The sequence below is a fragment of the Streptomyces coacervatus genome (genome assembly GCF_029223485.1).
Classification (GTDB): Bacteria; Actinomycetota; Actinomycetes; order Streptomycetales; family Streptomycetaceae; genus Streptomyces; species Streptomyces coacervatus.
On sequence record NZ_JARHTP010000022.1, the window covers coordinates 113,389 to 171,059 of the forward strand.

A 57,671-nucleotide genomic window follows, 5' to 3' on the forward strand; every position below is an offset into this window, starting at 1 on the left:
GCAATCCGGTAGTCCGCGCACAGCGCCAACTCGCAGCCGCCGCCGAGCGCATAGCCGGTGATCGCCGCGACCACCGGCTTGGGGATGCGGGCCACCGCCGTGAACGAGTCCTGCAGGGCGCGGGCGCGCAGGACCATCGCCGTGTGGTCCATGTTCTGCATTTCCTTGATGTCCGCACCCGCCGCGAACACCTTCTCCCCGCCGTACACGATCACGGCCCGTACGTCGTCGCGACGGGTCGCTTCCTCGGCGAGTTCCTTCAGCCGGTCCTGGGTGGCGACGTCCAGCGCGTTCATCGGCGGACGGTCGAGGCGGATGGTGCCGACGCCTTCGGCGACTTCGAGATTCACGGTCATGCAGGCAGGTTAACGGGCATTAACGACGACGGCCCCGGTGCCGTACCTCACACACCGGGGCCGTAGATCAGAAGTCGCTCACGACTTCCACTTCTCCCACGAAATGTTCCAGCCGTTGAGGCCGTTGGCCGGATCGACCGTCGCGTCATGGGCGTTCTTCACGACCACCACGTCGCCGATGATCGAGTGGCTGTAGAACCAGGCCGCCGGTGTGCCGCTGTCGTAGCCGCCGCGCACGTCGCGCAGGCCGATGCAGCCGTGGCTGGCGTTGTAGTTGCCGAAGGCGTCGCCGCCCCAGTAGTTGCCGTGGGCGAACGTGCCCGAGTCGGTCAGGCGGATGGCGTGGGGCACGTCCTTGATGTCGTACTCCTTGCCGTAGCCCACCGTCTCGCTGTTCATCCGCGTCTCGGTGAACTTCTCGCTCATGACCATCTGGCCGTTCCAGGTGTCGTATCCCGGCTTGCCGGTGGTGACCGGGATGGTCTTGATGACCTTGCCGTCCTGGGTGACCTTCATCGTGTGCTTCTTGGCGTCCACATAGGAGACCTGGTCGCGGCCGATGGTGAACTTCACCGTCTTGGCCTGCGAGCCGTAGACGCCGGAGCGGCCCTCGACACCGTCGAGGTTCAGCTTGACCGTGACCTTGGTGCCGGACTTCCAGTACTGCTCGGGGCGGAAGTCGAGGCGGTCGTTGCCGAACCAGTGGCCCTCGACGTCGACGGCCGGCTCGGTCTTGATGCTGATGGCCTTCTCGACGTCCTCGGGGTGCGTGATGCCCCGGGTGAAGCGGATGGAGAACGGCATGCCCACGCCGACGGTGGAGCCGTCCTCGGGGACGTAGGTGCCGATGAAGGTGTTCTTCGGGGTCAGTGTGGTGAAGCTGGAGTCCTCGGCCGCCACCAGGCCCGCGGAGTCCTTGGCGACCGCGTGCACCGTGTACTTGGTGGAGGCCGCCAGGTGGGTGGACGGCGTCCAGCCGGTGCCGCCGCCCGTGACGGTCCCGGATATCTCCGCGCCCTTGGGGTCCTTGACCTCGACGGTGGTCAGCTTGCCCTTGCCGACGCTGACCTTGAGGGCTCCGCTGGTGTCGACGGACTTTGCGCCGTCCTTGGGGGCGATGGTGACGACGGCCTGCGACTGCTTGCTCTGCGCCGAGCCCGCGTCCTTGCCCTTGCCGTCACCGGAAGATCCGGAACCCGAACCGCCCCCTCCGCACGCGGTGACGGCCAGCACCAGCACCCCGGATATCAGTGCCAACAGTCCCTTGCCCCCACGCCCGCGCGCGTCAACCGACGCCCCCGATATCGGCCGCACGTTCAAATCGTTCTCCCCTCATCGGGCCTGGTCGGGCCCGCACCCCGCGCGTACCGCGCGCGCATTGGCGCAATTTAACCCCAAAGGTTTTGGGGATCGTGTCAGGTGAAGGTCACCGTTCAGTCGCAACATCGGCCAGGCGCCTGCCTCATCCCCGTCTCCCCTCTGGTTACTTGACCGCGCCGCCCGCCTTCCACTCCTTCCAACCCATATTCCACCCTCCGAGGCCGTTGTCAGGAGCGACCTTTTTGTCATTGCTGTGGACGACCTGGATGACGTCCCCGACGAGACTGCGGTCGAAGAACCAGCCGGCCGGGGTGTCGGAGCTGCCGCCCTTGACGTCCATGAGCCCCACGCACCCGTGGCTGACGTTGACGTGCCCGGGGGCGTTCGGCGCCCAGTAGTTGCCGTGCAGGAAGGTGCCGGAGTCGGTGAGGCGCAGGGCGTGCGGAACGTCCGGGATGTCGTACTCGCCCTTGCCGTTCTCCTTCTTGAAGCCGACCGTCGCGCCGTTCATCCGGGTCAGCTCCAGCATCTCCATCACCACCATCTTCCCGTTGTAGGTGGTGTGCTTGGGCGCCCCGGCCGTGATCGGCACGGTGGCGAGGAGCGCCCCGTCCCGCCGTACCTGCATGGTGTGCGCGGCCGCGTCGACCAGGGAGATCTGGCTGCGGCCGACGGTGAAGGAGAACGTCTTGTACTGCAGCCCGTAGACGCCGGGCGCGCCCTCGACGTCGCGCAGCCGCAGGGAGACGGTGACCTGGGTGCCGGGCTTCCAGTACCGCTCGGGGCGGAAGTCGAGGCGGTCCTTGCCGAACCAGTGCGGGCGGATCTCGACCGGCGGCCTCGCGGTGACCTGGACGGCGCGCTCGACGGTGGCGCGGTGTTCGATCTCGCGGTTGAACTCCAGGGAAACGATCATTCCGGTGCCGACCGTGGAACGGTTCTCCGGGGTGACGTACGCGATGAAGCGCTCGTCGGGAACGTCCGTGGTGAACGTCGCGTGCCGTGCGGACCTGCGGCCGTGGCCGTCCAGGGCCACCGCGTCGACCGTGTACTTGGCGGCGAGTGCGAGTCTGCGCTCGTCGGGTTCCCAGCTCAGGCCGTCCTCGGAGATACGGCCGGGCACCTCGGAGTCCTGCGCGTCCTGCGACTTGACGACCTTGACCGACTCCAGTCGTCCGCCCGGCACCCGCACCTGGAGTGTGCGGCCGGGCCGGACGCCCTTGCTGCCGTCGTCAGGGGAGATCCGGATGACGTCCTCGGGTGCCGGGGGTTTGCCGAGTACCTCGCCGATGTCACTCCGCTCCGCCGGGTTCGAAGAGCAGCCTGCGGCTCCGGCCAGCAGCCCTGCCCATGTCAGTACGGCGGCCAGCGCGGCCCCTGCGCGCCATGCGCGCTGTGCGCGCCCTTGTGCATGCCTCTGCCTCACGGCGTACCCAACGACGGGGGCGCTCCGCGGGTTGTGCCGTTAGGTCGTCTTTCGTCTGCGGCGCCATTGTGGCTGGTCGCGCCCCGCGGCGGAGCCGCTGATGTCACGGTCCCGCGCCCCTATAGGGGCGCTGCTGCACCGGATGAGACTTCGCCCCCCGTGCTCTGGGCAGAACAGTGGGGAGGACGACGCAATGAGGAGCCCGGCCGGGACGCCGAGCGCTCCTTTCCAGGTCGTTCCTGGAGCCGTGGGAGGCGGACTGGTGTCCAGCGCAGCCGAGCAGGAGGCGGTGGCCGAGGGGCGCGCCGACGAGGGTGAACGCCCGGCCGCCGTGGTCAACGGCGCGCCCCGCAAGGTGCCGGGCGTGCCCGTGCGGCCGGGTGCGCCGATGCCGCTCGGGGCCAGGTTCCGGGTCGGCCCGGACGGTGTGGCGGGCACCAACTTCGCGCTGTGGGCGGGCGGGGCGGAGGCCGTGGAGCTGTGTCTGTTCGACGAGGGCGGCAAGGAGACCCGAGCGCGGCTGACCGAGCTGACGCACGAGATCTGGCACGGCTTCGTGCCGGGTGTGATGCCCGGGCAGCGGTACGGCTACCGGGTGCACGGGCGCTGGGACCCGTGGACCGGCGGCCGCTGGAACCCGGCGAAGCTGCTTCTCGACCCGTACGCGCGCGCGGTGGACGGCGACTTCGGCCTGCCGCCCGAGGTGTACGGGCATGTGCGGGACTGGCCGCAGCAGCAGGTGGCGGACACCGTGCGCGACGACCGGGACTCGGCGCCGTACGTCCCCAAGGGTGTCGTGGTCCACGATGACGACGACTGGGCCGACGACCGCCGGCCGAAGACGCCGTGGGCGGACTCGGTCATCTATGAGCTGCATGTCAGGGGGTTCACCGCGCTGCACCCGGGGATCCCGGAGGAACTCCGCGGTACGTACGCCGGATTGGCGCATCCCGCCGCCGTCGAGCACCTGGTCAAGCTGGGTGTGACGGCCGTGGAACTGCTGCCGGTGCACCAGTTCGCGCACGAGGACCATCTGTTGAGGAGGGGCCTGAAGAACTACTGGGGCTACAACTCCATCGGCTACTTCGCCCCGCACGCCGCGTACGCCGCATCCGGTACGACGGGTCAGCAGGTCGGCGAGTTCAAGCGCATGGTGCGCGCGCTGCACGCGGCCGGCATCGAGGTCATCCTCGACGTGGTCTACAACCACACGGCGGAGGCGGGCGAGCTGGGCCCGACGCTCTCCCTGAAGGGCATCGACAACCGCGGCTACTACCGCTTGCAGTCGGACGCGCGTCGATACGCCGACTACACGGGCTGCGGCAACACCCTGCACGTGGTCCAGCCGCACGTACTCCGCCTGATCACCGACTCCCTGCGCTACTGGGTGACGGAGATGGGCGTCGACGGCTTCCGGTTCGACCTGGCCGCTGCCCTCGCCCGCTCCATGCACGACGTCGACATGCTGTCGCCGTTCCTCGCGGTCATCGCGCAGGACCCGGTGCTGCGGCGGGTGAAGCTGATCGCCGAACCGTGGGACGTGGGCTCCGGGGGCTACCAGGTGGGGTCCTTCCCACCCCTGTGGACGGAGTGGAACGACCGGTACCGCAACGCCGTCCGGGACTTCTGGCGGGGCGCGCTGCCGGACGTACGGGATCTGGGCTACCGGCTGTCGGGGTCGAGCGACCTGTACGCCTGGGGCGGGCGCCGCCCCTACGCCTCCGTCAACTTCATCACCGCGCACGACGGTTTCACCCTGCGCGACCTGGTGTCGTACGAACGCAAGCACAACGAGGCGAACGGCGAGGGCAACCGGGACGGTTCGGACGACAACCGGTCATGGAACTGCGGGGCGGAGGGCGAGACGCCCGACGAGCGCGTACGGGGCCTGCGGCGACGGCAGTTGCGGAATCTGCTGACGACCCTGCTGCTGTCGACGGGCGTGCCGATGCTGGTGGCCGGCGACGAACTGGGGCGCACCCAGCGCGGCAACAACAACGCCTACTGCCAGGACAACGAGATCAGCTGGCTCGACTGGGGGCTGCTGGAAGAGCCGGGCTGGAAGGCCCTGTCCGACCTCACGGCCCGGCTCATCGAACTGCGGCACCAGCACCCCGTGCTGCGCCGCCGGGCCTTCTTCTCGGGGCGGGCGCACTCCGCCGACGGGCTGCGCGACCTGGCCTGGTTCACCGCGCGCGGCACGGAGATGACGGAACGGGACTGGTACGCGCCCGCCGCCACGCTCGGCATGTATCTGTCCGGGCGGGACATACCGGGCCGGGACGAGCACGGCGACCCGATCCTCGACGACAGCTTCCTCGCCGTCCTGCACGCCGGGGACCGCCCGGTGAGCTTCGTCCTGCCGGGGCCGCCGTGGGCCGAGCGGTACGAGGTGGTCGTGGACACGTCGCGGGAGGCGCAGGGCGAGGAGCCGGGGGTGGTGCACCGGGCGGGGACGGCGATCACGGTGCCGGCCCGGGCGGTGCTGCTGCTGCGGGTGTTGGGGTGAGGGAGGTTCGCCCCCGCCGCCCCTGGGGGCTGCCGCCCCCAGACCCCCGCTTCGGCCTGAACGGCCTCGTCCCGAGCTAGCCGAGGATCCCCCGCTGATACGCCGTCGCGACCGCCGCCGCGCGGTCGTTGACGCCCAGCTTGGCGTACAGGTGGGTGAGATGGGTCTTCACGGTCGCCTCGCTGATGAACAGTTCGCGGGCGATCTCGCGGTTGGACGTGCCCCTGGCGACCAGGGCGAGGACCTCGCGTTCGCGGGTGGACAGGGGCTCGTTGCCGGGGGCTCGGACGGCTGACACCAGGCGGGACGCCACTGCCGGGGAGAGGACCGTACGTCCCTCGGCGGCGGCGCGGACAGCCGTGAACAGTTCGTCGCGCGGGGCGTCCTTCAGCAGATAGCCCGTCGCGCCCGCCTCGATCGCGGGCAGGGTGTCCGAGTCGGTGTCGTACGTCGTCAGGACCAGGACCTTGGCGCGGGCACCGCGCCGGGTGAGTTCGCGGATGGCGTCCACCCCTCCGCCGCCGGGCATCCGCAGATCCATCAGGATCACGTCCGGGTCGAGGGCCTCGGCCCCGGCGACGGCCTCGACGCCGTCGGCCGCCTCGCCGAGGACCCGGAAGCCCGGCGCGGACTCGAACATGCCGCGCAGACCGTCCCGTACGACGGGATGGTCGTCGACGATCAACAGGGAGATCAACGGCTCGTCACTCATGGCGGACCAACGGTACGCGAGCCGACAACGCGGTGCCGTGGCCCGGTTCCGACTCCACGGTCAGGGAACCCGCGATGCGTTCGGCGCGGGCGCGCATGCCGTCGAGGCCGAAGCCGCCCGCGCGGGTGCGGGCGGGGAGGGCCAGGGGGTCGAAGCCGGTGCCGTCGTCGCGGATGTCGAGGATGACCTCGTCGCCCAGGAAGGAGAGGGTGACGCCGACGCGGGCGGCGCGGGCGTGGCGGGCCGCGTTGGAGAGGGCCTCCTGGACGATACGGAGCAGCGTGGCCGCGACCTCCTCGTGGAGCTGTTCCGTGATTCCGGTGACCGTGAACTCGGCGCGTACGCCCGTCCGTTCGCCCCATTCGGCGACCGTCTTCTTCAGGGCCTCCGGCAGCCCGTCGTTCTCCAGCGCCACCGGCGCCAGGTTGTGCACGGAACGGCGGGCCTCGCCGAGGCTGTGCCGGGCCAGCTCCATGGCGCGGCCCATGTGCTCGCGGGCCTGGTCCCGGTCGGGCGTGTTCGCGACCACCTGGAGCTGGGCGATGATGCCGGTCAGCCCTTGGGCGATGGTGTCGTGGATCTCAGCGGCCAGGCGCCGGCGCTCGTCGGCGACCCCGGCCTCCCTTGCCTGGACGAGGAGTTGGGCGTGCAGGGCGGCGTTCTCGTCGAGGGCCTGCTGCAACGCCGCGTTGGTGCGTTCGAGCTCGGTGATGGTCTCGGTGCGCTCGCGGGCCCGCTGCTGCTCCTGGTCGGTGAGATGGGCGACCACCATCTGCAGGCCGGAGTTGGCGACCAGCAGTCCGGCGAAGACGACCCACTGGGCCAGGCTCTCGAACGGCATCCCCCCGGCCTGCGCACCGGCCACGGTGACCGCGCTCGCCAGCAGTCCGAGCCGCTGCCACAACCTGCCCGGGATCGTCTCGTCGGCGTCCATGTAGCCGGCGGCGGCGTAGAAGGCGAAGACCCCGCTGATCCAGGTGAGGGCGAAGGCCAGGGCCCAGCGGACGACGTAGTACGCCGTCCCGGTCCGGGACGGCGTCCGGCGGCGGTCGCCGCGGCGGAGGCGGGTGGAGTGCCACCAGAGCTGGAGCCCGACCGCGGCGGCGATCAGGAACCAGGCGGTGTACCACGTGGCCGCACTGGTCCCCGCACCGGCCGAGGCGACCCCGAGGACGACGCTGATGCCGAGCAGCCCGTAGGGCCCCCAGGTGTGCAACTGGTCCCAGCGCCGGTCGATCCGGCTGTCCGCGACGGTCATCTCCCCAGTCTGCACGGCCGGCCGCCTACTCCCAGCGGAACCAGCGGCTCGCGGCCCCGGTCAGCAGCAGGATCCACATCGCCAGCACGCCCAGGTGCCCCCAGCCCGGCCAGTGCCCGGCCGCGGCCTGGTTCAGGGCCTGCGCGGCCGCTCCGAAGGGCGTGTATCCGACGATCCGGGCCATCAGGTGCGGCATGGCCTGCGTCGGCAGCCACACTCCCGCGCAGAACATCGACGGGAAGAAGACGGCCGAGCCGATCGCGCCCGCGATCTTCGTCGTACGGGACAGCGCCGACACCACCGATCCGAGAGCGAGGGCGACCAGGACGGCCAGCAGCAGGGCGAGGACGTATCCGAAGGGCTGTTTGGGCAGTCGTACGTCGAAGCCGAGGCGCCCCACCGCGAGGGAGAGCAGCGCCGATGCGAGGGCGGCTCCGCCGTACACCAGCATCTGCGCGGACAGCAGGGTGGACGGGCGGACCGGTGTGGTGGCCATCCGGCGCAGGATGCCGCGCTCGCGGTAGCCGGTGAGGGTCTGCGGCATCGACTGCAGTCCGCCGACGATCATGCCGAGCAGGACGGCGACCGGGACGTAGACGTCGATGGTGCGCAGACCGCCGAGGTCGCCGTGGTGGTCCCGGAAGGACGGGATGGAGCCGAGGATGACGAGGAGGAGGGTCGGGAAGAGCAGGATCCAGAAGAGGGCGCCGGGTTCGCGGCGGAACAGGCGGATCTCGGTCTTCAGTACGGCGGTGCTCATGCGGTTGCCTCCTTCGTCAGGTCGAGGAACGCGTCGTCGAGCGTGGCGTCCACGACGCGGAGCTGGTGGGCGGTGATGCGGTGGCGGGCGAGGAGGGTGATGACGGCGTTGACCGTCTCGTCGGTGCCGGAGAGGGTGATACGGCCGTCCTTGTGCTCGATCGAGGCGAGCGCGGGAAGCGCGTTGAGGTCACGGTCGTCCAGTGGTGCGGACGGGGTGAAGCTGATGACGGTGGCTCCCGCCGAGCGCCGGATGAGGCCCGCCGGGGTGTCCAGGGCGGCCACCCGTCCCTTGTCGATCACGGCGATCCGGTCGCACAGGCGCTGCGCCTCCTCCATGAAGTGGGTGACGAGAAGGACCGTCACCCCGCCTGCCCGGACGTCCTCGATCAGCTGCCAGGTGTCCCGACGGGCCCGCGGGTCCAGACCGGTCGTCAGCTCGTCCAGGACGACGACCCGCGGGTTGCCGATCAGGGCGAGCGCGATGAACAGGCGCTGCTTCTGGCCGCCGGAGAGCTTGGCGAACCGGGTGGTCAACTTGGCGGTCAGGCCGAGGCGTTCGGCGAGCGGCGCCCAGTCGAGCGGGCTCGGGTAGAAGGAGGCGTACAGCTCCAGGGCTTCTCGGACGGTGAGCTTGGCCTGCAGTTCGCTCTCCTGGAGCTGGGCACCCAGGACGCGCGCCACGCGTGCGTGGTCGGCGACGGGGTCGAGGCCGGTGACGCGGACGTGGCCGGCGTCGGGGACCCTGAGCCCCTCGACGCACTCGACGGTGGTGGTCTTGCCGGCGCCGTTCGGGCCGAGGATCCCGAAGATCTCGCCCTCCTCGACGGCGAAGGAGACACCGTCGACGACGGGCCGGCCGTCGTAGGACTTGCGCAGTTCGGTGACTTCGATGACGGGCATGGGTTCAGAGTCGCGGGGAGGCGGTGGGCGCCACATCGGCCGTCACGCTCGAAGAGACATCGACCGATCGGTTGATGCGCGGCTACGACCCCTGCTGCCGCGGCGTCCGACCCCTCGAACGCGCAGGTCGTAGGACCAGCGGCCGATTCGGGTCCGGCCAAAACTCGGTGGGCGTTGTCAGTGCCGGTCCGTAGGCTCACAGACGATGCCCACGACACGTGCAACCACCAAGGAACCCCCGAAGACCGGCGACCGATCCGCCGTACGCACGCTGCTGCGCCTGTGGCCGTACGTACGGCCCGTGCGGGTGCGGCTGTTCACCGCCGCGTTCGTCGCCGTGCTCGCCTCGTGCACGGGGCTCGTGATCCCGCTTGTCCTGAAGTGGATGGTCGACGGGCCGGTCGCGGACCGGGATCCGGCGGGCGTGTGGCTCGGGGCGCTGTACCTGCTGCTCCTCGGGCTCGCGGAGGCGCTGCTGTTCGGGCTGCGGCGGTGGCTGGTGGCGCGGCCGCTCTCCGGCATCGAGGCGGGGATGCGGGCGGATCTGTACCGGCATCTGCAGCGGCTGCCGGTCGCCTTCCACGACCGGTGGGCGTCGGGGCAGCTGCTGTCGCGGGGCACGACGGATCTGATGCTGCTGCGTATGTTCCTCGCCTTTCCACTGACGTTCCTGCTGGTCAACGGGGTGACGATTCTCGTCGGCGTGGTGATCATGCTGCTGCAGGACTGGACGCTCGGGCTGGTGATCCTGGGGCCGGCCGTCCCCGTGATGGTCACCTGCCTGATCTTCGAGAGGCGGTACGCCCATGTGGCGCGGCTCGCGCAGGACCAGGTCGGCGATCTGACGACGGTCGTCGAGGAGAGCGTGCTCGGGATCCGGATCATCAAGGGGTTCGGGCGGCACCGCAGCCAGGCGCGGGCGTTCCGGGAGCTGTCGCGGACGCTGCGGGGGACGGAGCTGCGGAAGGCTCGGCTGCTCGCCACGATCTGGGGGGTCATTGTGACGCTGCCGGAGGTGGCTATTGGGGCGGCGTTGGTGCTGGGGGCGGTGCAGGTTGCCGATGGTTCGCTGTCCGCGGGGACGTTGGTGGCCTTCTTGTCGACGGCGCTTGCTCTGCGGTGGCCGGTGGATTCCATCGGGTTCTTGCTTGCGATGAGCCAGGAGGCGGCGACCGCCACGGAGCGGTACTTCGAGGTAATGGACGAGGCCCCTGAGGAGCCGACCGCTGTACCAAGCACCGACTCAACTGGCGGGAAGGACAACGGACTTCGGTTTCACGACGTGCGTTTCCGCTACCCCGACGCCCCCTACGACTCCCCTCCCGTCCTCGACCGCATAGACCTCCACATCCGCCCCGGCGAGTCCATGGCTCTGGTGGGCGCCACTGGCAGCGGCAAGACGACCCTCACTGCTCTCGTGCCCCGTCTCCACGAGGTCACGTCCGGCCGGATAACCCTGGACGGTGAGGACATCACCGCGATGTCCCGGGAAGCGCTGCGCGCCCTCGTCGCCGTCGCCTTCGAGGAGCCCACGCTCTTCTCCGCGAGCGTCGGGGACAACGTGCTCATGGGAGCCGCCGACAGTGCGGGTGCCGCCGAGCTGAATCGGGCGCTCTCCGTTGCGCAGGCCGACTTCGCGCATGCGTTGCCTCAGGGGACGGACACCCAGGTCGGCGAGCAGGGCCTCAGTCTCTCCGGTGGGCAGCGGCAGCGGCTGGCGCTGGCGCGGGCCGTCGTGGGAAGACCCAGGTTCCTCGTTCTGGACGACCCCTTGTCCGCCCTCGACGTGCACACCGAGGCCGCTGTCGAGGCCGCCCTGCGGGACGTCCTCGCGGACACCACGGCGCTGATCGTGGCCCACCGCCCGTCCACTGTGCTGCTCGCCGACCGCGTCGCGCTGCTCTCCCGCGGCCGGATCACCGCCGTCGGCACACACCACGAACTGCTGCGCTCGAACGCCGAGTACGCCCACCTCATGTCCGGTACCGGGGAAGCGGAGGAAGACGACCGATGACGGCCCCCACCACCTCCCTGCCCACGGCGGACGACGAGCCGGACCTCCCCCGCCTCAAGGACTCCGCCGACCCCTTCGACCACGACGTCCTGCCCACTCCCCCGGGCGCCACCGCCGGCCTGCTGCGCTCCCTGCTCGTCCCCATGAAGGCCCGTGTCGCCGTCACCACGCTTCTGCTGCTGCTCCAGCAGGCGGCGGTCCAGGCGGGCCCGCTGCTGGTGGCGTATGCGATCGACCGGGCCGTACCGGCGTTCCGGGACCACGACCGCGGCCCGCTGATCGCGGTGGCCGTGGCCTATCTGCTGTGCGCGCTGGTCTCCGGCGGGCTGCAGTACGCGTTCATCAGCGCCTCCGCCCGCGTCAGCCAGGACGTGCTGCTCGATCTGCGCGGCCGCATCTTCAGGCATGCGCAGGCGCTGAGCATCGACTTCCACGAGCGCTACACCTCGGGCCGGCTGATCTCGCGGTCGACGGCGGACGTGGAGTCGTTGCGGGAGCTGCTCAACGAGGGGCTGCAGGAACTCATCACGGTCGTCCTGTCCTTCGTCTACATCTCCGCGATGCTGCTCTGGCTCGACCTGGGGCTCGGCGCCCTCGCGGTGGCGTCCTTCGTGCCGCTGTACCTGCTCGTACGGGTCTACCAGCGGCGCGCGGTACGGGTGTACCGGGTGCGGTCCACGGCCACCGCGGCCGTCATCGTCAAGTTCGTCGAGACCATGAACGGCATCCGCCCGGTGCGCGCCTTCCGCCGCGAGGCCGCCAACGACGCCGACTTCCGGGTGCTCAACAAGCGCCACGAGCGGGTCAACGGCGACGCGATGCTGGAGATGGCCCGGTATGTCGTCGGCTCCCGGCTGGTCGCCAACACGGCCGTCGCGCTGATCGTGCTGTGGGGCGCATACCGGGTGGCGGGCGGCTCGCTGGAGCTGGGCGTGCTGGCGGCCGCCGTCCTGTACCTGCGCCGCCTCTACGACCCCATCGACCGGCTCGGCATGTTCCTGAACTCGTACCAGTCGGCGGCGGCCTCACTGGAGAAGATCGCCGGGCTGCTGGCCCAGACGCCGTCCGTGCCTGAGCCGTCAACTCCCCTGGAACTTCCGGCACTTGAGAGCGAGCACCCGGGCCGCGAGGTCGTCTTCGACGGCGTTCGCTTCGGCTATCGCACCGGCGGCGAGGTGCTGCCGGCCTTCGATCTCACGATCCCGGCCGGGCAGACGGTCGCGGTCGTCGGCTCGACGGGCGCCGGCAAGTCGACGCTCGCCAAGCTGCTGGCCCGCTTCTACGACCCGTCCGACGGCCGGGTCCTGCTGGACGGCGTCGACCTGCGCGAGCTGGCCGTGCCCGAGTTGCGGCGCGGGGTGGTGATGGTGACGCAGGAGGCGTTCCTGTTCTCCGGCACGGTCGCCGAGAACATAGCCATCGGCCGCCCCGACGCGACCCGCGAGCAGATCGAGCAGGCCGCGAAGGCGATCGGTGCGCACGAGTTCATCAGCGCACTGCCCGACGGGTACGACACGGACGTACGCAAAAGAGGCGGCCGTATCTCCGCGGGCCAGCGCCAACTCGTGGCCTTCGCCCGGGCGTTGCTCGCCGACCCGGCCGTGCTGATCCTCGACGAGGCGACCAGCTCGCTGGACGTCCCGGGCGAACGGGCCGTGCAGCGAGCGATGCTGACGGTCCTGCGCGGCCGTACGGCGGTCGTCATCGCGCACCGGCTGTCGACCGTCGAGATCGCGGACCGGGTGCTGGTCATGGAGCACGGGAGGATCGTGGAGGACGGCAGCCCGGCCGAACTCATCGCCGGGACGGGGCGGTTCGCGGATCTGCACCGTGCGTGGCGGGACAGTCTGGCGTAGCGGACGCAACAGGGACGGGGGCACATGATCGACGCGTACGAGGATCCCGGGACGCCCGACTGCCGCGGCGGCCGGCACTTCCTGTGGTGGCTGGTGAAGTGCCAGTGGGGCAGATGTCTCGCCGGGGCGCTGCTCGCCAGTGTGTGGATGGTGCTGATGGCGGCGGCGCCGTACCTGATGTCCCGGGCGATCGACGACGGGCTCGTGCCGGGCCGCCTGGGCGTCCTGGCCTGGTGGACCGTCGTGCTCTTCGTGGTCGGCGCGGTCAACGCGTGGCTGAGCATCATGCGCCACCGCACCATGACGCGGGTACGGCTGGACGCCAACTTCCGCACGGTCAAGGTGGTCGTGGGGCACGCGGTCCGGCTGGGCGCCGCGCTGCCGCGCCGGGCGGGGGCCGGCGAAGTCGTCACGATCGGCGTCGGCGATGTGCTGACGATCGCCCAGTCCCTGACCGTCGTCGGCCCCGGGGCCGGCGCCGTGGTCGTCTACGCGGTCGTGGCCGGACTGCTTCTCTCCGTCTCGACGCAGCTGGCCGCGGTGGTCCTCCTCGGAGTGCCGCTGATCGCGCTGTGCGCCGGGCCGCTGAGCGTACGGCTGCAGGGCGTGGAGACCGAGTACCGGCAACGGCAGGGCGTGCTGACCGCCCGCATCGGCGACCTCGCGGGCGGCCTGCGCGTGCTCAACGGCCTGGGCGGCAAGGGCCTGTTCGCGGACGCGTTCCGACGCGACTCGCAGCGCCTGCGGGCCCAGGGCTACCGGGTGGGCTCGGTGGCCAGCTGGATGCAGGCGTTCGGCGTGGGCCTGCCGACACTGTTCCTGGCCCTGGTGACCTGGCTGGCGGCCCGGCTGGCCGCCCAGGGGGACATCAGCGTGGGCGAGTTGGTGGCGGTGTACGGCTATGTCGCGGTGCTGGTGGGCCCGGTGGCGTTCTTCATCCAGATGACCTACGAACTGGGCCGCGGAGTGGTGGCCGCACGTCGGGTCGTACGCCTGCTGGGCCTGGAGCCGGAGCCGGACGAGGGCACACAGCCGGGGCCGGCGGAGCCGTCCGCCCTGCACGACCCCACCTCGGGCGTACGGGTACTCCCGGGCCGGCTGACCGCCCTGGTCTCCGCCCGCCCTGCCGACACCGAGGCCGTGATGGACCGCCTCGGACGCTACGCACCATCACAGGCGACCTGGGGCGGCACCCGGCTGGACGCAATCCCGCTGGCAGAGGTCAGGTCACGCATCCTGATGGCCGACAACGAGTCCCACCTGTTCGCAGCCACCCTGAGCGAAGTACTGGGCGGCCCGGCTTTTGCTTTCAGGGGCGCGGGGAACTGCGCGACCAGCCACGACGAACCCGCACACGCCAGACAACAATCCGAGGCACCCTCAGAGGCGCACCTCACCCAAGCAATACACGCAGCAGCAGCCGACGACATCGTCCAGGGCCTCCCCGAAGGCCTGGCTTCACTGGTAACCGCAGAAGGGCGAAGCCTCTCCGGCGGCCAACGCCAACGCATCCGCCTGGCCAGGGCACTCGCAGCCGACCCCGAAGTCCTGCTCGCCGTAGAACCGACTTCGGCGCTGGACGCCCACACGGAGTCCACGGTCGCAGCCCGCCTCCGCGAGGCCCGCGAGGGCCGCACCACACTACTGACCACCACCTCCCCCCTGGTCCTCGACCGGATGGACGCCGTCCACTACTTGGTGGACGGCAAGGTCGCAGCGACCGGAACCCACCGGGAACTGCTGGCCCAAGTACCCGGCTACCAGGCGCTCGTGGCCCGGGACAACGATGCCGAGGAGGTCGTACGGTGACGACAGGCCACCTCCCCGTCGCCGAACCCGCCGCCGTGCGCCGCGCCATGCTCCGGCTGATGCAAGCAGACCGCAGAGCCTTCGCAGCCGCACTCGCACTGAACGCACTGGCCGCCGCGGCCGGTCTCGCCGGACCGTGGCTGCTCGGCCGCATCGTGGACGAGGTCCGGACCGGTCACGGCGTCGCGGCCGTGGACCGCCTGGCGGTCGGCATCCTCGTCGCCTCGCTGGCCCAGCTGCTGCTGGCCCGCTGGGCCCGCTATGTGGGCCACCGCTTCGGCGAGCGCACACTCGCCCGGGTGCGCGAGGAGTTCGTCGACCGGGCACTGGCGATGCCCGCGTCGGTGGTGGAGCGGGCCGGCGCCGGCGATCTCACCGCGCGCGGGACGGCCGACGTGAGCACCGTGGGCACCACGCTGCGTGACGTCGGGCCCGAACTGTTGGTCAGCACCGTGCAGGCGCTGTTCATCATGGGCGCCGTCTTCGCGCTCGACCCGCTGCTGGGTCTCTTCGGGGTGCTCGGGCTGACGCCCATCTGGTGTGCGCTGCGCTGGTATCTGCGCCGGGCCCGCGACGGCTATCTCGCGGAGGGCGCGGCCACCTCGGAGGTCGCCGAGATCCTCGCGGCGACCGCGTCCGGGGCCCGCACGGTGGAGGCGTTCGGGCTGCAGGAGCGGCGGATCGCGGCGAGCCGGGACGCGCTGGACACCTCACGGCGGACCCGCCTCTACACCCTGTTCCTGCGCAGCGTGTTCTTCCCGGCGGTCGAGGTGTCGTACACCGTCCCCGTGGCGGGGGTGCTGCTGGTGGGCGGGGTGCTGCACGCGCGCGGGGCGGTGGGGCTCGGTGACGTGGTGGCGGCCGCGCTGTATCTGCGGCAGTTCACCGAACCGCTGGACCAGATCCTGATGCGGGTGGAGCAGCTGCAGAGCAGCAACGCCTCGTTCGCCCGGGTGGAGGGCCTGGCCGCGGCCCCGCGGTCCGCCCCGGACGAGGACTCGCCCGTCCCCGCCGACGACCGTATCGACGTGGCCGGCGTGCGCTACTCCTACGACCGCGGCGGCGAGGTGCTGCACGGCGTCGACCTGACCGTACGGCCCGGCGAGCGGCTCGCGGTGGTCGGGCCGTCCGGCGCCGGGAAGACCACGCTCAGCCGGCTCCTCGCGGGCGTCGACGCGCCCACCGAGGGCAGGGTGACCGTCGGCGGGGTGCCCGTCGTCGGCCTCGGCCCCGAGCAGCTGCGCCGCCAGGTCGTCCTGGTCACCCAGGAGCACCATGTGTTCCTCGGCTCGGTCCGCGACAACCTGCGTATTGCCGAACCGGCCGCCACGGACGAGGAGTTGTGGGCGGCGCTGACGGCGGTGGGCGCCGACGACTGGGTGCGCGAACTGCCGGACGGCCTGGACACCCCGCTCGGCGAGGGAGGTTCCCGCACCGACGGCTCCCAGGCGCAGCAACTCGCCCTCGCCCGGGTGGTCCTGGCCGACCCGCACACCCTGATCCTCGACGAGGCCACCGCCCTCCTCGACCCGACGACCGCCCGCCACACCGAGCGCGCCCTGGCCGCCGTGCTGGAAGGCCGCACGGTCATCGCCATCGCCCACCGCCTGCACACCGCCCATGACGCGGACCGGGTGGCCGTGATGGAGGACGGCCGGCTGTCCGAACTCGGCACGCACGACGAACTGGTGGCGGCCGAGGGCGCGTACGCGGCGCTGTGGCACACCTGGCACGGCGAGCCGTCGCCGTAGGAATCACGGGAGACACAGGAGGCACAGGAGTCACACTGCGTCCGGCCCCCGCTCCCGCGTCCTGATCCGCACCACCTCCTCCACCGGCGTCACCCACACCGTGCCGCCGCCCGTGCCGCGGGCGCCCGCGGCACGGATGACGCGGACCAGGTCGGCGGCGTCGAAGTCGAGGGTGAGGATGTCGAGGCGGAGCTGCGGGGCGAGGTTCACGCGGTACTCGCTGCCCCGGTAGATCTCCACCCGGACGGTCCTGGGCACATACGCCTGCACCTCTGTCACGGTCACTCCGCGCACCCCGAAGGACTGCAGTGCCTTCATGACGTCGGGGACGCGGTGCGGGGGGAGGACCGCGGTGACGAGTTTCATGGGGAGCTCCTCAACTCCCCGTCCCTCAGCCGGAGTCCGGTTCCACCGCCTCCTTCTGCGGGCTCGGCGCAGGTGCCGAAGCGGCCACCGGGACCGGTTCCGCCGCCGACGCCACCGCCGTCTCCGCCGGGTACGCCTCCTCGTCGTGCACCGCGAGGTCGCCGCTCTCCAGCACCGCGTCGGGCGCCCGGAGTTTCACGAACAGGCCGATGCCCTTGAGGATCAGGAAGGTCATCACGGCGTCGTAGAGGATGATCGTGCCGGCCGACCCCGCCTGCTTCCACAGCTGGTCGAAGTTGCCGTAGAGCCAGCCGCTGGTGGAGAAGGCCGTGGAGCCGTCCTTGTTGAGGTAGACCGCCATGGCGGGGTCGGCGAAGATGCCGACCAGCAGGCCGCCCGCCAGGCCCGCGATGCCGTGGGTGTACACCACCCCGAGCGCGTCGTCGACCTTGTTGAAGGGCCGGACCTTGGAGAGGTAGTTCCAGGCCAGCCAGACGATCGACGACGCGATGATGCCGATGTAGATCGCGCCGATGCCGGTCACGAAGCCCGCCGCCGGGGTGATCGCGACAAGCCCCACGATCATGCCGTTGATGCCGCCGAGGAAGGTCGGCTTGCGCTGCGGGCCCGCGAACATGTCCCACAGCACCCACACCAGCAGCGCAACCGCCGTACAGAGATTGGTGTTGAGGACGGCGGCAGCGGCGTTGTGGCCGCCGAAGTACATGTCACCGCCGTTGAAGCCGTTCCAGCCGAGCCAGAGGATGCCCGCGCCGACCGCGACCATGGGGAGGTTGTTGGGGACGCCGTGCGCCCGGTCGCGGGCGAGGCGCGGGCCGATCACCGCGGCCGCCACGAAGCCCGAGGTGCCGGCGGCGAGATGGATCACGTAGCCGCCCGAGTAGTCGAGCGCGCCCTGGGCCGCCCACCAGCCGCCGCCCCACAGCAGGAAGGCGTTGACGGTGTAGACGAGGGTCGACCACAGGGGGACGAAGAGCAGCCATGCGCGGATGTTCATGCGTCCGATCACGCTGCCCATGAAGAGCAGGGGCGTGATCGCTGCGAACGCGAAGTGGAAGTACGCCAGCGTGGACTGGGAGAAGCGGAAGTGCGGCATCAGGTCGGTGCCGTTGATCAGCGGTATCCATGCCTGCTGCTGTTCGCTCGCCGAGCCGACGATCGTGCCGGGGCGGCCGACGAAAGCGCCGAGGATGCCGGGCCAGTGGGAGTTCAGGGGTTCGCCGAACCCCATCTTGAACTCCCAGAGCACCCAGCCGACCAGGACCAGCGAGAAGCCGGTGAAAGCCATGAACATGGTGTTCACGACCCACTTGCGCTGGACCAGACCACCGTAGAGGATCGCGATACCGGGGATGCTCATCATTCCGACGAGCGTGGCCGCGACGAGTTGCCAGGCGTTGTCGCCGGCGTCGAGCCATGAGGGATAGGGGATCACTGCACCGTCAACTCCCCTCCAGGGAGCGGCGGTCCGGCGACCGCCGGTTGCACGGCAGGATCCTGCCGGAGCTGTTGCCCCTCGGTTCCGGGGGCATGTCGCCGGAGCAAATTTCCGCTCACGATCCAACACGCGGTCCGCATAACGAACATGAACACCCGGACAACGAACCATTTCCGGCCAACTTCGTGACGCGCTCCTGACAGGGCGAGAATCTCCTGCCACCCTTCCCACAGCTTCAACACAGCAACCCCACAAGCTCCATCCCCATGTTCTGCCCGGTCGGTCGACCCACCGTCCGGATCTCCCTGGCCGCGCAACCCGCGGCCACGCAGAAGGAGTCAGTGTTGAGAAGCAGTTCCTCTCGCAGACGCACCTCCCACATCGTCGCCGTCGCCGGCGTCACCGCCCTGCTCGCCGCGGCCGTCCAGTCGGGCGCCGCGTCCGCCGCCCCGGCCTCGTCCACGAGCAAGGCCCACGCGGCCGTCAAGCTCTCCCCCTCCCAGCGCGCCGAGCTGATACGCGACGCCGACACCGCCCGCGCACAGACCGCCAAGGACATAGGCCTCGGCGCCAAGGAGAAGCTGGTCGCCAAGGACGTCGTCAAGGACACCGACGGCACCCTGCACACCCGCTACGAGCGCACCTACGACGGCCTCCCGGTCCTCGGCGGCGACCTGGTCGTCGACACCGCCAAGTCGGGCGCCACCAAGGGCGTCATCAAGGCGACGAACGCGGCCATCAAGGTCTCCGACGTCACCCCTGACATCACCAAGGCCGCAGCCGAGCAGCAGGCCGTGAAGCGCGCGAAGGCCCTCGGCTCCACCAAGTCCACCGCCGACAGCGCCCGCAAGGTGATCTGGGCGGCGAGCGGCAAGCCGGTCCTCGCGTACGAGACGGTCATCGGCGGCTTCCAGGACGACGGCACCCCGAACCAGCTGCACGTCATCACCGACGCCACCACCGGCAAGAAGCTCTTCGAGTACCAGGGCATCGAGAACGCGACCGGCACCGGCAACACGCAGTACAGCGGCACGGTCTCGCTGACGACGACCCAGTCGGGCTCGAACTACAACCTGACCGACGGCGACCGCGGTGGCCACAAGACGTACAACCTGAACCACGGCACGTCCGGCACCGGCACGCTGTTCTCGCAGACCAGCAACACGTGGGGCAACGGCACCACGTCGAACGCGGGGACCGCGGGCGCGGACGCGCACTACGGGGCCGCGGAGACCTGGGACTTCTACAAGAACACCTTCGGCCGCAGCGGCATCAAGAACAACGGCGTCGGCGCCTACTCCCGCGTCCACTACGGCAATTCGTATGTGAACGCGTTCTGGGACGACGGCTGCTTCTGCATGACGTACGGCGACGGGTCCAACAACGCGGACCCGCTGACCTCGCTGGACGTGGCGGGCCACGAGATGACCCACGGCGTCACCTCCAACACCGCGGGTCTCAACTACAGCGGCGAGTCCGGCGGCCTCAATGAGGCGACCTCGGACATCCTCGGCGGCGTCGGCGTCGAGTTCTACGCCAACAACTCGTCCGACCCGGGCGACTACCTCATCGGCGAGAAGATCGACATCAACGGCGACGGCACCCCGCTGCGCTACATGGACAAGCCCAGCAAGGACGGCGGCTCCGCCGACTCCTGGTACTCGGGTGTCGGCAACCTCGACGTGCACTACTCCTCGGGTGTCGCCAACCACTTCTTCTATCTGCTGAGCGAGGGCAGCGGCGCCAAGGTCATCAACGGCGTCAGCTACAACTCGCCCACCGCGGACGGGCTTCCGGTCACCGGCATCGGCCGGGACAAGGCGCTGGCGATCTGGTACCGGGCGCTGACCACGAAGTTCACGTCCACCACCAACTACGCGAGCGCCCGCACCGGCACGCTCGCGGCGGCGGGTGAGCTGTACGGCACCACGTCCACCGAGTACAAGGCCGTGCAGGACGCGTGGGCGGGCGTCGCGGTCGGCTCTCGCTCCGGCGGGGGCGGCGGGACCGGGACGTCGTACGAGAACACCACCCCGCTGTCGATCCCGGACAACGGGCCGGCCGTCAGCTCGTCGATCACCGTCTCCGGCAGGAGCGGAAACGCGCCAAGCAACCTCCAGGTGACCGTGGACATCACGCACACCTGGCGGGGCGACCTGGTGATCGATCTGCTCGGTCCCTCGGGCACCGCGTACCGCCTGAAGAACTTCAGCTCCTCGGACTCGGCCGACAACGTAAAGGCGACCTACACGGTCAACGCCTCCTCCGAAGCGGCCAACGGGACCTGGAAATTGAGGATCCAGGACCAGGCCGCGCAGGACGTCGGCACGCTCAACAGCTGGAAGGTGACGTTCCCGTAGACCGCGCGTAGCGGCATCGGAAACAGGGCGCCGTCCCGGGTTCAACTCCCCGGGGCGGCGCCCGTTTACATACCTGAAACGTTAACCAGACAGTCGATTTTCAGCCAACATCACTTGGGGGTCATGACATGTACGCGCCTTGATGACACTCTTCCCCACAACCGCCGCACAACTTCACAGCAACTCCGGCCGGGCGCCCCACGCCGTGCCGGACTCCCCCACCACAAGGAGCTTGTGTGACCCCCCTCTACGCGCGTCACAAGCGCTCGACTCTGGCCATCGCAACCGCCGTTGCCGCCGGAGCCCTGCTCACCACCGGTCTGACCACCGGTTCGGCCGCCGCCCAGACCAAGGCGGACTCCACGGCCACGGCCCGTACGGCCGGCGCCCCCGCCGCGCTCTCGGCCACGTCCCGCACCGCTCTCATCCAGAAGGCGCAGGACAACGTTGCCGCGACGGCTCAGCAGATAGGCCTCGGCACCAAGGAAAAGCTGGTCGTCAAGGACGTCGTCAAGGACGCCGACGGCACGGTCCACACCCGCTACGAGCGCACCTACGCGGGCCTGCCGGTCCTCGGCGGCGACCTGGTCGTCGCGACGAAGTCCGGCAAGACCGAGAGCGTCACCAAGGCGACGAAGGCGGCCATCAAGGTGGCCTCGCTCAAGCCGCAGATCGCCACCGCCAAGGCCGAGAAGCAGGCGCTGACCGCCGCCAAGGCCGCGGGCTCTGACAAGACCTCGGCCGACAAGGCCCGCAAGGTCATCTGGGCCGGCTCCGGCAAGCCCGTCCTCGCCATCGAGACCGTGGTCGGCGGCCTCCAGGACGACGGCACCCCGAACGCGCTGCACGTCATCACCGACGCGGCCACGGGCAAGAAGCTCTTCCAGTACCAGGCCATCGAGAACGCGACCGGCACCGGCAAGACGCTGTACTCGGGCACGGTCAGCCTCACCGTCACCCAGTCGGGCTCGACGTACAACCTGACCGACGCCAGCCGCGGCGGCCACAAGACGTACAACCTCAAGCGGGCCACCTCCGGCACCGGCACGCTGGTCTCCAGCTCGTCCAGCACCTTCGGCACCGGCACCGCCTCCAGCTCCTCCAGCAACCAGACGGCCGCCGCCGACGCCGCCTATGGCGCGCAGGAGACCTGGGACTACTACAAGTCCACCTTCGGCCGCAGCGGCATCAAGAACGACGGCGCGGCCGCCTACTCCCGCGTCCACTACGGCAGCTCGTACGTCAACGCCTTCTGGGACGACGACTGCTTCTGCATGACGTACGGCGACGGCGAGAGCAACACGGACCCGCTGACCTCGCTGGACGTGGCCGGTCACGAGATGACCCACGGCGTCACCGCCAACACCGCGGGCCTGGACTACAGCGGCGAGTCCGGCGGCCTCAACGAGGCGACCTCCGACATCCTCGGCGGCGTCGGCGTCGAGTTCTACGCCAACAACGCGTCCGACCCGGGCGACTACCTCATCGGCGAGAAGATCGACATCAACGGCGACGGCACCCCGCTGCGCTACTTCGACAAGCCCAGCAAGGACGGCGGCTCGGCGGACTCCTGGTCCTCCTCCGTCGGCAACCTGGACGTGCACTACTCGTCCGGTGTCGCGAACCACTTCTTCTACCTGCTGGCCGAGGGCAGCGGTTCGAAGACGATCAACGGCGTCAGCTACAACTCGCCGACGTCCAACGGCTCCACGGTCACCGGCATCGGCCGGGACAAGGCGCTGCAGATCTGGTACAAGGCGCTGACCGAGTACTTCACCTCGACCACCAACTACAAGGCGGCCCGCACGGGCACGCTGTCGGCGGCGGCCGACCTGTACGGGTCCAGCAGCACCGAGTACAAGACGGTCGCCGCGGCCTGGTCCGCGGTCAACGTGAGCTGACCCGAGGGGGGTTGGCTGGCGGTACCCGGGAGGAAGGCATTCCCGGGTACCGCCCTACTCTTGTGTCCCATGCGCCTGGAGGACTTCACCTACGACGACGTCGGCGGCACCCGCCGACGCGGTTTCTGCCCGCCGGGCTTCCGCCCCCTGGACGTGCGCACGCGCATCGGTGAGGGGGAACCCTGCTTCCGCAGAGCGGCCGACGCGGTCCTCAGCTGGGAGATGCACCGGGAACTGGGCGTGGGCATCGACGCGAGCGCGGACCGCGCCGCCCCGGACGTCGACGTCACCGTCACGCTCGCCGGGGTGATCAAGGCCCCGTGCCGCATCATCTACACGGTCGACGAACCCCGCCGCGCGGGCTGGGCGTACGGCACGCTGACCGGGCACCCGGAGTGCGGCGAGGAACTCTTCGTCGTGGAACGGACGGGCGACGGCACGGTGTGGCTGACGGTGTCCGCGTTCAGCAGGCCCGCGAAGTGGTATGCGAAGGCCGGCGGCCCGGCCACACGGGGGCTGCAGAACGCTTACGCGCGGCGGTGCGGGAAGGTTCTTCAGCAGTTGTGCGCGCCGCTCTCCGAGGGGTGAGCGGGGTCTGGGAGCGCCGTCCCTGGGGGCTGCCGCCCCCAGACCCCCGCTTTCGGCCTGAACGGCCTCGTCCTCAAACGCCGGACGGGCTGAAAAGCCTGAAGCACCGGACGGGCTGAAAGCGCGCGCCCCTCACCGCATCAGCACCCCTGCGCCCTCTCCCGTCTCCTCCGAAGGCACCGCCACCAAGCCCAGCTCCACCCCGGACGCCAGCAGTCGATGGGCCGGCAGGATGCGGACCGTGTAGCCGTAGGGGCCGGTGCGGTCCAGGGAGAGCGGGCCCTCGTACACCCACCTGCCCTCCGGGTCGGGGCCGCCCGCCGGTTTCAGCGGGACCGTCGCCGCGTCCGCGATGCGGTCCTCCGGGTCGACGCGGCCCGAGACCGCCTGGACCTCCACGTCCTCCGGGCCCAGCTCGCCGAGGCCCACCCGCACCCGCAGTGCCAGGGTGCTGCCGAGTTCCGCGGTGGCCGTGGCGGCGGACGTCTCCACATGGTCGACGGTGACGCCGTGCCAGGCGTCCCGCACCCGTGCCTTCCAGACGGCGAGTTCGCGCGCGGAGTCGGGGTCCATGGCACGGTGCGCGTGGGCGGCCGGTGCGTAGAGGCGCTCGACGTACTCGCGGACCATGCGGCCGGCCAGCACCTTCGGGCCGAGCAGGGTGAGGGTCTGGCGGACCATCTCGATCCACCGATCGGGCAGGCCGTACTGACCCCGTTCGTAGAAGCGGGGGGCCACTCGCTGTTCCAGCAGGTCGTATAGCGCTTCTGCCTCTATGGCGTCGCGGTGGTCGGGGTCGGTGCCCGCGCCGTCGGCCGTGGGGATCGCCCAGCCGAAGTCGGGCTGGAACCATTCGTCCCACCAGCCGTCCAGGACCGAGAGGTTGAGACAGCCGTTCAGCGCCGCCTTCATGCCGGACGTACCGCAGGCCTCCAGGGGGCGGAGCGGGTTGTTGAGCCAGATGTCGCAGCCGGGGTAGAGCTTCTGCGCCATCGCCATGCCGTAGTCGGGGAGGAAGACGATGCGGTGGCGGACCCGTGGGTCGTCCGCGAATCGGACCAGCTCCTGGACCAGGCGTTTTCCGCCGTCGTCCGCCGGGTGCGCCTTGCCCGCGACGACGATCTGGATGGGCCGCTCAGGGTGGAGGAGGAGGTCCATCAGGCGGTCGCGGTCGCGCAGCATCAGGGTCAGGCGCTTGTACGACGGGACGCGCCGCGCGAAACCGATGGTCAGGACGTCCGGGTCCAGGACCCCGTCGATCCACCCCAACTCGGCCGTCCCGGCGCCGCGTTGCCGCCAGGAGGCGCGCAGCCGTACCCGCACCTCGTCCACCAGCTGCTCGCGCAGGTTGCGGCGCAGCTCCCAGATGTCCTGGTCGGCGATGTCCCCGACCGCGTCCCAGCGGTCCGAGCCGCCGACGGTCAGCGCGTCCTCGGTGCGCTGGGCGCCGATCTGCCGGGCGCCGAGCCGGAACACCTCGGGGGCGACCCAGGTGGGCGCGTGCACCCCGTTGGTCACGGAGGTGATCGGCACCTCGTCGGGGTCGAATCCCGGCCACAGGCCGGAGAACATCTCGCGGCTGACGTGGCCGTGGAGGAGGGAGACGCCGTTGGCGCGCTGGCCCAGACGCAGGCCCATCACGGCCATGTTGAAGAGGTTCGGTTCGCCGCCGGGGTAGGTCTCCATGCCGAGCCGCAGGATGCGTTCGACGTCGATGCGCGGGAGCTCGGCGTCGGGGCCGAAGTGGTGGGCGACCAGCTCACGGTCGAAACGGTCGATACCGGCCGGGACGGGGGTGTGGGTGGTGAAGACGGTCCCGGCGCGGACCGCCTCCAGCGCGGAGTCGAAGTCCAGCCCGCCGTCGCAGAGTTCGGCGATGCGCTCCAGGCCCAGGAAGCCGGCGTGGCCCTCGTTGGTGTGGAAGACCTCGGGGGCGGGGTGGCCGGTGAGGCGGCAGTACGTCCGCACCGCCCGCACACCCCCTATGCCGAGCAGCATCTCCTGCAGCAGGCGGTGCTCGCTGCCGCCGCCGTAGAGCCGGTCGGTCACCTGTCGCTCGCCGAGGTCGTTCTCCTCGACGTCCGAGTCGAGCATCAGCAGCGGGACGCGGCCGACCTGGGCGAGCCAGATACGGGCATGCAGCTGCCGGCCGCCGGGCAGGGCGAGGGAGACCTGGGCAGGGGTGCCGTCGGGTTCCTCCAGGAGGGCGACGGGCAGCTCGTTGGGGTCCAGGACCGGATAGTGCTCCTGCTGCCAGCCGTCCCGGGACAGCGACTGGCGGAAATAGCCGTGCCGGTAGAGGAGGCCCACGCCGACCAGGGGTACGCCGAGGTCGCTGGCCGCCTTCAGATGGTCGCCGGCGAGGATGCCGAGGCCGCCGGAGTACTGGGGCAGGGCGGCCGTGATACCGAACTCGGGCGAGAAATAGGCGATGGCGGCGGGGAGTTCGCCGGAATGGGTCTGGTACCAGCGGTCGCCGGTCATGTAGTCGTCCAGGTCGCCCGTGACCTCCGTCAGCCGGCGCAGGAAGCGGTGGTCCCCGGCCAGCTCCGCGAGCCGCGCCGGCGACACGCTGCCCAGGAGCCGTACGGGATCGCCGTCCGAGGCGGCCCAGCGCTCGGGGTCGACGGACTGGAACAGGTCGCGGGTCTCCGCATGCCAGGACCAGCGCAGATTGCGGGCCAGATCGCTGAGCGGCCTCAGGGGTTCGGGGAGAACGGGTCGGACGGTGAATCGACGGATCGCCTTCACTTTCCACCTCGACGCGTGTCGCTGTGCGGACGCACAACGCTGTGCGCCTCGTCGTCAACCTCGACGGTATCCGTGTGGAGGCCTTCGCAACCACGGCACGTCCAAGAGCACGCCACACTCCTACGCCGTCCGGAAAACGACGCAACCTTCACGCGTCCGCCATGGCCGACATGGCCGATTCCGCCCCCATAGGCCCTCTTGTGGGCCTTCTACACCACACGAGAGGCTGCCAAGTGGAGTCAATGGAGGGGAATTCGGACCATGGCACGGACGCGAACACGGCGTCTGCGCTTGACAGGGGGTCTGACCGCGGTGGCCTGTGCCACCACGCTTTCGGCCATCACCCTGCCTGCGCACGCCGCACCGGAGGGGCAGATACTCGGCGCCGGTGAGCCCGGCTCCGTCAGCGGAAGTTATCTCGTGACGCTCAAGGGGGGAACGAAGGCTCCGTCGGCGACCGGAAAAGGCATCGCCGAGAAGTACGGGGCGAAAATAAGCCACACCTACGGCTCGGTCCTCAACGGCTACGCCATCAAGGCGAACGAGAGACAGGCCAGGCGTCTCGCGGCCGACTCCCAGGTCGCCTCGGTCGTCCAGGACACCCGCGTGTCCCTCGACCACACCCAGAAGAACCCGCCGTCCTGGGGCCTGGACCGGATCGACCAGCCGAGCCTGCCGCTGGACAGGAGCTACACCTGGCCCGAGTCCGCGGGCAAAGGGGTCACCGCGTACGTGATCGACACCGGCATCCGGATCACGCACAAGGACTTCGGCGGCCGGGCGAGCTACGGCTGGGACTTCGTCGGAAACGACAGGACCGCAGCCGACGGCAACGGACACGGCACCCATGTCGCCGGCACCATCGCCGGCACGGCGTACGGCGTCGCCAAGCAGGCCAAGGTCGTCGCGGTCCGGGTCCTCGACAACGACGGCTCCGGTACGACGTCGCAGGTCATCGCGGGCATCGACTGGGTGACCAAGCACGCGAGGAAACCGGCGGTCGCCAACCTCAGCCTGGGCGGCTACTACAACGCCCAGCTGGACGCGGCCGTACGCAACTCCATCGCGTCGGGCGTCACGTACGCGGTTGCCGCGGGGAACGACGGCCTCCCGGCCGCCCTCTACTCCCCGGCGGACGTGAAGGAGGCCATCACGGTCGGCGCGACCGACAGGACGGACGCACGGGCGAGCTTCTCCAACTTCGGCTCGGTCGTGGATCTGTTCGCCCCCGGAGTGTCGATCACCTCGGACTCGTACGCGAGCGACACCGGAAAGGCGACCTTCTCCGGTACGTCGATGGCGACCCCACACGTCACGGGCACGGCCGCGCTGTATCTGGCCGACCATCCGAGGGCCACGCCGGCCCAGGTCTCCAAGGCACTCGTCAAGCTGGCGGTGTCCGGGAAGGTCTCCGGCCGGGGCCTCGGCTCGCCGGACGAACTTCTGCAGGTACCACCTTCTTAGTGGCACAGTCCCCGGACCGGTCCCGTTCGTTCACGAACGGGACCGGTCTTGTGTGTAGACATACGCGTGAGTAGTTAACAAAGTGCCGGATTGCACACCCGAATAGGGTGGGAAGGCTCCTCCGGTACACGCCCCAGGTACTTCACAGGAACACCACGCAGCACCACCCGCAGGACCCACCTCCCCACAGCCATCCGCCCACCCACGTTGACGCGGACAGGAGCGGTCATGCCCGCCACGCACCACTCGTCAGCACCCCCGACGACCAGCACCGAAGCACCCCCCGTGCGTCCCGCCGACGCCGGACCGCCGGCCCCGGAGCCACCCTCCGCGGGCGACGTCGCCGGCATCGGGCGCATACCGGTCCTCGACGTCCGCCCGATCGTCCAGCACGGGCGCAGGCCGGCCAAGGCCGTGACCGGCGAGTCGTTCGAGATCTCGGCCACCGTGTTCCGCGAGGGCCATGACGCGGTCGCGGCCAACGTCGTCCTGACCGATCCGGAGGGCCGTCCCGGCCCCTGGACCCCGATGCGGGAACTGGCCCCCGGCACCGACCGCTGGGGCGCGACCGTCACCGCGGGCGAAATCGGCCACTGGACGTACACCGTGGAGGCCTGGGGCGACCCGGTCACCACCTGGCGGCACCACGCCCAGATCAAGATCCCGGCGGGGATGGACACGGAGCTGGTGCTGGAGGAGGGCGCGCGGCTGTATGAGCGTGCGGCCGCCGGGATGCCGGGAGTGGAAGGTGACATTGCACTGGCCGCCGTCGATGCCCTGCGGGACGAGACCCGCCCGGCCGCCGCACGGCTGGCGGCGGCGTTGACGCCGGAGGTGGACGCGGTGCTGGCGCGGCATCCGCTGCGGGAGTTCGTCACCGCCTCGCAGACGCTGCCGCTGCTGGTGGAGCGCGAACGCGCCCTGTACGGCGCCTGGTACGAGTTCTTCCCCCGCTCCGAGGGCACCCAGGACCAGCCGCACGGCACCTTCCGCACCGCCGCCCGCCGCCTCCCGGCCATCGCCGCCATGGGCTTCGACGTCCTGTACCTGCCGCCCATCCACCCGATCGGCACCACCTTCCGCAAGGGCCGCAACAACACCCTCTCCGCCGGCGCGGACGATGTCGGCGTGCCCTGGGCGATCGGCTCCCCCGAGGGCGGCCACGACGCGGTGCACCCGCAGCTGGGCACGATCGAGGACTTCGCCTGGTTCGTGCAGGAGGCGCGCGACAACGGCCTGGAGATCGCCCTCGACTTCGCCCTGCAGTGCTCCCCCGACCACCCCTGGGTACAGAAGCACCCCGAGTGGTTCCACCACCGCCCCGACGGCACCATCGCGTATGCGGAGAACCCGCCGAAGAAGTACCAGGACATCTACCCGATCGCGTTCGACGCCGACCTGGACGGACTGATCGCCGAGACCCTGCGGGTGCTCAGGCTGTGGATGGGCCACGGGGTGCGGATCTTCCGCGTGGACAACCCGCACACCAAACCGGTCCTCTTCTGGCAGCGGGTGATCGCCGACATCAACGCCACCGACCCCGACGTGATCTTCCTGGCCGAGGCGTTCACCCGCCCGGCCATGATGCACACCCTGGCCCAGACCGGCTTCCAGCAGTCCTACACCTACTACACCTGGCGCAACACCAAGGCCGAGCTGACCGAGTACCTCACCGAACTGTCCGGCGAGGCCGCCGCCTACATGCGGCCCAACTTCTTCGTCAACACCCCCGACATTCTGCACGAGTTCCTCCAGCGCGGCGGCCGCCCCGCCTTCGCACTCCGCGCCGTCCTGGCCGCCACCCTCTCCCCCACCTGGGGCGTCTACTCCGGCTACGAACTGTGCGAGAACGTTCCGCTGCGGGACGGCAGCGAGGAGTATCTGGACTCGGAGAAGTACCAACTCAAGCGCCGGGACTGGGAGACGGCCGAACGCGAAGGCCGCACCATCACCCCCCTCATCACCGAGCTCAACACCATCCGGCGCACCAACCCCGCCCTCCGCCAACTGCGCGACCTCCACTTCCACCACGCGGACCAGGAAGCCGTGATCGCGTACTCGAAGCGGAGCGGCTCGAACACGGTTCTGGTGGTCGCCAACCTCGACCCGCACCACACCCAGGAAGCCACGGTCTCGTTGGACATGCCGCAACTCGGCCTGGAATGGCACGAGTCGGTGCCGGTACGCGACGAGCTCACCGGCGAGACCTATCACTGGGGCAGGTCCAATTACGTACGCCTCGAACCGGGCACCCGTCCGGCGCACGTATTCACCGTCCTGCGACCGTCCAACCCGCAGATCGGGGGGTCACCCACAAAATGATCGTCAACGAACCCGTTCCGGACACCTTCCAGGACACCCCAGCCAAGGACCGGGACCCGGATTGGTTCAAGCGCGCGGTCTTCTACGAGGTCCTCGTCCGCTCCTTCCAGGACAGCAACGGCGACGGAGTCGGCGACCTCAAGGGCATCACCGCCAAACTCGACTATCTGCAATGGCTGGGCGTCGACTGCCTGTGGCTGCCGCCCTTCTTCAAGTCCCCTCTGCGGGACGGCGGTTACGACGTCTCGGACTACACGGCCGTTCTCCCGGAGTTCGGTGACCTCGCCGACTTCGTCGAATTCGTCGACGCCGCCCACCAGCGCGGCATGCGCGTCATCATCGACTTCGTCATGAACCACACCAGCGACCAGCACCCGTGGTTCCAGGAATCGAGGAAGGACCCCGACGGGCCCTACGGCGACTACTACGTCTGGGCCGACGACGACAAGCAGTTCCCCGACGCGCGGATCATCTTCGTCGACACCGAGGCCTCCAACTGGACCTTCGACCCGGTCCGCAAGCAGTACTACTGGCACCGCTTCTTCTCCCACCAGCCGGACCTCAACTACGAGAACCCGGCCGTCCAGGAGGAGATGATCTCCGCGCTGCGCTTCTGGCTGGACCTGGGCATCGACGGCTTCCGCCTGGACGCGGTGCCGTACCTCTACCAGCAGGAGGGCACCAACTGCGAGAACCTGCCCGCCACCCATGAGTTCCTCAAACGGGTACGGAAGGAGATCGACGCCTCGTACCCGGACACGGTGGTGCTGGCGGAGGCGAACCAGTGGCCGGAGGACGTCGTCGACTACTTCGGCGACTTCGAGAGCGGCGGCGACGAATGCCACATGGCATTCCATTTCCCGGTCATGCCGCGCATCTTCATGGCGGTACGACGGGAATCCCGCTACCCGGTCTCGGAAATCCTCGCCAAGACCCCCGCCATCCCCTCGAACTGCCAGTGGGGCATCTTCCTGCGCAACCACGACGAGCTGACCCTGGAAATGGTCACCGACGAGGAACGCGACTACATGTGGGCGGAATACGCGAAGGACCCGCGTATGCGCGCCAACATCGGGATCAGGCGGCGGCTTGCGCCTTTGCTCGACAACGACCGCAACCAGATAGAGCTGTTCACCGCCCTGCTCCTGTCGCTCCCGGGCTCGCCGATCCTCTACTACGGCGACGAGATCGGCATGGGCGACAACATCTGGCTCGGCGACCGGGACGCCGTACGCACCCCGATGCAGTGGACACCTGATCGCAACGCAGGTTTTTCGTCCTGTGACCCCGGGCGGCTGTTCCTGCCGACCATCATGGACCCCGTCTACGGCTACCAGGTCACCAATGTCGAGGCGTCGATGTCGTCGCCCTCGTCGCTGCTGCACTGGACCCGCCGGATGATCGAGATCCGCAAGCAGAACCCGGCCTTCGGACTCGGGTCCTACACGGAGCTCCAGTCGTCCAACCCGGCCGTCCTGGCCTTCCTTCGGGAGTACGAGGACGATCTCGTGCTGTGCGTGCACAACTTCTCGCGGTTCGCGCAGCCGACGGAGCTGGATCTGCGGATCTTCAACGGGAGGCATCCGGTGGAGCTGTTCGGCGGGGTGCGTTTTCCGGCCATCGGTGAGCTGCCGTACTTGCTGACCCTCGGCGGGCACGGCTTCTACTGGTTCCGGCTCCGCAAGGACCCCGCATAGCGCCTCGCAGAACCCGGGATGGGGCGGTTTCCCCTGTCCCACCCGGGGCACGCATCAGTAACACCCCGACCACCCGGGGAAAGGAATGTGACACCATGGCGGAAACTGTCACAATTTCCGGCACCACAAGTCCTGGCCTGCTCGCCTCCCTGGATCCACTCCTGCGGGAATGGCTGCCACGGCAGCGCTGGTTCGCCGGCAAGGGACGGCCGGTCACCGGGTTCTCGCTGGTCGCCGCCACCGAGCTGCTGCCGGCCGACGGCCGGCTCGGCCTCCACCACCTGCTGGTACGCGCCCATCAGCCGCTCACGCTCGGCGCCGAGCCGCACCCCGGCGACTGCTACCAGCTGCTGATAGGCGTGCGCGAGGCGCTGCCGCCCCGGCTCGCGCCCGCGCTGATCGGACATGTGGATCAGGGCCCGCTCACCGGACGGACGGTGTACGACGCCCTGTACGACCCCCGGCCCGCCGAGCTGCTCCTGGAGGCGCTGCGCACCCGGGCCCGGATCGGCGGGCTGCGCTTCGAGCGGGAGCCCGGCCGGGAGATCCGGACCGGTCTGGTCCCGCGGGTGGTGACGGCCGAGCAGTCGAACTCGTCCGTCGTCTACGGAGATACGTTCATCCTCAAGCTCCTGCGCCGGATCGTGCCCGGCGTCAACCCCGACCTGGAACTGCCGCTGGCGCTCGCCCACGAGGGCTGCCCGCGGGTGCCCGCACCGACGGCGTGGCTCACGGCCGAGCTGGCCGGGGAGTCGGAGTCGTACGTACTCGGCGTGCTCCAGCCGTTTCTGCAGGGCGCGACGGACGGCTGGGAGCTGGCGCTGCGGGAGCTGGCCAAGGGCGAGGACTTCGGCGCCGAGGCAAGAGCGCTGGGCCGCGCCACGGCCGAGGTGCACACGGCACTCGCCCGCGCGCTGCCGACCGTCACCCTGGGCCACACCCAGATGCAGCTGCTGGCCGACGGCATGATCGAGCGCCTCGACGCGGCCGCACAGGCGGTGCCCGCGCTGCGGCCGTACGCCCCCGCCCTGCACTCCGCGTTCACGGCGCTCGCCGACCTCGCCGCGGAGGGCCGTACCTGGACCGCGCAGCGCATCCACGGGGATCTGCACCTCGGGCAGTGTCTGCGCTCGCCGGCCGGTCAGTGGTGGCTGATCGACTTCGAGGGCGAGCCGTCCAAGCCGCTGGCCGAACGGCGGATGCCGCAGCCGCCGGTGCGGGACATCGCGGGCATGCTGCGGTCCTTCGACTACGCGGCCCACTCCGCAGTTCCGCAGGCAGAGGGCTGGGCAGAGACGTGCCGGGCGGCCTACTGTTCCGGGTACGCCGAGGTCAGCGGCCACGACCCGCGCACCGACCCGGTACTGCTGCGTGCCTACGAGACGGACAAGGCGATCTACGAAGTCGTCTACGAGGCCCGCCACCGCCCCGACTGGCTCCCCGTGCCGATGGCGGCAATAGAGCGTTACGCCGCGTCCGACCTCCACTGACCCGACCCGACCTCACCTTCGCCGAGGAGGCGCCGCCCGTGACCCCCCGCCCCACGCCCAGCGGTTCGGATCCGAAGAAGAAGGCCGCGAAGGCCGCGGAGAAGGCGACCGAGCCCAAGAAGTCGGTGAAGAAGGCGGCGGCGAAGACCACCGCAAAGAAGGCCACCGCAAAGAAGAGCACGGCCAAGAAGACCGCCACCAAGAAGACCGCTGCCAAGAAAGCCACTGCCAAAAAGACCGTCACCGCCGCAAAGAAGATCACCGTCACCGCCCTGGCCCCCGCCGCACCGCCGGAGGTGCCCGCGAGCGACCGTGAGCGGCTGCTCGCCGGTACCCATCACGATCCGCACACGGTGCTGGGCGCCCACCCGGTCCCCGGCGGGGTCGCCTTCCGGGTCTTCCGGCCGTACGCGCTGTCCGTGACCGTCGTCGCCGCCGGTCTGCAGGCCGAGCTGCACGACGACGGGGACGGGTTCTTCTCCGCCCTGCTGTCCCTGACCGAAGTCCCCGAGTACCGGCTCCTCGTGCGGTACGAGGGGACGGTCCAGGAGGCCGAGGACGCGTACCGCTTCCTGCCCACGCTGGGCGAGCTCGATCTGCACCTGATCGGCGAGGGCCGGCACGAGTATCTGTGGCAGGTGCTCGGCGCGCATCCGATGACCCACCAGGGCGTGGCCGGCACCCGCTTCTCCGTGTGGGCGCCGAACGCACGCGGTGTGCATGTGGCCGGCACCTTCAACTTCTGGGACGGCACCGGCCATCCGATGCGCTCGCTCGGCTCCTCCGGCGTCTGGGAGCTGTTCGCGCCCGGGATCGGCGAGGGCGAGCTGTACAAGTTCGAGATCACCCGGCCGGACGGTTCGAAGACCCTGCGCGCCGACCCGCTGGCCCGCCGCACGGAGGCCCCGCCGAACACGTCGTCCGTCGTCACCGCCTCGCACCACGAGTGGCACGACGCGGCATGGCTGGAGCAGCGTGCCGACGCCCCCGCGCACGAGGCGCCGTTCTCCGTCTACGAAGTCCATCTGCCGTCCTGGCGCCCTGGTCTGACGTACCGTCAACTGGCCGACCAGCTCCCCGCATACGTCAAGGACCTCGGCTTCACCCACGTCGAACTGATGCCGATCGCGGAGCACCCCTTCGGCGGCTCCTGGGGCTACCAGGTCACCGGCTTCTACGCCCCAACGGCCCGCCTAGGCACCCCCGACGACTTCAAGTACCTGGTCGACGCGCTGCACCAGGCGGGCATCGGCGTCCTGATGGACTGGGTACCGGCGCACTTCCCGCGGGACGACTGGGCGCTTGCGGAATTCGACGGCCGCACCCTGTACGAGCACGAGGACCCGCTCCGCGCCGCGCACCCCGACTGGGGCACGCTGGAGTTCGACTACGGCCGCCGCGAGGTACGCAACTTCCTGGTGGCGAACGCGATTTACTGGTGCGAGGAGTTCCATGTCGACGGTCTGCGCGTCGACGCGGTCGCCTCCATGCTCTACCTCGACTACTCGCGCGAGCCCGGCCAGTGGGTCCCGAACGAGCACGGCGGCCGGGAGAACCTGGACGCGGTGGCGTTTCTGCAGGAGATGAACGCGACGCTGTACCGGCGGGTGCCGGGCGTGGTCACGATCGCCGAGGAGTCGACGGCCTGGGACGGCGTCACGCGGGCCACGCACCACCGGGGTCCCGGCGGCTTCGGAGGCCTCGGCTTCGGCCTCAAGTGGAACATGGGCTGGATGCACGACTCCCTCGACTACATGAGCCATGAGCCGGTGCACCGCAAGTACCACCACAACGAGATGACGTTCTCGATGGTGTACGCGTACAGCGAGAACTACGTGCTGCCCATCTCGCACGACGAGGTGGTGCACGGCAAGGGCTCCCTGGTGTCGAAGATGCCGGGAGACTGGTGGCAGCAGCGCGCCAACCTGCGCGCCTACCTGGGCTTCATGTGGGCCCACCCGGGCAAGCAACTCCTCTTCATGGGCCAGGAGTTCGCGCAGGGCGCGGAGTGGTCGGAGGCGCACGGCCCCGACTGGTGGCTCCTGGACCCGGCGTACGGCGCGGAACCCGACCACCGCGGGGTCCGCGACCTGGTCCGCGACCTCAACATCGTCTACCGCCACACCCCCGCCCTGTGGCAGCGGGACACCGACCCGTCCGGCTTCCAGTGGATCGTCGGCGACGCGGCGGAGGAGAACGTCTTCGCGTTCCTGCGCCTCGCCGCCGACGGCACCCCGCTCCTGGCGGTCTCCAACCTCTCCCCCGTGGTCCGCCACGACTACCGTCTGGGCGTCCCCGACGACGTCCCCGCCTGGCACGAGTCCCTGAACACCGATATCGCGAAGTACGGCGGCAGCGACGTCACCAACCCGGACGTCATCAAGCCGGAACCCCAGGGCCACCACGGCCGCCCGGCAAGCATCAGGCTGACGCTGCCCCCACTGGCGACGGTGTGGCTGCGCCCGGCCTAGTTTTTGCTCCTCAAACGCCGGAGGGGCTGATTTTCAGCCCCTCCGGCGAAACCCGCTGCTCACACGAACGCGTCGGCCAGCGCCCTCGGCAGCGCCCGGCTGTGCAACACCCCCAGCCGCTGCGTAGCCCGAGTCAGCGCGACATACAGGTCACTGGTCCCGTACAGCCCCGGCTCGACAACCAGCACAGAGTCGAACTCCAGCCCCTTCGCCTGCCGAGGATCAAGCAGCACAACCCCCCGCGTCAGATCGGGCTCACCCCCCGCAGTCACCCCGTCCAGCCGCGCAGCCAGCCTCCGATGCAGATGCCGAGGCGCAATCACCGCGACCCGCCCCTCCGCAGGCGTCAACTCCTCCACCGCCTTGGCCACGGCATCCGGCAGATCATCCACAGCCCGCACCCACGGCCGTACCCCAGTGGACCGCACCGAACTGGGCGGCTCAAAGCCCGGCTGCTCGGCCCGCACCACAGCCGCCGCAACCTCCATGATCTCGGCCGGAGTCCGGTAGTTGACACCCAGCCGGGCATGCTCCCACCGATCCCCCACATACGGATCGAGGATCCCCGCCCAGGACCCCACCCCCGCCGCCTCCGCGGTCTGCGCAGGATCCCCCACCAGCGTCATCGACCGCGTCGGACTGCGCCGCATCAGCAGCCGCCAGGCCATCGGCGACAGCTCCTGCGCCTCGTCCACGATGATGTGCCCGAACGCCCAGGTCCGGTCGGCCGCCGCCCGCTCCGCGGCGCTGCGGTGGTCGTCCTCCTCGTGCCGCTCGGCGAACCGTTCGGCGTCGATGATGTCGTGCGCGGACAGGACCTCGGAGTCCTCCGCGTCCTTGTCCTCGAACTCGTACGTACGCGAGGCGTACGAGACGTCCAGCACGCCCTGCGCATACGCGACCTGCGTCTCCCGCTCCCGCTCGGCCAGCGCCCGCGCCACCCGTTCGTCCACGCCCAGCAGTTCGGCGGCCTCGTCCAGCAGCGGTACGTCGGCCACCGTCCACGCCCGCGTCACCGGCCGGCGGATCGCGGCCGCGTCCTCGTCGGGGAGATAGCCGACCGGATCGGCGAGGAAGTCCGCCACCAGGCGCTGCGGGGTCAGCCGCGGCCACAACTGGTCGATGGCGGCCCAGACTTCGGGGTTCTCGGCGATCTCGTCACGGATCTGCGTGATGTCGCTCGGGTCCAGCAGACTACTGCCGTCGAAGGGGTCGGTCCCGACCCGCTCGGCGTACAGCTCGGTGAGCGTGTTGAGGATGTGCCCCTCGAAGTGCTCACGGGCCACGTTGTGCGGCAGGTTGGCTTCGCGAGTGCGCTCGCGGGCGACCCTCACCAGTCCGTCGTCGAGCATCAGGATCTCCCGGTCGTGCTCGATGGCGATCACCGGGTCGGGCAGCGCCTGCCAGTCGCGTACGACCTCGGCGAGCACCTCCGCCATGTCGGCGCGGCCCTTCACCGCGGCCGCCGCACGCGTGTCGCTCGCCGTCGCCTTCACACCGGGGAACAGCTCCCCGACCGTGGCGAGCAGCACGCCCGTCTCGCCGAGCGAGGGCAGCACCTCGCCGATGTAGCCGAGGAAGGCGGGGTTGGGGCCGACGATGAGGACGGCCCGCTTGGCGAGCAACTCCCGGTGCTCGTACAGCAGATACGCGGCCCGGTGCAGGGCGACGGCGGTCTTGCCGGTGCCCGGACCGCCCTCGACCACCAGCACACCCCGGTACGGCGCCCGGATGATCTCGTCCTGCTCGGCCTGGATGGTCTGCACGATGTCGTTCATACGGCCGGTGCGCGCGGAGTTGAGCGCGGCCAGCAGCACGGCGTCGCCGGTCGGGTCCTCGTGGCCGGTCCGCTCCTGGTCCCCCAGGTCGAGGATCTCGTCGTGCAGGGCGGTGACCCGGCGCCCCTCGGTGGTGAGATGCCGGCGCCGGCGCAGGCCCATCGGGGTGTGGCCGGTGGCCAGGTAGAAGGGACGGGCGACGTCGGCACGCCAGTCGATCAGGATCGGCGTGCGCTCGGCGTCGTCCGTGCGCAGCCCGATACGGCCGATGTGGTGCTTCGTCTCCGACGTGAGGTCGATCCGGCCGAAGCACAGCGAACCGTCGACGGCGTTCAGCGCCGCCAGCAGCCCGGACCGCTCGGCGACCAGGATGTCCCGCTCCAGCCGCGCCTGCATGGGTGTGTTGCCCTGCGCGAGCGCATCGTTGACGCCGGCCTCGGTGTGCCCGCGCAGGGCGTCCACGCGCGCGTACAGAGCGTCGATGAATTCCTGTTCCCTGCGAATTTCATCGCTGTTTGACAATTCCACTCCCGGGCAGATACAATGACGCCAGTTGAACTTCTTTGCGACTCAATCCCCTTGAAGTCGCGAATCATTAAACTTACACAGAGAAATCCCCCGAGCGCAATTGCTCGGGGGATTTCTTATGTACTGCGTGAGCTCTGTGCCGCGTGAACTCAGAGGACGTCCGCCAGCTCCGCCAGCAGCCGCCGCTTGGGCCGGGCCCCCACCATCGACTTCACGGGCTCACCGCCCCGGAACACCATGAACGTCGGCATCGACAGCACCTTGTAGGCGTTCGTCGTCTCCGGATTGGTGTCCACGTCCAGCTGGACCACCTTGAGCCGCTCGCCCTCCTCCGCGGCGAGGGCACGGAGCACCGGCCCCATCTGCCGGCACGGCGGGCACCAGTCCGCCGTGAACTCCACCAGCACGGGCAGCTCGGATCGGATCACCTCCGCCGCGAAATCCTCGTCCGTCACGTCCGTCACGTCCGTCACATCGATCACAGTTCCTGCCCTCCCAGTTCGCACAACGGCGGTTCGTCGGCCGACGCCAGCCGCACGGCGATCGTCGCCCGCACGGCCTGCAGCTCACCGATCAGCGCATCGAGTTCGTCCAGCTTGCGCCGGTAGACCGCGAGCGAGGCCGGGCAGGAGTCACCCTCCGGGTGCCCGGCCCGCAGGCACTCCACGAACGGCCGCGTCTCCTCCAGCTCGAACCCGAAGTCCTGCAGCGTCCGGATCTGCCGGAGCAGCTTCAGGTCGCTCTCGTCGTACGCCCGGTGTCCGAGCTCGTCGCGCCGCGCGGGCAGCAGCCCGCGCGACTCGTAGTACCTGAGCGTCCGCGTCGTGGTCCCGGCCCGTTCGGCCAGCTCGCCGATTCGCATGCGTACGACCGTACGACTTGACGCCGACGTCAGGGCAACAGCGGTTTCCGCTCCACCGGAGAGGTGAGCACGATCGAGGTCGTCGTGCGGCCCAGGGTGGAGACCTCTTCGAGGATCTCCTCCCGTGGTGCACCTCGGTGATCTCCGGGCGGTCGATCAGCTCCAGGGTGCGGGGATGTTTCAGGTTGTAGCCGCCGTGCGGGCCGACCCGGATGAAACCTCGCCGCCCGGGCCCTCGCCACCTACGGCGGCAACACGGCCGACGTGCTGGTGGCCACGAAGGGCCACCGGATCCTCGGCGACCGCCTGGTCTCCGTACAGAACCAGTACTCGCCCGCTGTACGGGACAGCGAGGCCGAGTTGCAGCTGTGCGCCGATCTGGGGCTCGCGTTCCTGCCCTGGAACCCGCTGGGCGGCATCTCCCGCAGCTCCCTGGACGGGCCGTCGAGGAGCGAGGGCGAGGTGCGCTTCGGGGCCAAGCGGCCGGCAGCGCCCCCCAAAGGGGCGCGGGGAACTGCGCGACCAGCCACGATGGTGCCGCAGACGAAAATCGGCACATCGCGGCACATCCAGCGGAGCGCCTACGCGGTCGCGCCGGCCGGCTGAGGAGTCCCGCGTCCGGACGGCCACCCGTCAGCGGGGAGACCGGCCGGGGCGCGGGCCGAGCAGCCACTCCCCTGAAGGCGGTCCGCCATGGCCCCGCACGTCGGCGTCGTCGTCCTCGTCGTCCTCGTCCTGGGCCGAGAGCCATTCCTCGTCCTCGCTCCCGTCCCGCACCCCCAGCAGCCGGCGCGTGAGCCGGTCGCGGTCGGACAGGAGCTCGTCGAGGGCCTCGCGGACGTCGGCCGGTTCGGTGCGCGGCGACTCGCGTTCCGCCGCGATGAGCACCGACCGTCGTACGAGCTCCTTGGTGAAGGAGGCGGTCGTGCCCTCCGTGCGGGTCACCACCTCGTCGGCGATGTCCTGGTCGAGGCCGAGTGCGGCACCGTACAGGTCGAGGAGGGCGCGGCGGCCCTCCGCGTCCGGCAGCGGGATCTCGACGGCCAGGTCGACGCGGCCGGGGCGCTGGACGAGGGCCGGTTCCAGCAGGTCGGCGCGGTTGGTGGTGAGGAGGAAGGCGACGTCGGCGTCGTCGCCGAGGCCGTCCATCTCGTTCAGCACCTGGAAGAGCAGGGGCTGTTCGCCGCCGCCGTAGTCGCGGGCCTCGGCGATCAGGTCGCAGTCCTCGAGGACGACGAGCGCGGGCTGGAGCATACGGGCCAGGGCGCAGGCCGGGCCGATGGCCTCGATGCTCTCGCCGGACAGGATCACCGCCGTGAACTGCGGGAGGTGGGAGAGGAGATAGCGGATCGTGTGGGTCTTGCCGGTGCCGGGAGGCCCGTAGAGGAGGAGGCCGCGGCGCAGGTGCTGGCCCGCGGCGCGCAGCTGTTCGCGGCGCCGGGCCACCCCCACGACCTGGCGTTCCACGCGCTCCAGGAGTCCGGCCGGGAGCACGATGTCGTCCCGGGTGAGGCCGGGGCGGCGGTGGAAGCGGAACGGGCCGAGGCCGTGGCCGAACTGGGAGCCCTCGAAGGAGAGGACCTGCCCGCGGAAGACGTTGTGCTCGCGCACGAGGGAGTCGAGCTCGGCGAGCAGGCGGTCCGCGAACTCCTTGTCCCCGGCGAGGACTTCGATCTCCACCTTGTTGCGTCCGTACTCGTCCTGCGGGCCGCGCAGCAGGACGGCGAAGCGTTCGTCGCCGTCCGCGCCCAGGTAGAACCCGCAGGAGACACAGGCCAGCTCCTCGTCGGGCGAGACCGGCATATGGGCGTAGTCGACGGCGCCGATCACGAAACGGTCGTAGCGGTCGGCGGCCTCGATGATGTCGCCGAGGGTGAGCTCGCCGTGGTGCTGGGCGCCGCGCATGCCGACCAGCTCGTAGGAACGGCCGTCGGCCGCGAACCAGCGCTCCAGGGCGAGATGGACGTTGGGCAGGTCGAACGGCGCGTACGCGGCCTTGACCACCGGGCGGTCCGTCGGCGCCGACCCCAGGTGCTCGCGCAGCCGCTTGGCGAGGTCGCGGCTGCCGTCGGCGTCGGTGCGCTTGGGGCGGGCGACCGCCATCAGGAACTCGTGGAACAGCTCGTTGACCCGCTCCAGCGAGAGCGGAGAGGGCTCGCGCTCCGCGCCGTAGCGCCTCTTGTACTCGTCCGTGCTGAGGATCTCCAGCCCGTCGGGCTCCCCCATGTCCGCCTCCGTGTGGTCGACCGCGCACCCCGAGGCTCTCCAGCCTGGGGGCGAACGGGCGCACGGGTCAAAGGATTTGGGGCAGGTCTCCCCGAACGGCTCAGAGGGCCCGGGCGGTGTGTGCCGGCACCCCGGCGGACTCCTCGACCTCCAGCAGCGACGCGCTCTCCCGCTCCTCCTCGAACGCCTTACGGCCGCCCCGGAGCCCGAACAGCCGCTTGGCGAGGGCGATGTAGAGGACGGCGAGGATGTTGAGGACCAGCGTGCCGATCTTCAACCAGCTGATGTGCTCGGTGAGTTCGTAGATCTCCAGAGGGAGGAAGGCGGCGGTGGCGACCACCGTGAGGTACTCCGCCCAGCGCTTGGCGTACCAGAGGCCGACCGCCTCGACGAGCTCGATCAGGGCGTACGCCAGCAGAAGTGCGGCCACCAGCAACAGAGTCGAGTGCTTGTAGCCGAAGGTCTTCTGTATCGTGCCGACGATCGGCGAGTGGTCGAGGTCGTAGTGGAAGTGCCGGAAGACGGGCCGGAAGACGTCGAGGTACTCGTCGAAGAGCCGGCGCACCGAGTCCTGGCTGTTGCTGAACTTCCACACGGCCAGCGCCACCAGCACGATGAACACGCCGCGCACGGCCCGCTCGATGGCCAGGAAGCGCAGGATGAACAGGTCGCGCAGGACCTTGCCGCGCGGCACGAGCGGCGCGTGGTCCGCCGGTCCGGAGCCGTGCGGCTCGCCCAGTACGAAGTCGCCGCAGCGCAGACAGCGCCAGACGTCCCCGAGGGCGGTCTCGGCGTGCAACCGCGCGCGCAGGCGGGGGTCGTCCGGCGCATAGGTGACGTGCCCCTTGCGGGCACACGTGCGCCGATCCCAGTCGATCTTCATCCCCCGTGCCTCCTGCCAAAAGAACGTGCCGCGCCGGTACACGACCGGCGCGGCAGGCTAGCTGACGAAGGTAAGAGGTGGGTGAGGATCGACGGAGAGGCCGGGCGGCTGAGCGACGGGGGGACACCCAGCCGCCCGGCGGTTTGGTGGCGGACTACGCCTTCGCCAGTTCCTTCTCGCCGCCCTGCTCGGGCACCTCGGCGAGGGGCTGTACGTCCTCGTCCAGCAGGGTCGTCTCGTCGAAGGGCAGCTCACCCGCGAGGACCCGGTTGACGCGGTCCTTGTCGATCTCCTTGGTCCAAGTGCCGATCAGGACGGTGGCCACCGAGTTGCCCGCGAAGTTCGTCAGGGCGCGGGCCTCGCTCATGAAGCGGTCGATGCCGACGATCAGGCCGACACCGTCCACCAGGGCGGGCTTGTGCGACTGCAGACCGCCGGCCAGGGTCGCGAGGCCGGCGCCGCTGACGCCCGCCGCGCCCTTGGAGGCGAGCAGCAGGAAGAGCAGCAGCGGGATCTGCTCGCCGATCGCCATCGGCGTACCCATGGCGTCGGCGATGAACAGCGAGGCCATGGTCATGTAGATCATGGTGCCGTCGAGGTTGAAGGAGTACCCGGTCGGGACGGTGATGCCGACCACCGACTTGCTGACACCGAGGTGCTCCATCTTCGCGATCAGCCGCGGCAGCGCGGACTCGGAGGAGGAGGTCGACAGGATCAGCAGGAACTCACGGCCCAGGTACTTGAAGAGCGTGAAGATGTTGAGCCCGGCGACGATCCGCAGCAGGGCACCGAGCACGATGAAGACGAAGAGGAAGCAGGTGACGTAGAAGCCGAGCATCAGGATGGCCAGCTGCTTCAGCGCGCCGAGACCCGCAGACCCGGTGACGGCGGCGATTGCACCGAAGGCACCGACGGGGGCGGCCCACATCACCATGCCGAGGATGCGGAAGACGAGCTTCTGGAGGTGCTCCACACCGCGCAGGATCGGCTGTCCGGCCGAGCCCATGGCCTGCAGGGCGAAGCCGGTGAGCAGGGCGACCAGCAGGGTCTGCAGCACCTGCTGCTGGGTGAAGGCCGAGATGAAGGTCGTCGGGATGATCGACAGCACGAAGTCGACCGGCGGCAGCGCCTCACTGTCCACCTGGTCGTGCCCGGTGGCCTTGATCGCGTCGGTGATGTGCAGCCCGTCGCCCGGGTGCAGGATGTTGCCGACGACCAGGCCGATGGTCAGCGCCACCAGCGACATCGCCACGAAGTAGCCGAGCGCGATGCCGCCGACGGCGCCGACCTTGGCGGCCTTCCGCACGGAACCGATGCCGATCACGATCGTGCAGAAGATGATCGGCGAGATCATCATCTTGATCAGGTTCACAAAGCCCGTACCGAGCGGCTTGAGCTGGACGCCCGCGTCCGGCCAGATCAGGCCCACGGCGATACCGAGCGCCACCGCGGCGATCACGGCGAGGTAGAGATAGTGGGTGCGGTCCCGCTTGGCGGCGGGTGCGGCAGGTGCCGTAGGGGCTGTGGCGGCCACGGCTGCCCTCCTTGACGACGTCGTCGGCATCATCCGGCGTGCGGCTCACGACCGGCGGAACCCGGAGTGCGGCTCGCATCCGGGGGTTATGGGGAATGCCGTGACTATGTCCGACCCTGTGAGGGCGGTCACCCTTCCGTTCATTTAGTTCACGCTTAACCGGCGAGGCACACTGACGACATGCGCATCCCCGTCCCGCGACCCCGCAGCCTGGCAGGCCAGCTCTTCGCCATGCAGGCCGTGCTGATAGCGGTCGTCGTCGCCGGATATGCGCTGTTCACATACGTCAGCGACCAGCGCCAGGCCGAGGATGCCGCGCGCCGCCAGGCCACGGCGGTGGCCCGCTCCGTCGCGGACTCGCCCTCCGTGCGGGAGGCGATCGGTACGGCGGATCCGACGGCCCGGCTGGAGGCGTACACGCTGCAGGTCCAGCGGGACACCGGGGTCGACTTCATCACGATCATGAACCCCGAGGGCATCCGCTGGACCCACCCGGACCGGACGCAGATCGGCAAGCGTTTCCTCGGCCACATCGCTCCCGCCCAGCACGGCCACACCTTCACCGAGACGTACACGGGCACGCTCGGCGCGTCCTGGCGTGCCGTGACGCCGGTGTGGAACGGCAACCGGGTCATCGGCCTGGTCAGCGCCGGCATCAAGGTGGAGGCGATCAGCCAGCGGGTGCAGGACCAGCTGACGGCCCTGATCGGCGTCGCGGCCGGTGCGCTCGGCCTCGGCGCCATCGGCACCTACGTCGTCAATGCCAGGCTGCGCCGGCACACCCATGGCATGAACGCGGCCGAGCTCAGCCATATGCACGACTACCACCAGGCCGCACTGCACGCGGTGCGGGAGGGGCTGCTGATGCTGGACGGGCAGTACAGGGTGGCTCTGATCAACGACGGCGGCCGGGAGCTGCTCGGCGTCGGCCCCGAGGAGGACGTGGTCGGGAAGTCGGTGGCGGACCTGGGGCTGCCCGGCCCGCTGACGGGGGCGCTGCTGGCGTCGGAGCCCCGGGTGGACGAGGTGCATCTCACCGCGGACCGCGTCCTCGTCGTCAACACGTCCCCGGTGTCGGGCGGTGAGCGGCGCGGCACCGTGGCCACGCTCCGCGATGTGACCGAACTCCAGTCCCTGATGGGCGAGTTGGACTCCGAGCGCGGCTTCACGCAGGCTCTGCGGTCCCAGGCGCACGAGGCGGCGAACCGCCTGCACACGGTGGTGTCGCTGATCGAGCTCGGCCGGGCCGAGGAGGCCGTGGACTTCGCTACGGCCGAACTGGAGCTGGCCCAGGCGCTGACCGACCAGGTGGTGGCGGCGGTGAGCGAACCCGTGCTGGCGGCCCTGCTGCTCGGCAAGACCGCGCAGGCCAATGAGCGGGGCGTGGAGCTGGTGGTGTCGCAGGACAGCCGCCTGGACGACGGCCTGCTCCCGGAGACCCTCCCGGCCCGCGACCTGGTGACGATCCTCGGCAATCTGATCGACAACGCGGTGGACGCGGCCCAGGGCAGTATCGGCGCCCGGGTGACGGTGACGGCGTACGCGGAGGGCACCGAGCTGGTGATGCGGGTCGCGGACACCGGTACGGGGGTGGATCCCGCCCATGCCGAGCTGGTATTCCAACGGGGGTTCTCGACGAAGCCGGCCGGTCCGGGCGGGCGCGGTCTGGGGCTGGCACTGGCACGGCAGGCGGTCACCCGGCAGGAGGGCACGTTGACGGTGGCGGAGGGTCAGGAGGGCGGTGCGGTGTTCGAGGTACGGCTGCCTCTGGGTACGGCCGTCGGTCCTGCCGACGTGACCGGGCGCACCGCGGTGAGAGGTGACGTATGACGACCCAGCAGCCCATCCGCGTCCTGGTCGTGGAGGACGACCCGGTGGCCGCCGACGCGCATGTCATGTACGTCGGCCGGGTGCCGGGCTTCGTGGCCGTCGGCAAGGCGCACACGGGCGCGGAGGCGCGACGGCTGCTGGACCGTACGCCGGTGGATCTGCTGTTGCTGGACCTGCATCTGCCGGATGTGCACGGCCTGCAGTTCGCGCGGTCGCTGCGGGCGGCCGGGCACCACGCGGACGTGATCGCGGTGACGTCGGCGCGGGATCTGACCGTGGTGCGGGAGGGCGTCTCGCTGGGGGTCGTCCAGTACGTGCTGAAGCCGTTCACCTTCGCGACCCTGCGGGACCGGCTGGTCAGATACGCGGAGTTCCATGCGGCGGTGGGCGAGGCGAGCGGCCAGGACGAGGTGGACCGGGCACTGGCTTCACTGCGGGCGCCTTCGCCCGCGGCGCTGCCCAAGGGGCTGAGCGCGCCGACGCTGGAGCGGGTGACCGTGGCGCTGCGGGACTGCGGGGAGGGTCTGACCGCGGCGGGGCTGGCGGAAGCCGTGGGGATCTCTCGGATCACGGCCCGGCGCTATCTGGAGCATCTGGTGGATGCGGGGCGGGCGGCGCGGAATCCGCAGTACGGGACCGTGGGGCGGCCGGAGTTGCAGTATCGGTGGGTCACGAAGCAGTAGCTGCTGCACACTCATTGACCTGACTAGACCATTCCTCCTACGTTCACCGGGCAGCCATCTCGGCCGACAACGTCGTAGGCCCGTAGGAGGTCGTGCCCGTGCGCCCCACCGCCGCTCGCCCCCGCTCAACTGCCCCACTCACCGCCCTCGTTGCCCTCACCCTTGCCGCAGGCGCCCTCACGGCGTGTGGCAGTGGCTCCGGCAGCGACCCGAACACCCTCAAGGTCTCCTTCAAACAGTCCACGGACAACTCCATCAAGGTGATGGACGGCTTCCTCGCGGACATCAAGAAGCAGTTCGAGAAGAAGTACCCCGGCAAGAAGGTCGAACTCGTCCCGATCAAGGCCCCGGACTCGGAGTACTACACCAAGCTCCAGCAGATGCTCCGCTCCCCCAGGACCGCCCCCGACCTGGTCTACGAGGACACGTTCCTCATCAACTCGGACATCACCAGCGGGTACTTGAAGCCCCTGGACCCGTATCTCGACAAGTGGCCGGACTGGAACCAGTTCATCGGCACCGCGAAGAGCGCGGCCCAGGGCGAGGACGGCAAGACGTACGGCGTCCCGGACGGCACCGACACCCGCGGGCTCTGGTTCGACAAGGGCATCTTCAAGAAGGCCGGTCTGCCCGCGAACTGGCAGCCGAAGACCTGGGACGACGTCCTTGCCGCGGCCCGCACGATCAAGAAGAAGGTCCCGGGGGTCACCCCGATCAACGTGTACACCGGCAAACCCGCCGGTGAGGCCTCCACCATGCAGACCTTCGAGATGCTGCTCTACGGCACGACCGACAGCAGCACGGACCCCCTGTACGACAAGTCGTCGAAGAAGTGGATCGCCGGGAGCCAGGGCTTCAAGGACGCGCTCCAGTTCGTCGAGACGGTCTACAAGGAGAAGCTCGGCCCGGACGTGTCGGACGCCCTCGACCCCAACATCCAGACCATCGTGGCCGGCGATCTGCTGCCGAAGGGCAAGCTGGGCATCGCCCTCGACGGCTCATGGCTGCCGCAGGCCTGGCTGAAGGGCAGTGGCCACGAATGGCCGCAGTGGTCTAGCGAGTTGGGGCTGGCCTCCATGCCGACCCAGCACGGCCAGGCCCCCGGCAAGGTGAGCATGTCCGGCGGCTGGACCTGGGCGATCCCGTCCAAGGCGGGCAACTCCGACCTGGCCTTCGACTTCATCAAGCTGATGCAGACGAAGGCGAACGCCGAGAAGTGGTACATCGCCAACTCCGGTATCGCGGTACGGAAGGACGTCGCGAGCGACCCGTCGTACGCGACCGCCCAGCCCGGCATCAAGTTCTTCACAGATCTGGTGTCGAGCACCCACTACCGCCCGGCCTACCCGGCGTATCCCAAGGTCTCCACCGCCATCCAGGAGGCGATGGAGGGCGTGACGACGGGCGACATGTCCGTCGACAAGGCGGCGAGCGGCTATGACACCGCGCTCAAGGACGACACCGACAACCAGGTCGTCAACAAGTGAACGGCGGCGACCAGGCATGACCGCCGCCCCAGCACCGCACGCGGCGGGCGCGAAGGCGGCCAAGTCGCCCTCGCGCCCGCCCGCTTCGCCCGGGCAAAGGCCCCGCCGAAGGCTCCCCCGCACCCTCACCCGCCTCCTCCCCCTCTCCCCCGCCGTCGCCCTCCTGTTGCTCTTCCTGGCCGGCCCCATCGCCTACTGCGCCTACATCGCCTTCACCGACCTCCAGCTCACCGGACAGGCCCACTCGTCCTTCGTCGGCCTCGCCAACTTCCGCAAGGCCTTCAAGGACGCGGAGTTCCGCAACGCGGTATGGCTGACGGTGGTGTTCACGGTCGTGTCGTCGCTGCTCGGCCAGAACACCATCGGCCTGGCGCTGGCGGCGCTCATGCGGCGCGCGTCGAAGCCGGTCCGCACGCTGACAGGCGGCATTGTCATCACCGCATGGGTCCTGCCGGAGGTCGTCGCCGGCTTCCTCCTCTACGCCTTCTTCCGCCGCGAAGGCACCCTGAACGCCATCCTGGAGTGGCTCCATCTCCCGTCCCAGGACTGGCTGTTCACCCTCCCGATCCTGGCCGTGTCCTTCGCCAACGTGTGGCGCGGTACGGCCTTCTCGATGTTGGTCTATTCGGCGGCGCTGAACGAGATCCCCAAGGAGATCACCGAGGCGGCGGAGGTGGACGGCGCGGGCGGCTGGCGCCGGATGTGGCACATCACCCTTCCGATGATCCGCCGCTCCATCGGCACCAACCTGATGCTGAACACCCTGCAGACCCTGTCCGTCTTCGGCCTGATCTGGGTGATGACGAGAGGCGGCCCGGGCAACAGGAGCCAGACCCTCCCCCTCTTCATGTACGAACAGGCCTTCCAGAACAGCATGATCGGCTACGGCACCGCCGTCGCCCTGCTGCTGCTCCTGGTCGGCTCGCTGTTCTCGCTCGTATACCTGCGCCTGCTGCGGACGGAGCTCTGAAGGACACCATGGCCCGTACACTCGCCTCCCGCCGCAGAAGCCACCGACTGGCCGCCGACGCGGGCCTGTTGGCGGTGGCCGCCACCTTCGCGCTGCCGCTGGCGTGGGTGCTCCTGTCGTCAGTGGACCCGCACGCGGACCTCCGGGTGAAGGCCCCGGACGGCCTCACCTGGTCCAACTTCGACGCGATCCTGACCTCGGACATCACCTTCACACCGCTTCTCAACAGCCTGATCCTGTGCGGCGGCGCGACGCTGCTGACGGTGGTGTGCGCGGCCCTGGCGGCGTACCCGCTCTCCCGCTTCCGGTCACGGCTGAACCGCCCGTTCCTGCTCACCATCCTCTTCGCGACGAGCCTGCCCATCACGGCGATCATGGTGCCGGTGTACGCACTGTTCGTTCAGGTGAACCTGATCGACACCATGCAGGGCACGATCCTCTTCTTCGCCGCCTCCCAACTCCCCTTCGCCATCTGGCTGATGAAGAACTTCATGGACGGCGTGCCGAAGGAGCTGGAGGAGGCGGCGTGGACGGACGGGGCGTCGTCGCTCCAGTCGCTGGTACGCATCGTGCTGCCGCTGATGGGTCCGGGAGTGGCGGTGGTGACGGTGTTCTCGTTCGTGGTCATGTGGGGGAACTTCTTCGTCCCCTTCATGCTGCTGCTGACGCCCGACCAGATGCCGGCCTCCGTGAGCATCAACGAGTTCTTCGGGAACCGGGGGATGGTGGCGTACGGGCAGCTGGCGGCGTTCTCGATCGTCTACTCGACGCCGGTGATCCTGCTGTACGTGCTGATCGCCCGGCGGCTGGGCGGCGGGTTCGCACTGGGCGGGGCGGTCAAGGGATGAGCCCGCCCAAGAACCTGCTCAGGAACCGGCTCAAGAGCCTGCCCGGGAACCCGCTCACGCCTCCGGCAGCACGCCCGCCCGGAACGGCTCCACTCCCACGACCCGCCGCACCCGCACCGGCTCGATCAGCAGCATCACCCGCCGCTCCCCGGGCAGCAGCCACGGATACCGCTCCTGGCCGATGTACTTCCGCGCCAGCCGGTCCATGCCCCGCTCCGCCTCCTCCCCCTCCACGAACCGCACGACCCGCCCCCGGATCTCCGCCCGGTCGTACGGGTTCTCGGCGTCACGGTGCGACAGCGAGACGTTCGGATTGAGCCGCAGGTTGTCGATCTTCACACGGCCGATCGACGTATTGACCATGGCGTACTCGTCTTCGATGTCCGCCCACATGGGCGACACATGCGGCACCCCGTCCGGATCCACCGTCGCGAGATGCCAGAAGTTCGGCGCCAGCAGACGCTCGCGAATATGCCCCTCGAGCTTGACGTTCACAAAGTCACCGCCCTTCGGGCCGCCCGCCCGGACGGCTTCGCGCCATCCTCGCCAGCGCGCCCGCCCCACCGACAGACGATCTTCGGCCACCCCCGTACGGTCCGCACGGGTGGCCGAATCCGTACGTTCCTACAATCCGTGATCCTGGCCGAACAGACCGTAGTCACGGCGTCACCGCCCGCCTACGTTGTGCCCCGTGCACCAACGCCCCGCCCGCCGGCACCAGCCCGCCCCGCCCTTCGACGCCCCCGCCGCCCGCCGGCTCCGCTCCGCCCTCAACATGGGCCCCGAACATGTCGCCTACGGCCTGCGAGTCTCGTACGGGCTGCCCTATGTCTCCCCGGACCTCGTCCTCGCCTGGGAACGCGGAACGGTCGCCCCGTCCGGCGCCGAACTCTCCGCCCTCGCAGGCGTGTTGTGGTGCTCCCCCGGTGACATCATCGGCAGGCCCCGCACCCTGCGCGAACACCGCATCGCCCGTGGCCTCGCCCCGGAGGACATAGCCCGCACGGTCGGCCTCGAGTTCCTCGCCTATATGCACATGGAGGAGCACAACGCCTGGCGCGGCAACGAACGCCAGTCCGCCACGCTCGCCGACCTGCTCGACCTCTCGCTCCCGGACTTCGTCACCGTCACAGGACGCGAGGAGAAGCTGGCCGAGCAGCTGCGCAGCGCCGTGACCACACGCTGGCAGGCGTACGTCCGCCCGGTGGCCAAAACAGTGCCCCTGGACCGGCACCTCCTGGAGGACACCCTCCAGGCGCTGCACCAGGAGTACCAGGGGCAGATGGTCGCCTCGCTGAGCTGGGGCGACGGGAACGCGGCCAGCGATTCGAGCGACGCCGGCCGCGCGTTCCTGGACCGGATAGTCGACCACTTCTGGGCGGCCGTCCAGGACAACACCGGATGAGGCAGATCCAGCAGGTCCGGCAGGTTCGGCCGACCTAGAAGGTCTACAAGGTCTAGAGGGTCTACAAGGTCTAGAGGGTCTAGAAGGTCGGACCGTCCTAGAAGACCGACTCCGCCTCGTCCATCCGGTCCTTCGGGACCGTCTTCAGCTCGGTCACCGCCTCCGCCAGCGGCACCATCACGATGTCCGTCCCGCGCAGAGCCGTCATACGGCCGAACTCGCCCCGGTGCGCCGCCTCCACCGCATGCCAGCCGAAACGGGTGGCGAGGACGCGGTCGTAGGCGGTCGGGACGCCACCGCGCTGCACATGGCCGAGAATGACCGGCTTGGCCTCCTTGCCGAGCCGCCGCTCCAGCTCGTACGCCAGCGCCGTACCGATGCCCTGGAAGCGTTCGTGGCCGAACTTGTCGATGTCGCCCTTGCCGTAGTCCATGCTGCCCTCGGCGGGGTGGGCGCCCTCCGCCACGCACACGACCGCGAACTTCTTGCCGCGGGAGAAGCGCTCCTCGACCATCTTGACGAGGTCGGCCGGGTCGAAGGGGCGCTCGGGGAGGCAGATGCCGTGCGCGCCGGCCGCCATGCCGGATTCGAGGGCGATCCAGCCCGCGTGCCGGCCCATGACCTCGACGACCATCACGCGCTGGTGCGACTCGGCGGTCGTCTTCAGGCGGTCCATCGCCTCCGTGGCGACGCCCACGGCGGTGTCGAAGCCGAAGGTGCGGTCCGTCGACGAGATGTCGTTGTCGATCGTCTTCGGGACCCCGACCACCGGCAGGCCCGCGTCGGACAGCATCCGCGCGGCCGTGAGCGTGCCCTCGCCGCCGATCGGGATCAGGGCGTCGATGCCGAACTCGTGGATCATGTCGGAGGCGTTGTCGCAGGCCTCGCGCAGCCGGTCGCGCTCCAGGCGGGAGGAGCCGAGGATGGTGCCGCCGCGGGCCAGGATGCCGCCGACGGAGTCCAGGTCCAGGGTGCGGTAGCGGCTGTCCAGCAGCCCCGCGTACCCGTCCTCGAAGCCGATGACCTCGTCGTCGTACTGCGCGACCGCTCGGTGCACGACCGACCGGATCACTGCGTTCAGACCGGGGCAGTCGCCGCCGGCGGTGAGAACTCCGATGCGCATCGTGCTGTGTCTCCTGCTCGCTGTCGATACCGGTGAGCCAGCCCGGTGGTTGCGGTGAGCCGGTCCGATTGTTTCATGCCCGACAGGACGATATCCCTTCTGGGTTGTATGCCCCGATTGGCCCTATCGGGACGTCGGCTCCACCTCCGAGCCTGACGGGCGCCTTATCCAGCGCCAGGGGTATTGTCAAGAGGGTTCTGCTCACCTCGGTGGGCGATTTTTGTAACGCCGCAAGGAAAACGCCGCAAGGAAACGGAGAGCACGCGTGACGCGCAGCGTGTACGTGACCGGGATCGACCGCGGCGACGGCCGCCAGGTCGTGGAGCTGGGGGTCATGGAGCTCCTGACCAGGCAGGTCGACCGGGTCGGGGTGTTCCGGCCGCTCGTCCACCACCAGCCCGACCGCCTGTTCGAGCTGCTCCGCACCCGCTACCGGCTCTCCCAGGATCCGGCCACCGTCTACGGCATGGACTATCACGAGGCGTCCGCCCTGCAGGCGGAGCAGGGGACGGACGAACTGGTCTCCACCCTCGTCGAACGCTTCCATCTCGTCGCCCGCGACTACGAGGTCGTCCTCGTCCTGGGGACGGACTTCGCGGACACCCTGCTGCCGGACGAGCTCTCCCTGAACGCCCGGCTGGCGAACGAGTTCGGCGCGTCCGTGATCCCGGTGGTCGGGGGCCGGGGGCAGACGGCCGAGTCCGTGCTCGCCGAGACGCGCAACGCCTACCGCGCGTACGAGGGGCTGGGCTGCGACGTCCTGGCGATGGTGACGAACCGGGTCGCGCGCGAGGACCGGGAGGAGATCGCGAAGAAACTCGGCTCCCGCCTGCCCGTGCCGTGCTACGTCGTCCCGGACGAGCCCGCCCTCGCCGCCCCCACCGTCTCCCAGATCTCCCAGGCCCTAGGCGCCAAGGTCCTGCTCGGCGACGACTCGGGGCTGGCCCGCGACGCCCTGGACTTCGTCTTCGGCGGTGCGATGCTGCCGAACTTCCTGACCGCTCTGACCCCGGGCTGCCTGGTCGTCACCCCGGGCGACCGCGCCGACCTGGTCGTCGGCTCGCTCGCCGCGCACAGCGCCGGCACCCCGCCGATAGCGGGTGTGCTGCTCACCCTGAACGAGGTGCCGAGCGACGAGATCCTCACCCTCTCCGCCCGCCTCGCCCCAGGCACCCCGGTGCTCTCGGTGCCCGGCTACAGCTTCGCCACCGCCACCGAACTCTTCTCCCTGGAAGGGAAGTTGAACGCGGCGACGCCACGCAAGGCGGAGACCGCGCTCGGGCTCTTCGAGCGGTACGTCGACACCGGCGACCTTCTGCGGCGCGTCTCCGCGCCCAGCAGCGACCGCCTCACGCCGATGATGTTCGAGCACAAGCTGCTGGAGCAGGCCCGCTCCGACAGGCGGCGGGTCGTCCTCCCGGAGGGCACCGAGGAGCGCGTCCTGCACGCGGCCGAGGTGCTGCTGCGCCGCCGGGTCTGCGACCTCACCCTGCTCGGTCCGGTCGAGCAGATCCGCAAGAAAGCCGCCGACCTCGGCATCGACCTGGGCGAGTGTCAGCTGATCGACCCCGCCACCTCCGAACTGCGCGACTCCTTCGCCGAGAAGTACGCGCAGTTCAGGGCCCACAAGGGCGTGACGGTGGAGCTGGCGTACGACGTCGTCTCGGACGTCAACTACTTCGGCACGCTGATGGTCCAGGAGGGCCTCGCGGACGGCATGGTGTCGGGTTCGGTCCACTCGACGGCAGCGACCATCCGCCCCGCCTTCGAGATCATCAAGACCAAGCCGGACGCGGACATCGTCTCGTCGGTCTTCTTCATGTGCCTCGCCGACAAGGTCCTCGTCTACGGCGACTGCGCCGTGAACCCCGACCCGAACGCCGAGCAGCTGGCCGACATCGCCATCCAGTCGGCCGCCACCGCCGAGCAGTTCGGCGTGGAGCCGCGGATCGCGATGCTGTCGTACTCGACGGGTACGTCCGGCTCGGGCGCCGATGTCGACAAGGTGCGGGAGGCGACCGAGCTGGTGCGCTCGCGGCGCCCCGACCTGAAGATCGAGGGGCCGATCCAGTACGACGCCGCCGTGGAGCCGACCGTCGCGGCCACCAAGCTGCCGAGCTCCGAAGTCGCCGGGCAGGCAACGGTTCTGATCTTCCCTGACCTCAATACGGGTAACAACACCTACAAGGCCGTGCAGCGTTCGGCCGGCGCCATCGCCGTCGGACCGGTGCTGCAGGGTCTGCGCAAGCCGGTCAACGACCTGTCCCGGGGCGCTCTTGTCTCGGACATTGTGAACACTGTCGCCATCACTGCAATACAGGCCCAGACCCCGATCGCCCTTACCGAGAAGGCAACCGCCCAGTGAGTGCCACCCGCGTCCTCGTCCTCAACTCCGGCTCCTCGTCGGTGAAGTACCAGCTGCTCGACATGCGGGACAGCCGCCGGCTGGCCATGGGCCTCGTCGAGCGGATCGGCGAGGAGACCTCGCGGCTCAAGCACACGCTTCTCACGACCGGCGATTCCCGTGAGTGGAACGGGCCGATCGCCGACCACGAGGCCGCCCTGAAGGCCGTGTCGGAGGAACTGGCGAAGGACGGGCTGGGGCTGGACTCCCCCGAGCTCGCCGCGATCGGGCACCGGGTCGTGCACGGCGGGCAGACCTTCACCGAGCCGACCGTGATCGACGAGGCCGTGCTCACCGAGATCGAGCGGCTGATACCGGTGGCACCCCTGCACAACCCGGCCAACCTCACCGGCATCCGCACGGCCCAGGCCCTGCGGCCCGACCTCCCCCAGGTCGCCGTCTTCGACACCGCCTTCCACACGACAATGCCCGAGTCGGCCGCCCGCTACGCGATCGACCTGAAGACCGCCGACGAGCACCGGATCAGGCGGTACGGCTTCCACGGGACCTCGCACGCATACGTCTCCCGGGCCACCGCGGAACTGCTCGGCAAGGCGCCCGAGGAGGTCAACGTCATCGTGCTGCACCTCGGCAACGGCGCATCCGCCTCCGCCGTACGGGGCGGGAGGTGCGTGGACACCTCCATGGGGCTGACGCCTCTGGAAGGGCTTGTGATGGGTACGCGCTCCGGAGACCTGGATCCGGCCGTCATCTTCCATTTGATGCGTGTTGGCGGAATGTCCACGGACGAGATCGACACTCTTCTCAACAAGAAGAGCGGGTTGATCGGGCTGTGCGGTGACAACGACATGCGGGAGATACGTCGCCGGGTCGACGAAGGTGACGAAGAGGCGCAGCTCGCCTTCGACATCTACATTCACCGCCTGAAGAAGTACATCGGCGCCTATTACGCCGTACTCGGCCGGGTGGACGCGGTCGCCTTCACGGCGGGAGTCGGGGAGAACGCGAGCCCGGTGCGGGAGGCTGCCATTGCGGGCCTGGAGGAGCTGGGCCTGGCGGTGGACGGGGAGCTGAACGCCGTACGCAGTGGCGAACCGCGGCTGATCTCGCCCGCGCACGCGCGCGTGGCGGTCGCCGTGGTGCCGACCGACGAGGAACTGGAGATCGCCGCACAGACCTACGCACTGGTGGCAGTCGGAAAGAACAGCTGAAGAACTCTGAGGAATACACCGCAGTAACACGCCTGAGCGCGGACCCGCCCATTTGTATCTTCCGCCAGACGGAATATTCCGCGGCGAAACAAACCGATAGGATCGCCCCATGCGCCGTTCGAAAATCGTCTGTACTCTCGGCCCCGCGGTCGACTCCCACGAAATGCTGGTCTCGATGATCGAGGCCGGAATGAACGTGGCCAGGTTCAACTTCAGCCACGGCACCCACGCCGAGCACCAGGGCCGGTACGACCGCGTCCGGGCCGCGTCCAAGGAGACCGGCCGTGCCATCGGTGTCCTCGCCGACCTGCAGGGCCCGAAGATCCGTCTGGAGACCTTCGCCGAAGGCCCGGTCGAGCTCGAACGCGGTGACGAGTTCGTGATCACCACCGAGGACGTCCCGGGCGACAAGTCCATCTGCGGTACGACCTACAAGGGCCTGCCCGGTGACGTCGACCGCGGCGACCAGATCCTGATCAACGACGGCAACGTCGAGCTGAAGGTCCTGGACGTCGAGGGCCCGCAGGTGAAGACGATCGTCATCGAGGGCGGTGTCGTCTCCGACCACAAGGGCATCAACCTGCCCGGCGCGGCCGTCAATGTGCCGGCGCTGAGCGAGAAGGACGTCGAGGACCTCCGCTTCGCTCTCCGCATGGGCTGCGACATGGTCGCGCTGTCCTTCGTGCGGGACGCCAAGGACGTGGCCGACGTCCACAAGGTGATGGACGAGGAGGGCCGCCGGGTCCCCGTCATCGCCAAGGTGGAGAAGCCGCAGGCGGTGGACAACATGGAGGGCGTCGTGATGGCGTTCGACGCCGTCATGGTGGCCCGCGGCGACCTGGCCGTCGAGTACCCGCTCGAGAAGGTCCCGATGGTGCAGAAGCGGCTCATCGAGCTCTGCCGCCGCAACGCCAAGCCGGTGATCGTGGCGACCCAGATGATGGAGTCGATGATCACCAACTCCCGCCCCACGCGCGCCGAGGCGTCCGACGTCGCCAACGCGATCCTGGACGGCGCGGACGCGGTCATGCTGTCGGCGGAGTCGAGCGTGGGCGCCTACCCGGTCGAGACCGTGAAGACGATGTCGAAGATCGTCGTCGCGGCCGAGCAGGAGCTGATGAGCAAGGGCCTGCAGCCGCTCGTGCCGGGCAAGAAGCCGCGTACGCAGGGTGGTTCGGTCGCGCGTGCCGCCTGCGAGATCGCCGACTTCCTCGGCGGCCGGGGCCTGGTGGCCTTCACCCAGTCCGGCGACACCGCACGCCGTCTGTCGCGCTACCGCGCCCAGCAGCCGATCATCGCCTTCACCACCGACGAGAACACCCGCAACCAGCTCACCCTCAGCTGGGGCGTGGAGTCGCACGTGGTGCCGTTCGTGAACAGCACGGACGAAATGGTCGACATGGTCGACCAGGAGATCGCCAAGATCAACCGCTTCAACCCGGGCGAGATCGTCATCATCACCGCGGGCTCGCCCCCCGGCGTCCCCGGCACCACCAACATGCTCCGCGTCCACCACATCGCGGGCGGCAGCGGCAGCAACTGACCAGCGCCGTAAAGGCTGTTGTACGGCACTGAGGGCGCCCCCTGTGAAAGGGGGCGCCCTCAGTGTGTTGCGCGGCTCCCGAACGGGTCTGTGACGGCGCTCAGCCGGTTCCGTCGGTCGTGTAGACATGCATGCCGGGCACATGCAGGGTGCCGCCGAACTGAGCGGCCTGGACGACCTTCACGTTGGTGAAGTAGATGAACGGGATGTTCAACGGCGGCGGGCTGTCCGGACTGAACGTGATCGGGATCAGACCGAACAGGTTCCCGGAGATGGACTCCGTGTACATCGTCGTCGCGCCGCCGGTGATCGTGGACGTCGTACCCGACCCGGCCTGCACGTGGTAGGTCTTGTTGATGTCGGTGTCCTTGACCGTCTGGTGCAGGTCGCCGATGTCGGTGCCGCCGGAGATGACGTACTTCAGCACCTTCTTGGTGGTGCCGTTGGCCATCTTGACCTTGACGATGCCCTGGTAGTCGGCGCTCTTCAGCGTCAGCGAGCTGGCGTTCAGGTACCAGGGGTCGTCCGCCACCGGCACCTTGTTGTCGACGCCGCCCGTGTCGTCCGTGGCGGCCTTGCAGTTCGCCGCGTCCGTGGACGAGCTCGGCGAGGGGCTGGCGGAGGTGGCCGATTCGGCCGCCTTCTCAGCCGCCTTGGTGGCCGCCTCGGCCGCCTTGGTGGCCGCCTCGGCCGCCTTGGTCGCCGTGTCGGTCGTGTCCTTCACGGTCTTGCCCACCGTGTCGGTGACCTTCTTGGCCGTGTCCTTGACGGTGTCCGACGCGCTCGTGCCCGAGGACCCCGAAGACGCAGAGTCCTTGCTCGCGCTCGCCGAGGCGGACGGCGTGGGCGTCGG

41 protein-coding genes and 1 pseudogene (2 of these 42 only partly in view) are annotated in these 57,671 nt (G+C 69.6%); 23 read left to right on the forward strand and 19 right to left on the reverse strand.

Going from position 1 to position 57,671, the window contains the following annotated elements:
- From P2Q00_RS41195 to P2Q00_RS41205, 3 genes are all read right to left on the reverse strand, one after another.
- On the reverse strand, positions 1-356 hold the start of the coding sequence (locus tag P2Q00_RS41195; protein ID WP_275779772.1) for an enoyl-CoA hydratase/isomerase family protein. It extends 412 nt beyond the left edge of the window; 356 of the gene's 768 nt are visible here — the first part of the coding sequence; its start codon is at positions 354-356; the stop codon falls past the left edge of the window.
- A gap of 78 nt (positions 357-434) precedes the next feature.
- Positions 435-1,676: a L,D-transpeptidase gene (locus tag P2Q00_RS41200; RefSeq protein ID WP_425579605.1), complete on the reverse strand. Its 1,242-nt coding sequence runs from the start codon at positions 1,674-1,676 to the stop codon at positions 435-437.
- Between the two features lie 163 nt (positions 1,677-1,839).
- Positions 1,840-3,102: a L,D-transpeptidase gene (locus tag P2Q00_RS41205; RefSeq protein ID WP_275779774.1), complete on the reverse strand. Its 1,263-nt coding sequence runs from the start codon at positions 3,100-3,102 to the stop codon at positions 1,840-1,842.
- A gap of 262 nt (positions 3,103-3,364) precedes the next feature.
- Between P2Q00_RS41205 and glgX the strand changes: the two genes are divergently transcribed.
- Complete coding sequence (gene glgX / locus P2Q00_RS41210; RefSeq protein WP_275779777.1) at positions 3,365-5,611, forward strand: glycogen debranching protein GlgX; 2,247 nt, start codon at positions 3,365-3,367, stop codon at positions 5,609-5,611.
- Positions 5,612-5,687: 76 nt separating this feature from the next.
- Here the strand turns inward: glgX and P2Q00_RS41215 are convergent, their stop codons facing one another.
- From P2Q00_RS41215 to P2Q00_RS41230, 4 genes are read right to left on the reverse strand one after another with little or no spacing between them, the layout of a single operon-like run.
- Positions 5,688-6,323 carry a response regulator gene (locus P2Q00_RS41215; protein WP_275779779.1) on the reverse strand — a complete coding sequence of 212 codons (636 nt, stop codon included), beginning with the start codon at positions 6,321-6,323 and terminating at the stop codon, positions 5,688-5,690.
- Positions 6,316-7,581: a sensor histidine kinase gene (locus P2Q00_RS41220; protein ID WP_275779780.1), complete on the reverse strand. Its 1,266-nt coding sequence runs from the start codon at positions 7,579-7,581 to the stop codon at positions 6,316-6,318. Before P2Q00_RS41220 ends, P2Q00_RS41215 begins: the two co-directional genes overlap by 8 nt.
- Before the next feature lie 25 nt (positions 7,582-7,606).
- Positions 7,607-8,341 carry an ABC transporter permease gene (locus P2Q00_RS41225; RefSeq protein ID WP_275779781.1) on the reverse strand — a complete coding sequence of 245 codons (735 nt, stop codon included), beginning with the start codon at positions 8,339-8,341 and terminating at the stop codon, positions 7,607-7,609.
- The gene (locus P2Q00_RS41230) at positions 8,338-9,243 is read right to left on the reverse strand and encodes an ABC transporter ATP-binding protein (RefSeq protein WP_275779782.1); all 906 of its coding nucleotides are present in this window, start codon (positions 9,241-9,243) and stop codon (positions 8,338-8,340) included. Before P2Q00_RS41230 ends, P2Q00_RS41225 begins: the two co-directional genes overlap by 4 nt.
- A 205-nt stretch (positions 9,244-9,448) precedes the next feature.
- Between P2Q00_RS41230 and P2Q00_RS41235 the strand changes: the two genes are divergently transcribed.
- Genes P2Q00_RS41235 through P2Q00_RS41250 form a run of 4 tightly spaced genes read left to right on the forward strand, consistent with a single transcriptional unit; the run spans position 9,449 to position 16,673 of the window.
- The gene (locus tag P2Q00_RS41235; protein ID WP_275779783.1) at positions 9,449-11,257 is read left to right on the forward strand and encodes an ABC transporter ATP-binding protein; all 1,809 of its coding nucleotides are present in this window, start codon (positions 9,449-9,451) and stop codon (positions 11,255-11,257) included.
- Positions 11,254-13,113: an ABC transporter ATP-binding protein gene (locus tag P2Q00_RS41240; RefSeq protein WP_275779784.1), complete on the forward strand. Its 1,860-nt coding sequence runs from the start codon at positions 11,254-11,256 to the stop codon at positions 13,111-13,113. The genes P2Q00_RS41235 and P2Q00_RS41240 overlap by 4 nt, the downstream gene beginning before the upstream one ends.
- A 24-nt stretch (positions 13,114-13,137) precedes the next feature.
- On the forward strand, positions 13,138-14,922 hold the full coding sequence (locus tag P2Q00_RS41245; RefSeq protein ID WP_275779785.1) for an ABC transporter transmembrane domain-containing protein: 1,785 nt from the start codon (positions 13,138-13,140) through the stop codon (positions 14,920-14,922).
- 47 nt (positions 14,923-14,969) lie between these two features.
- Positions 14,970-16,673 (forward strand): ABC transporter ATP-binding protein, encoded by a 1,704-nt coding sequence (locus P2Q00_RS41250; protein WP_275779838.1) that lies wholly within the window; start codon positions 14,970-14,972, stop codon positions 16,671-16,673.
- Positions 16,674-16,703: 30 nt separating this feature from the next.
- On the opposite strand, the gene P2Q00_RS41255 is transcribed toward P2Q00_RS41250, so the two are convergent.
- Together P2Q00_RS41255 and P2Q00_RS41260 are read right to left on the reverse strand one after the other, a co-directional pair.
- Entirely contained in the window at positions 16,704-17,039 is a 336-nt protein-coding gene (locus P2Q00_RS41255) for a P-II family nitrogen regulator (protein ID WP_275779786.1), read from the reverse strand.
- A 25-nt stretch (positions 17,040-17,064) separates the two neighbouring features.
- Positions 17,065-18,495, reverse strand: coding sequence for an ammonium transporter (locus P2Q00_RS41260; protein WP_275779787.1), 1,431 nt, complete (start codon positions 18,493-18,495; stop codon positions 17,065-17,067).
- A 347-nt stretch (positions 18,496-18,842) separates the two neighbouring features.
- Between P2Q00_RS41260 and P2Q00_RS41265 the strand changes: the two genes are divergently transcribed.
- The 3 genes from P2Q00_RS41265 (at position 18,843) to P2Q00_RS41275 (ending at position 23,347) form a co-directional block, all read left to right on the forward strand.
- Positions 18,843-20,858, forward strand: a complete 2,016-nt coding sequence (locus tag P2Q00_RS41265) for a M4 family metallopeptidase (RefSeq protein WP_275779788.1) — start codon at positions 18,843-18,845, stop codon at positions 20,856-20,858.
- A 236-nt stretch (positions 20,859-21,094) separates the two neighbouring features.
- Positions 21,095-22,759, forward strand: a complete 1,665-nt coding sequence (locus P2Q00_RS41270; protein WP_275779789.1) for a M4 family metallopeptidase — start codon at positions 21,095-21,097, stop codon at positions 22,757-22,759.
- A 69-nt stretch (positions 22,760-22,828) separates the two neighbouring features.
- The gene (locus tag P2Q00_RS41275; protein WP_275779790.1) at positions 22,829-23,347 is read left to right on the forward strand and encodes a DUF1990 domain-containing protein; all 519 of its coding nucleotides are present in this window, start codon (positions 22,829-22,831) and stop codon (positions 23,345-23,347) included.
- 132 nt (positions 23,348-23,479) lie between these two features.
- On the opposite strand, the gene P2Q00_RS41280 is transcribed toward P2Q00_RS41275, so the two are convergent.
- Positions 23,480-26,098 carry a glycosyltransferase family 1 protein gene (locus P2Q00_RS41280; protein ID WP_275779791.1) on the reverse strand — a complete coding sequence of 873 codons (2,619 nt, stop codon included), beginning with the start codon at positions 26,096-26,098 and terminating at the stop codon, positions 23,480-23,482.
- Positions 26,099-26,359: 261 nt separating this feature from the next.
- Between P2Q00_RS41280 and P2Q00_RS41285 the strand changes: the two genes are divergently transcribed.
- The 5 genes from P2Q00_RS41285 to glgB all read left to right on the forward strand — a co-directional run bounded on the left by P2Q00_RS41285 (position 26,360) and on the right by glgB (position 35,542).
- Entirely contained in the window at positions 26,360-27,562 is a 1,203-nt protein-coding gene (locus P2Q00_RS41285) for a S8 family peptidase (RefSeq protein WP_275779792.1), read from the forward strand.
- Positions 27,563-27,790: 228 nt separating this feature from the next.
- Positions 27,791-29,884, forward strand: coding sequence for an alpha-1,4-glucan--maltose-1-phosphate maltosyltransferase (locus P2Q00_RS41290; protein ID WP_275779793.1), 2,094 nt, complete (start codon positions 27,791-27,793; stop codon positions 29,882-29,884).
- Positions 29,881-31,581, forward strand: coding sequence for a maltose alpha-D-glucosyltransferase (gene treS, locus P2Q00_RS41295; protein ID WP_275779794.1), 1,701 nt, complete (start codon positions 29,881-29,883; stop codon positions 31,579-31,581). The genes P2Q00_RS41290 and treS overlap by 4 nt, the downstream gene beginning before the upstream one ends.
- A gap of 95 nt (positions 31,582-31,676) precedes the next feature.
- Positions 31,677-33,071 carry a maltokinase N-terminal cap-like domain-containing protein gene (locus tag P2Q00_RS41300; protein ID WP_275779795.1) on the forward strand — a complete coding sequence of 465 codons (1,395 nt, stop codon included), beginning with the start codon at positions 31,677-31,679 and terminating at the stop codon, positions 33,069-33,071.
- A gap of 38 nt (positions 33,072-33,109) precedes the next feature.
- Complete coding sequence (gene glgB / locus P2Q00_RS41305) at positions 33,110-35,542, forward strand: 1,4-alpha-glucan branching enzyme (protein WP_275779796.1); 2,433 nt, start codon at positions 33,110-33,112, stop codon at positions 35,540-35,542.
- Between the two features lie 59 nt (positions 35,543-35,601).
- Here glgB and P2Q00_RS41310 read toward each other — a convergent pair whose 3' ends face one another.
- The 3 genes from P2Q00_RS41310 to P2Q00_RS41320 form a co-directional block, all read right to left on the reverse strand.
- Entirely contained in the window at positions 35,602-37,824 is a 2,223-nt protein-coding gene (locus P2Q00_RS41310) for a HelD family protein (protein ID WP_275779840.1), read from the reverse strand.
- Between the two features lie 173 nt (positions 37,825-37,997).
- The gene (locus tag P2Q00_RS41315; RefSeq protein WP_275779842.1) at positions 37,998-38,312 is read right to left on the reverse strand and encodes a thioredoxin family protein; all 315 of its coding nucleotides are present in this window, start codon (positions 38,310-38,312) and stop codon (positions 37,998-38,000) included.
- A 14-nt stretch (positions 38,313-38,326) separates the two neighbouring features.
- A complete protein-coding gene (locus P2Q00_RS41320; protein WP_275779797.1) occupies positions 38,327-38,710 on the reverse strand; it encodes a MerR family transcriptional regulator in 384 nt (127 codons plus the stop codon).
- Positions 38,711-38,995: 285 nt separating this feature from the next.
- On the opposite strand from P2Q00_RS41320, the pseudogene P2Q00_RS41325 reads away from it, so the two are divergent.
- Positions 38,996-39,143: pseudogene (locus P2Q00_RS41325) on the forward strand (aldo/keto reductase); the annotation flags it as partial.
- A 200-nt stretch (positions 39,144-39,343) separates the two neighbouring features.
- On the opposite strand, the gene P2Q00_RS41330 reads toward P2Q00_RS41325, so the two are convergent.
- From P2Q00_RS41330 to P2Q00_RS41340, 3 genes are all read right to left on the reverse strand, one after another.
- A complete protein-coding gene (locus P2Q00_RS41330; protein ID WP_275779798.1) occupies positions 39,344-40,936 on the reverse strand; it encodes an AAA family ATPase in 1,593 nt (530 codons plus the stop codon).
- A 100-nt stretch (positions 40,937-41,036) separates the two neighbouring features.
- Positions 41,037-41,819: a DUF2127 domain-containing protein gene (locus P2Q00_RS41335; RefSeq protein ID WP_275779799.1), complete on the reverse strand. Its 783-nt coding sequence runs from the start codon at positions 41,817-41,819 to the stop codon at positions 41,037-41,039.
- Positions 41,820-41,973: 154 nt separating this feature from the next.
- Entirely contained in the window at positions 41,974-43,383 is a 1,410-nt protein-coding gene (locus P2Q00_RS41340) for a cation:dicarboxylate symporter family transporter (protein ID WP_425579607.1), read from the reverse strand.
- 150 nt (positions 43,384-43,533) lie between these two features.
- On the opposite strand from P2Q00_RS41340, the gene P2Q00_RS41345 reads away from it, so the two are divergent.
- The 5 genes from P2Q00_RS41345 to P2Q00_RS41365 all read left to right on the forward strand — a co-directional run bounded on the left by P2Q00_RS41345 (position 43,534) and on the right by P2Q00_RS41365 (position 49,171).
- Positions 43,534-45,183, forward strand: a complete 1,650-nt coding sequence (locus P2Q00_RS41345; protein ID WP_275779801.1) for an ATP-binding protein — start codon at positions 43,534-43,536, stop codon at positions 45,181-45,183.
- On the forward strand, positions 45,180-45,866 hold the full coding sequence (locus P2Q00_RS41350) for a response regulator (protein ID WP_275779802.1): 687 nt from the start codon (positions 45,180-45,182) through the stop codon (positions 45,864-45,866). Before P2Q00_RS41345 ends, P2Q00_RS41350 begins: the two co-directional genes overlap by 4 nt.
- A gap of 92 nt (positions 45,867-45,958) precedes the next feature.
- Positions 45,959-47,353 (forward strand): extracellular solute-binding protein, encoded by a 1,395-nt coding sequence (locus P2Q00_RS41355; RefSeq protein ID WP_275779803.1) that lies wholly within the window; start codon positions 45,959-45,961, stop codon positions 47,351-47,353.
- 16 nt (positions 47,354-47,369) lie between these two features.
- The gene (locus tag P2Q00_RS41360; RefSeq protein ID WP_275779804.1) at positions 47,370-48,323 is read left to right on the forward strand and encodes a carbohydrate ABC transporter permease; all 954 of its coding nucleotides are present in this window, start codon (positions 47,370-47,372) and stop codon (positions 48,321-48,323) included.
- Between the two features lie 8 nt (positions 48,324-48,331).
- Positions 48,332-49,171: a carbohydrate ABC transporter permease gene (locus tag P2Q00_RS41365; RefSeq protein ID WP_275779806.1), complete on the forward strand. Its 840-nt coding sequence runs from the start codon at positions 48,332-48,334 to the stop codon at positions 49,169-49,171.
- Positions 49,172-49,225: 54 nt separating this feature from the next.
- On the opposite strand, the gene P2Q00_RS41370 is transcribed toward P2Q00_RS41365, so the two are convergent.
- The gene (locus P2Q00_RS41370) at positions 49,226-49,666 is read right to left on the reverse strand and encodes a TIGR03618 family F420-dependent PPOX class oxidoreductase (protein WP_275779845.1); all 441 of its coding nucleotides are present in this window, start codon (positions 49,664-49,666) and stop codon (positions 49,226-49,228) included.
- Between the two features lie 196 nt (positions 49,667-49,862).
- Between P2Q00_RS41370 and P2Q00_RS41375 the strand changes: the two genes are divergently transcribed.
- Positions 49,863-50,576 (forward strand): helix-turn-helix domain-containing protein, encoded by a 714-nt coding sequence (locus P2Q00_RS41375; protein ID WP_425579604.1) that lies wholly within the window; start codon positions 49,863-49,865, stop codon positions 50,574-50,576.
- 97 nt (positions 50,577-50,673) lie between these two features.
- Here the strand turns inward: P2Q00_RS41375 and P2Q00_RS41380 are convergent, their stop codons facing one another.
- Positions 50,674-51,699 (reverse strand): ATP-dependent 6-phosphofructokinase, encoded by a 1,026-nt coding sequence (locus P2Q00_RS41380; protein ID WP_275779808.1) that lies wholly within the window; start codon positions 51,697-51,699, stop codon positions 50,674-50,676.
- 265 nt (positions 51,700-51,964) lie between these two features.
- Here P2Q00_RS41380 and pta point away from each other — a divergent pair, with 265 nt between their 5' ends.
- The 3 genes from pta to pyk all read left to right on the forward strand — a co-directional run bounded on the left by pta (position 51,965) and on the right by pyk (position 56,818).
- Complete coding sequence (gene pta, locus P2Q00_RS41385) at positions 51,965-54,064, forward strand: phosphate acetyltransferase (protein WP_275779809.1); 2,100 nt, start codon at positions 51,965-51,967, stop codon at positions 54,062-54,064.
- On the forward strand, positions 54,061-55,275 hold the full coding sequence (locus tag P2Q00_RS41390) for an acetate kinase (protein ID WP_275779810.1): 1,215 nt from the start codon (positions 54,061-54,063) through the stop codon (positions 55,273-55,275). Before pta ends, P2Q00_RS41390 begins: the two co-directional genes overlap by 4 nt.
- A 109-nt stretch (positions 55,276-55,384) precedes the next feature.
- Positions 55,385-56,818, forward strand: coding sequence for a pyruvate kinase (pyk, locus tag P2Q00_RS41395; RefSeq protein WP_275779812.1), 1,434 nt, complete (start codon positions 55,385-55,387; stop codon positions 56,816-56,818).
- A gap of 100 nt (positions 56,819-56,918) precedes the next feature.
- Here pyk and P2Q00_RS41400 read toward each other — a convergent pair whose 3' ends face one another.
- Positions 56,919-57,671: the 3' portion of a hypothetical protein gene (locus P2Q00_RS41400; protein WP_275779813.1), read on the reverse strand. It continues 603 nt past the right edge of the window; the window shows 753 of its 1,356 coding nt (coding positions 604-1,356); the start codon falls outside the window, past its right edge — the gene reads right to left on this strand; the stop codon is at positions 56,919-56,921.

Excerpts from the sequence above, each read along its gene's own strand:
- P2Q00_RS41255 (WP_275779786.1), bottom strand. The coding sequence starts at position 17,039 with ATGAAACTCGTCACCGCGGTCCTCCCCCCGCACCGCGTCCCCGACGTC.
- P2Q00_RS41300 (WP_275779795.1), top strand. The coding sequence starts at position 31,677 with ATGGCGGAAACTGTCACAATTTCCGGCACCACAAGTCCTGGCCTGCTC.
- P2Q00_RS41340 (WP_425579607.1), bottom strand. The coding sequence starts at position 43,383 with ATGCCGACGACGTCGTCAAGGAGGGCAGCCGTGGCCGCCACAGCCCCT.
- P2Q00_RS41240 (WP_275779784.1), top strand. The coding sequence starts at position 11,254 with ATGACGGCCCCCACCACCTCCCTGCCCACGGCGGACGACGAGCCGGAC.
- treS (WP_275779794.1), top strand. The coding sequence starts at position 29,881 with ATGATCGTCAACGAACCCGTTCCGGACACCTTCCAGGACACCCCAGCC.
- P2Q00_RS41220 (WP_275779780.1), bottom strand. The coding sequence starts at position 7,581 with ATGACCGTCGCGGACAGCCGGATCGACCGGCGCTGGGACCAGTTGCAC.
- pyk (WP_275779812.1), top strand. The coding sequence starts at position 55,385 with ATGCGCCGTTCGAAAATCGTCTGTACTCTCGGCCCCGCGGTCGACTCC.
- P2Q00_RS41275 (WP_275779790.1), top strand. The coding sequence starts at position 22,829 with ATGCGCCTGGAGGACTTCACCTACGACGACGTCGGCGGCACCCGCCGA.
- P2Q00_RS41350 (WP_275779802.1), top strand. The coding sequence starts at position 45,180 with ATGACGACCCAGCAGCCCATCCGCGTCCTGGTCGTGGAGGACGACCCG.
- P2Q00_RS41320 (WP_275779797.1), bottom strand. The coding sequence starts at position 38,710 with ATGCGAATCGGCGAGCTGGCCGAACGGGCCGGGACCACGACGCGGACG.
- P2Q00_RS41380 (WP_275779808.1), bottom strand. The coding sequence starts at position 51,699 with ATGCGCATCGGAGTTCTCACCGCCGGCGGCGACTGCCCCGGTCTGAAC.
- P2Q00_RS41215 (WP_275779779.1), bottom strand. The coding sequence starts at position 6,323 with ATGAGTGACGAGCCGTTGATCTCCCTGTTGATCGTCGACGACCATCCC.
- P2Q00_RS41335 (WP_275779799.1), bottom strand. The coding sequence starts at position 41,819 with ATGAAGATCGACTGGGATCGGCGCACGTGTGCCCGCAAGGGGCACGTC.
- P2Q00_RS41360 (WP_275779804.1), top strand. The coding sequence starts at position 47,370 with ATGACCGCCGCCCCAGCACCGCACGCGGCGGGCGCGAAGGCGGCCAAG.
- P2Q00_RS41235 (WP_275779783.1), top strand. The coding sequence starts at position 9,449 with ATGCCCACGACACGTGCAACCACCAAGGAACCCCCGAAGACCGGCGAC.
- P2Q00_RS41365 (WP_275779806.1), top strand. The coding sequence starts at position 48,332 with ATGGCCCGTACACTCGCCTCCCGCCGCAGAAGCCACCGACTGGCCGCC.
- P2Q00_RS41290 (WP_275779793.1), top strand. The coding sequence starts at position 27,791 with ATGCCCGCCACGCACCACTCGTCAGCACCCCCGACGACCAGCACCGAA.
- P2Q00_RS41285 (WP_275779792.1), top strand. The coding sequence starts at position 26,360 with ATGGCACGGACGCGAACACGGCGTCTGCGCTTGACAGGGGGTCTGACC.
- P2Q00_RS41345 (WP_275779801.1), top strand. The coding sequence starts at position 43,534 with ATGCGCATCCCCGTCCCGCGACCCCGCAGCCTGGCAGGCCAGCTCTTC.
- P2Q00_RS41225 (WP_275779781.1), bottom strand. The coding sequence starts at position 8,341 with ATGAGCACCGCCGTACTGAAGACCGAGATCCGCCTGTTCCGCCGCGAA.
- P2Q00_RS41230 (WP_275779782.1), bottom strand. The coding sequence starts at position 9,243 with ATGCCCGTCATCGAAGTCACCGAACTGCGCAAGTCCTACGACGGCCGG.
- P2Q00_RS41330 (WP_275779798.1), bottom strand. The coding sequence starts at position 40,936 with ATGGGGGAGCCCGACGGGCTGGAGATCCTCAGCACGGACGAGTACAAG.
- P2Q00_RS41250 (WP_275779838.1), top strand. The coding sequence starts at position 14,970 with ATGCTCCGGCTGATGCAAGCAGACCGCAGAGCCTTCGCAGCCGCACTC.
- P2Q00_RS41245 (WP_275779785.1), top strand. The coding sequence starts at position 13,138 with ATGATCGACGCGTACGAGGATCCCGGGACGCCCGACTGCCGCGGCGGC.